General features: G+C 42.0%; 50 protein-coding genes and 6 tRNA genes (2 of these 56 only partly in view). 45 read left to right on the top strand and 11 right to left on the bottom strand.

Features of this window, described 5'->3' with window-relative positions:
* The 3 genes from S4054249_RS16970 to S4054249_RS16960 all read left to right on the top strand — a co-directional run.
* Positions 1 to 230 carry the 3' portion of a RidA family protein gene (locus tag S4054249_RS16970; protein ID WP_046356568.1) on the top strand. 229 nt of this gene lie to the left of the window's left edge, so 230 of the gene's 459 nt are visible here — the last part of the coding sequence; its start codon lies beyond the left edge, outside the window; it ends in the stop codon at positions 228 to 230.
* 119 nt (positions 231 to 349) lie between these two features.
* Entirely contained in the window at positions 350 to 631 is a 282-nt protein-coding gene (locus tag S4054249_RS16965; RefSeq protein ID WP_046356567.1) for a hypothetical protein, read from the top strand.
* 118 nt (positions 632 to 749) lie between these two features.
* Positions 750 to 1,157 carry a hypothetical protein gene (locus S4054249_RS16960; protein WP_046356566.1) on the top strand — a complete coding sequence of 136 codons (408 nt, stop codon included), beginning with the start codon at positions 750 to 752 and terminating at the stop codon, positions 1,155 to 1,157.
* A 19-nt stretch (positions 1,158 to 1,176) separates the two neighbouring features.
* Here S4054249_RS16960 and folD read toward each other — a convergent pair whose 3' ends face one another.
* On the bottom strand, positions 1,177 to 2,031 hold the full coding sequence (gene folD / locus S4054249_RS16955; protein WP_046356565.1) for a bifunctional methylenetetrahydrofolate dehydrogenase/methenyltetrahydrofolate cyclohydrolase FolD: 855 nt from the start codon (positions 2,029 to 2,031) through the stop codon (positions 1,177 to 1,179).
* Positions 2,032 to 2,422: 391 nt separating this feature from the next.
* On the opposite strand from folD, the gene S4054249_RS16950 reads away from it, so the two are divergent.
* From S4054249_RS16950 to ppiD, 11 genes are all read left to right on the top strand, one after another.
* A tRNA-Pro gene (locus S4054249_RS16950) sits at positions 2,423 to 2,499 on the top strand.
* Positions 2,500 to 2,549: 50 nt separating this feature from the next.
* A tRNA-Arg gene (locus S4054249_RS16945) sits at positions 2,550 to 2,626 on the top strand.
* A gap of 28 nt (positions 2,627 to 2,654) precedes the next feature.
* A tRNA-His gene (locus tag S4054249_RS16940) sits at positions 2,655 to 2,730 on the top strand.
* Between the two features lie 22 nt (positions 2,731 to 2,752).
* A tRNA-Pro gene (locus tag S4054249_RS16935) sits at positions 2,753 to 2,829 on the top strand.
* Positions 2,830 to 2,856: 27 nt separating this feature from the next.
* Positions 2,857 to 2,933, top strand: a tRNA-Pro gene (locus tag S4054249_RS16930).
* 273 nt (positions 2,934 to 3,206) lie between these two features.
* A complete protein-coding gene (tig, locus tag S4054249_RS16925; protein WP_046356564.1) occupies positions 3,207 to 4,514 on the top strand; it encodes a trigger factor in 1,308 nt (435 codons plus the stop codon).
* 190 nt (positions 4,515 to 4,704) lie between these two features.
* Positions 4,705 to 5,313, top strand: coding sequence for an ATP-dependent Clp endopeptidase proteolytic subunit ClpP (gene clpP, locus S4054249_RS16920; RefSeq protein WP_046356563.1), 609 nt, complete (start codon positions 4,705 to 4,707; stop codon positions 5,311 to 5,313).
* Positions 5,314 to 5,544: 231 nt separating this feature from the next.
* Positions 5,545 to 6,828, top strand: a complete 1,284-nt coding sequence (gene clpX / locus S4054249_RS16915) for an ATP-dependent protease ATP-binding subunit ClpX (protein ID WP_046356562.1) — start codon at positions 5,545 to 5,547, stop codon at positions 6,826 to 6,828.
* Between the two features lie 123 nt (positions 6,829 to 6,951).
* The gene (lon, locus tag S4054249_RS16910; RefSeq protein WP_046356561.1) at positions 6,952 to 9,321 is read left to right on the top strand and encodes an endopeptidase La; all 2,370 of its coding nucleotides are present in this window, start codon (positions 6,952 to 6,954) and stop codon (positions 9,319 to 9,321) included.
* Positions 9,322 to 9,530: 209 nt separating this feature from the next.
* Positions 9,531 to 9,803 (top strand): nucleoid-associated protein HU-beta, encoded by a 273-nt coding sequence (gene hupB, locus S4054249_RS16905; protein WP_039608493.1) that lies wholly within the window; start codon positions 9,531 to 9,533, stop codon positions 9,801 to 9,803.
* A gap of 159 nt (positions 9,804 to 9,962) precedes the next feature.
* Positions 9,963 to 11,876 carry a peptidylprolyl isomerase gene (gene ppiD / locus S4054249_RS16900; protein WP_046356560.1) on the top strand — a complete coding sequence of 638 codons (1,914 nt, stop codon included), beginning with the start codon at positions 9,963 to 9,965 and terminating at the stop codon, positions 11,874 to 11,876.
* A gap of 62 nt (positions 11,877 to 11,938) precedes the next feature.
* Here the strand turns inward: ppiD and S4054249_RS16895 are convergent, their stop codons facing one another.
* From S4054249_RS16895 to pspF, 6 genes are all read right to left on the bottom strand, one after another.
* Positions 11,939 to 12,700, bottom strand: coding sequence for an ATP-binding cassette domain-containing protein (locus S4054249_RS16895; protein ID WP_046356559.1), 762 nt, complete (start codon positions 12,698 to 12,700; stop codon positions 11,939 to 11,941).
* Positions 12,685 to 13,692 (bottom strand): oligopeptide/dipeptide ABC transporter ATP-binding protein, encoded by a 1,008-nt coding sequence (locus S4054249_RS16890; RefSeq protein WP_046356558.1) that lies wholly within the window; start codon positions 13,690 to 13,692, stop codon positions 12,685 to 12,687. The genes S4054249_RS16895 and S4054249_RS16890 overlap by 16 nt, the downstream gene beginning before the upstream one ends.
* A complete protein-coding gene (locus tag S4054249_RS16885) occupies positions 13,692 to 14,585 on the bottom strand; it encodes an ABC transporter permease subunit (protein WP_046356557.1) in 894 nt (297 codons plus the stop codon). The genes S4054249_RS16890 and S4054249_RS16885 overlap by 1 nt, the downstream gene beginning before the upstream one ends.
* The gene (locus S4054249_RS16880) at positions 14,572 to 15,603 is read right to left on the bottom strand and encodes an ABC transporter permease (RefSeq protein WP_046356556.1); all 1,032 of its coding nucleotides are present in this window, start codon (positions 15,601 to 15,603) and stop codon (positions 14,572 to 14,574) included. The genes S4054249_RS16885 and S4054249_RS16880 overlap by 14 nt, the downstream gene beginning before the upstream one ends.
* Positions 15,603 to 17,195 carry an ABC transporter substrate-binding protein gene (locus S4054249_RS16875; protein ID WP_046356555.1) on the bottom strand — a complete coding sequence of 531 codons (1,593 nt, stop codon included), beginning with the start codon at positions 17,193 to 17,195 and terminating at the stop codon, positions 15,603 to 15,605. Before S4054249_RS16875 ends, S4054249_RS16880 begins: the two co-directional genes overlap by 1 nt.
* A gap of 65 nt (positions 17,196 to 17,260) precedes the next feature.
* Positions 17,261 to 18,346 (bottom strand): phage shock protein operon transcriptional activator, encoded by a 1,086-nt coding sequence (pspF, locus tag S4054249_RS16870; protein WP_046356554.1) that lies wholly within the window; start codon positions 18,344 to 18,346, stop codon positions 17,261 to 17,263.
* A 183-nt stretch (positions 18,347 to 18,529) separates the two neighbouring features.
* Between pspF and pspA the strand changes: the two genes are divergently transcribed.
* The 8 genes from pspA to S4054249_RS16830 all read left to right on the top strand — a co-directional run bounded on the left by pspA (position 18,530) and on the right by S4054249_RS16830 (position 25,091).
* Positions 18,530 to 19,189, top strand: a complete 660-nt coding sequence (gene pspA, locus S4054249_RS16865; RefSeq protein WP_046356553.1) for a phage shock protein PspA — start codon at positions 18,530 to 18,532, stop codon at positions 19,187 to 19,189.
* Between the two features lie 78 nt (positions 19,190 to 19,267).
* Positions 19,268 to 19,501 carry an envelope stress response membrane protein PspB gene (pspB, locus tag S4054249_RS16860; protein ID WP_023397152.1) on the top strand — a complete coding sequence of 78 codons (234 nt, stop codon included), beginning with the start codon at positions 19,268 to 19,270 and terminating at the stop codon, positions 19,499 to 19,501.
* Positions 19,498 to 19,899 carry an envelope stress response membrane protein PspC gene (gene pspC, locus S4054249_RS16855; RefSeq protein WP_046356552.1) on the top strand — a complete coding sequence of 134 codons (402 nt, stop codon included), beginning with the start codon at positions 19,498 to 19,500 and terminating at the stop codon, positions 19,897 to 19,899. The genes pspB and pspC overlap by 4 nt, the downstream gene beginning before the upstream one ends.
* Before the next feature lie 54 nt (positions 19,900 to 19,953).
* A complete protein-coding gene (locus tag S4054249_RS16850) occupies positions 19,954 to 21,360 on the top strand; it encodes a YcjX family protein (protein WP_046356551.1) in 1,407 nt (468 codons plus the stop codon).
* The gene (locus S4054249_RS16845) at positions 21,357 to 22,370 is read left to right on the top strand and encodes a TIGR01620 family protein (protein ID WP_046356550.1); all 1,014 of its coding nucleotides are present in this window, start codon (positions 21,357 to 21,359) and stop codon (positions 22,368 to 22,370) included. The genes S4054249_RS16850 and S4054249_RS16845 overlap by 4 nt, the downstream gene beginning before the upstream one ends.
* Before the next feature lie 176 nt (positions 22,371 to 22,546).
* Positions 22,547 to 23,764: a trans-sulfuration enzyme family protein gene (locus tag S4054249_RS16840; protein ID WP_046356549.1), complete on the top strand. Its 1,218-nt coding sequence runs from the start codon at positions 22,547 to 22,549 to the stop codon at positions 23,762 to 23,764.
* A 174-nt stretch (positions 23,765 to 23,938) separates the two neighbouring features.
* Positions 23,939 to 24,736 carry a phenylalanine 4-monooxygenase gene (gene phhA / locus S4054249_RS16835; RefSeq protein WP_046356548.1) on the top strand — a complete coding sequence of 266 codons (798 nt, stop codon included), beginning with the start codon at positions 23,939 to 23,941 and terminating at the stop codon, positions 24,734 to 24,736.
* Positions 24,737 to 24,746: 10 nt separating this feature from the next.
* Positions 24,747 to 25,091 carry a 4a-hydroxytetrahydrobiopterin dehydratase gene (locus S4054249_RS16830; protein WP_046356547.1) on the top strand — a complete coding sequence of 115 codons (345 nt, stop codon included), beginning with the start codon at positions 24,747 to 24,749 and terminating at the stop codon, positions 25,089 to 25,091.
* A gap of 90 nt (positions 25,092 to 25,181) precedes the next feature.
* On the opposite strand, the gene barA is transcribed toward S4054249_RS16830, so the two are convergent.
* Positions 25,182 to 27,950, bottom strand: coding sequence for a two-component sensor histidine kinase BarA (gene barA / locus S4054249_RS16825; RefSeq protein ID WP_046356546.1), 2,769 nt, complete (start codon positions 27,948 to 27,950; stop codon positions 25,182 to 25,184).
* Positions 27,951 to 28,032: 82 nt separating this feature from the next.
* Here barA and rlmD point away from each other — a divergent pair, with 82 nt between their 5' ends.
* The 6 genes from rlmD to S4054249_RS16795 all read left to right on the top strand — a co-directional run bounded on the left by rlmD (position 28,033) and on the right by S4054249_RS16795 (position 36,115).
* Positions 28,033 to 29,346, top strand: coding sequence for a 23S rRNA (uracil(1939)-C(5))-methyltransferase RlmD (gene rlmD, locus S4054249_RS16820; protein WP_046356545.1), 1,314 nt, complete (start codon positions 28,033 to 28,035; stop codon positions 29,344 to 29,346).
* Positions 29,347 to 29,352: 6 nt separating this feature from the next.
* A complete protein-coding gene (relA, locus tag S4054249_RS16815; RefSeq protein ID WP_046356544.1) occupies positions 29,353 to 31,509 on the top strand; it encodes a GTP diphosphokinase in 2,157 nt (718 codons plus the stop codon).
* 9 nt (positions 31,510 to 31,518) lie between these two features.
* Positions 31,519 to 32,298: a nucleoside triphosphate pyrophosphohydrolase gene (gene mazG / locus S4054249_RS16810; RefSeq protein ID WP_046356543.1), complete on the top strand. Its 780-nt coding sequence runs from the start codon at positions 31,519 to 31,521 to the stop codon at positions 32,296 to 32,298.
* Between the two features lie 114 nt (positions 32,299 to 32,412).
* On the top strand, positions 32,413 to 34,047 hold the full coding sequence (locus S4054249_RS16805) for a CTP synthase (protein ID WP_046356542.1): 1,635 nt from the start codon (positions 32,413 to 32,415) through the stop codon (positions 34,045 to 34,047).
* Positions 34,048 to 34,192: 145 nt separating this feature from the next.
* Positions 34,193 to 35,485: a phosphopyruvate hydratase gene (gene eno, locus S4054249_RS16800; protein WP_039608512.1), complete on the top strand. Its 1,293-nt coding sequence runs from the start codon at positions 34,193 to 34,195 to the stop codon at positions 35,483 to 35,485.
* 255 nt (positions 35,486 to 35,740) lie between these two features.
* A complete protein-coding gene (locus S4054249_RS16795; RefSeq protein ID WP_046356541.1) occupies positions 35,741 to 36,115 on the top strand; it encodes a hypothetical protein in 375 nt (124 codons plus the stop codon).
* A gap of 55 nt (positions 36,116 to 36,170) precedes the next feature.
* On the opposite strand, the gene mutH is transcribed toward S4054249_RS16795, so the two are convergent.
* Complete coding sequence (gene mutH / locus S4054249_RS16790; protein WP_046356540.1) at positions 36,171 to 36,845, bottom strand: DNA mismatch repair endonuclease MutH; 675 nt, start codon at positions 36,843 to 36,845, stop codon at positions 36,171 to 36,173.
* Between the two features lie 427 nt (positions 36,846 to 37,272).
* On the opposite strand from mutH, the gene rppH reads away from it, so the two are divergent.
* The 7 genes from rppH to S4054249_RS16760 all read left to right on the top strand — a co-directional run bounded on the left by rppH (position 37,273) and on the right by S4054249_RS16760 (position 47,433).
* A complete protein-coding gene (rppH, locus tag S4054249_RS16785) occupies positions 37,273 to 37,791 on the top strand; it encodes an RNA pyrophosphohydrolase (RefSeq protein ID WP_046356539.1) in 519 nt (172 codons plus the stop codon).
* A 13-nt stretch (positions 37,792 to 37,804) separates the two neighbouring features.
* Positions 37,805 to 40,090: a phosphoenolpyruvate--protein phosphotransferase gene (ptsP, locus tag S4054249_RS16780; RefSeq protein ID WP_046356538.1), complete on the top strand. Its 2,286-nt coding sequence runs from the start codon at positions 37,805 to 37,807 to the stop codon at positions 40,088 to 40,090.
* A 411-nt stretch (positions 40,091 to 40,501) separates the two neighbouring features.
* On the top strand, positions 40,502 to 41,302 hold the full coding sequence (gene lgt, locus S4054249_RS16775) for a prolipoprotein diacylglyceryl transferase (RefSeq protein WP_046356537.1): 801 nt from the start codon (positions 40,502 to 40,504) through the stop codon (positions 41,300 to 41,302).
* 102 nt (positions 41,303 to 41,404) lie between these two features.
* On the top strand, positions 41,405 to 41,833 hold the full coding sequence (locus S4054249_RS26345; protein WP_063881439.1) for a hypothetical protein: 429 nt from the start codon (positions 41,405 to 41,407) through the stop codon (positions 41,831 to 41,833).
* A gap of 139 nt (positions 41,834 to 41,972) precedes the next feature.
* The gene (locus S4054249_RS16770; RefSeq protein WP_080928369.1) at positions 41,973 to 42,461 is read left to right on the top strand and encodes a DUF411 domain-containing protein; all 489 of its coding nucleotides are present in this window, start codon (positions 41,973 to 41,975) and stop codon (positions 42,459 to 42,461) included.
* 94 nt (positions 42,462 to 42,555) lie between these two features.
* Positions 42,556 to 44,280, top strand: coding sequence for an efflux RND transporter periplasmic adaptor subunit (locus tag S4054249_RS16765; protein ID WP_046356535.1), 1,725 nt, complete (start codon positions 42,556 to 42,558; stop codon positions 44,278 to 44,280).
* A gap of 12 nt (positions 44,281 to 44,292) precedes the next feature.
* Positions 44,293 to 47,433, top strand: coding sequence for an efflux RND transporter permease subunit (locus tag S4054249_RS16760; protein WP_046356534.1), 3,141 nt, complete (start codon positions 44,293 to 44,295; stop codon positions 47,431 to 47,433).
* Between the two features lie 673 nt (positions 47,434 to 48,106).
* Here the strand turns inward: S4054249_RS16760 and S4054249_RS26645 are convergent.
* Entirely contained in the window at positions 48,107 to 48,250 is a 144-nt protein-coding gene (locus S4054249_RS26645; RefSeq protein WP_155401386.1) for a hypothetical protein, read from the bottom strand.
* A gap of 237 nt (positions 48,251 to 48,487) precedes the next feature.
* On the opposite strand from S4054249_RS26645, the gene S4054249_RS16755 reads away from it, so the two are divergent.
* From S4054249_RS16755 to S4054249_RS16710, 10 genes are all read left to right on the top strand, one after another.
* Complete coding sequence (locus S4054249_RS16755; RefSeq protein ID WP_046356533.1) at positions 48,488 to 49,339, top strand: thymidylate synthase; 852 nt, start codon at positions 48,488 to 48,490, stop codon at positions 49,337 to 49,339.
* A gap of 203 nt (positions 49,340 to 49,542) precedes the next feature.
* Positions 49,543 to 50,181 (top strand): hypothetical protein, encoded by a 639-nt coding sequence (locus tag S4054249_RS16750; RefSeq protein WP_046356532.1) that lies wholly within the window; start codon positions 49,543 to 49,545, stop codon positions 50,179 to 50,181.
* A 144-nt stretch (positions 50,182 to 50,325) separates the two neighbouring features.
* Positions 50,326 to 50,922 (top strand): DUF4402 domain-containing protein, encoded by a 597-nt coding sequence (locus S4054249_RS16745; protein WP_046356531.1) that lies wholly within the window; start codon positions 50,326 to 50,328, stop codon positions 50,920 to 50,922.
* 91 nt (positions 50,923 to 51,013) lie between these two features.
* The gene (locus tag S4054249_RS16740; RefSeq protein ID WP_167354851.1) at positions 51,014 to 51,424 is read left to right on the top strand and encodes a DUF4402 domain-containing protein; all 411 of its coding nucleotides are present in this window, start codon (positions 51,014 to 51,016) and stop codon (positions 51,422 to 51,424) included.
* Positions 51,425 to 51,433: 9 nt separating this feature from the next.
* Positions 51,434 to 52,243: a fimbrial biogenesis chaperone gene (locus S4054249_RS16735; RefSeq protein WP_052960992.1), complete on the top strand. Its 810-nt coding sequence runs from the start codon at positions 51,434 to 51,436 to the stop codon at positions 52,241 to 52,243.
* A gap of 4 nt (positions 52,244 to 52,247) precedes the next feature.
* Positions 52,248 to 55,157: a SpaA isopeptide-forming pilin-related protein gene (locus S4054249_RS16730; RefSeq protein ID WP_145925044.1), complete on the top strand. Its 2,910-nt coding sequence runs from the start codon at positions 52,248 to 52,250 to the stop codon at positions 55,155 to 55,157.
* 132 nt (positions 55,158 to 55,289) lie between these two features.
* Positions 55,290 to 55,883, top strand: a complete 594-nt coding sequence (locus S4054249_RS16725) for a FlgO family outer membrane protein (protein WP_046356528.1) — start codon at positions 55,290 to 55,292, stop codon at positions 55,881 to 55,883.
* 11 nt (positions 55,884 to 55,894) lie between these two features.
* On the top strand, positions 55,895 to 56,551 hold the full coding sequence (locus tag S4054249_RS16720) for a FlgO family outer membrane protein (protein ID WP_046356527.1): 657 nt from the start codon (positions 55,895 to 55,897) through the stop codon (positions 56,549 to 56,551).
* A gap of 5 nt (positions 56,552 to 56,556) precedes the next feature.
* The gene (locus S4054249_RS16715; RefSeq protein WP_046356526.1) at positions 56,557 to 57,198 is read left to right on the top strand and encodes a FlgO family outer membrane protein; all 642 of its coding nucleotides are present in this window, start codon (positions 56,557 to 56,559) and stop codon (positions 57,196 to 57,198) included.
* 173 nt (positions 57,199 to 57,371) lie between these two features.
* A tRNA-Arg gene (locus S4054249_RS16710) sits at positions 57,372 to 57,446 on the top strand.
* A 23-nt stretch (positions 57,447 to 57,469) separates the two neighbouring features.
* Here the strand turns inward: S4054249_RS16710 and S4054249_RS16705 are convergent.
* Positions 57,470 to 57,671, bottom strand: partial view of a flagellar assembly protein T N-terminal domain-containing protein gene (locus S4054249_RS16705; protein ID WP_046356525.1) — the end only. 992 nt of this gene lie beyond the right edge of the window; the window shows 202 of its 1,194 coding nt (coding positions 993-1,194); its start codon lies beyond the right edge, outside the window; the stop codon is at positions 57,470 to 57,472.

The following is a 57,671-nucleotide window of genomic DNA, read 5'->3' as shown; positions in this document are numbered from 1 at the left end:
AGCAAACCATGGAAAATATTCAAGCAAGCTTGGAAGCACATGGATTATCGATGCAGAATATTGTGAAGTGTACGATTATGCTTGCTGATATAAATGAGTGGCCTAAATTCAATGCGGTATATACTAAGTACTTTTCAAAGCCCTATCCTGCGAGAAGTGCTTTTGCAACCAACGGTTTAGCATTAGGAGCTCGGGTTGAAGTAGAGTGTATGGCGGCAATATCGAGGTAATTACGGCAAGTATTAAATGTTCAGCTTGTTTCTCATTTAGTTTATCTGTTTAACGCTTTGTTAATCTCAGAGTGCATGCTATTTTTGCGTCTTGAGCAATAAATAAGGAGTTGAAGATAATGAAATTTGCTGTTGGTATTAGTGTGTTAGTACTGCTTTTAAATGGGTGCAAGGTTAATGAAGGGGAATCATTTGATAGGGATGCAACCCCTGAAGAACGTACAGAATACCAAGGTGTTGAAGGTGTTGTGCAGTCACAAAAAGATAAAGTATACCTCATGGATAAAGCGCTAACAGACAAGTGTAAAAATGCCAAAGTCGATCATGCTGTTGCTATTACAAATAACGATATAAAAGCACAAGAAGAGCAATTAAAAATTATTAAGTCTACGTGTAGATAAGTCAGGCCTTAGGCGCTAAATGTGATAGGCCAAGGTGTTTACTACCCCCAACTTGGCGCGTTGCTTGCTTTACTCTTGTGGCAGAGGAGCGTATTTGCCATAGTTTAAGGAGAAGATAATGTTATTACACAAAAGCGCCTTAATGCCCATTACCGAATTTGCGCCAACAAAAGGTTCCAAATCAAAAGAGAGCGAGTCACAGGCGTTTGCTAAAGAAATGCGCCACAGTGCAGACTCGGAGTTATCTCAGTCATTCAAGCAAAAAGATCTTTCAGTTTCTCGTTTAAATAACAGCTTCTTAGCAAAGGCCCGCCAATCAATGATGTTTAATCGACTTGGTGTGAATGAAGCAAAGGTCAAAGAAATAGAATCAAAAATGCAAGAATTACTGGCTAGACTAGAGTCTGGTGAAATTGATCAAAAAGAATTTGAAAAGCAAATGTCCGCTTTGCAAGAGATGTTAGCGAAAGAGTATAGACGAGGAGGGGATGAAGAAGATGAAGGAGTGAAAGTGGAGCACCCTTAAAATTGAGTGCTCCAATACATTAGCTGTGATAGTTTTCGCACGCTTCCAACGTATTTTCAATCAGGCTCGCCACAGTCATTGGACCGACACCGCCTGGTACTGGTGTAATAAAGCTGGCTTTTTGCTCTGCAACATCGTATTGCACGTCACCAACAAGTTTTCCTGATTCTAAGCGGTTAATACCTACATCAATAACAATTGCACCTTCTTTTACCCACTCACCAGGAATGAATTCAGGTTTGCCTACCGCAACAACAAGTAAATCGGCGCGGCGAACATGTGACTCAAGATCTTGTGTAAACTTATGACAAACCGTTGTGGTACAGCCTGCAAGCAGTAGCTCTAAGGACATAGGTCTGCCAACAATATTTGAGGCACCAACAACAACGGCATGCATGCCTTTGTAACGAACACCGGTTGAGTCTAATAAAGTAATAATGCCTTTTGGCGTACAAGGTCTCAGTGCAGGCATTCTTTGTGCAAGTCTTCCCACATTATAAGGATGAAAGCCATCGACGTCTTTATGAGGGTGAATACGTTCAAGGATTTTCTCTGCATCAAGCCCTTCAGGTAAAGGAAGTTGCACTAAAATACCATCAACTTCTGGGTCTGCATTAAGATTATCTACTAAATCAAGTAACTGTATTTCGCTTGCATCGCTTGGCAAGTCGTATGATTTAGAAACAAAGCCGACTTCTTCACATGCCTTGCGCTTTGAGCCAACATATACTTGGCTAGCAGGGTCTTGTCCGACAAGTACTACTGCTAATCCTGGTGCTCTGAGTCCTTGTGATACGCGCTGTTCAACACGTGTTGCGACTGTGCTGCGAACCTGTTTCGCAATTGCTTTGCCATCAATGATGTTTGCCGTCATGGGTGACCTTTATATATAGGGGTTATTAACTTGAACGATTATAGAGCCTAAATGGAGTTACTCTAGTAATAATATGCACAGTGGCTGCTGTAATTAGCAACGATAGCGTTGCTTTTATTTGGCTGGCCTACTGTATTGTCTATATTTTCGCAAACTTGAGCTAATTAGCCAAGCAAGATTGCGTGAATATATGCGTGCATTAATATAAGTCATGGTCAGTGTTGAGTGTTTTTTGTCTTTTTTAGCTGCTTTTTAGTCCTTTTGTGTCAAAAATAGGCAGTTGAACGAATTTATAAAAAAAATGTTTGACCTCAACAACTCAAAACCCTATTATGCACCCCGTTGCCAACGAGGGGTGTTAAACAAAAACATTCTAAGTAAGTAACAAAATCGGCGATTAGCGCAGCTTGGTAGCGCACTTGGTTTGGGTCCAAGGGGTCGCAGGTTCAAATCCTGCATCGCCGACCACTTTCTTAATTTAGAAAGTGAGTGGATAGCACACAAGTGTTGTTTGTGTTGCGCCCGTAGCTCAGCTGGATAGAGCAACGGCCTTCTAAGCCGTGGGTCGAAGGTTCGAATCCTTCCGGGTGCGCCATTTAAGCAAAGTCCACAAGTATGTAGTGGCGGCTGTAGCTCAGTTGGTAGAGCCCTGGATTGTGATTCCGGTTGTCGTGGGTTCGAGCCCCATCAGTCGCCCCATCTACACACTCATAAAATATTTCGGCGATTAGCGCAGCTTGGTAGCGCACTTGGTTTGGGTCCAAGGGGTCGCAGGTTCAAATCCTGCATCGCCGACCACTTTTCTGAATACATAACATATTTTATCGGCGATTAGCGCAGCTTGGTAGCGCACTTGGTTTGGGTCCAAGGGGTCGCAGGTTCAAATCCTGCATCGCCGACCATCTCCCTGCATTTTCTCTTATTTTTTTATTCATCTAATTCACTACTCTTTTTCATATTATTTATTTGTTCTGATTGCTCGACTCTCCCGTTTTATAGGTTATAATGCCGCGTCTAATGTTTAACATAGTGCCCTGTTGGGGCAGGCAGCAAGCTCGACATGTAATTGGTTGTGAATAAATGCAGTCTATGCACTGTTTTCCGATTACACCCTTATGTCGACTTGTTTGTGAAGGAAGGCGCGTTGCCGCCAAAAATGAAAATTGAGGTATATCATGCAAGTTTCTGTTGAGACGACTCAAGGCCTTGAGCGCCGTCTGACTATCACCGTTCCTGCAGAGAACGTTGAGACTGAAGTAAAAAAACGCTTACAACAACTGTCTAAAACACAGCGTATTGACGGTTTCCGTCCTGGTAAAGTACCAGTTTCTGTGATCAACAAGCGCTACGGTGCAGCAGTTCGTCAAGAAGTAGCTGGCGACCTTATGCAGCGTAACTACATTGAAGCAATTGTTTCTGAAAAAATTAACCCAGCAGGTGCACCGAGCTTTGCTCCAAAAGCACTTGAAGCTGGTAAAGATCTAGAGTTTGAAGCAACTTTTGAAGTTTACCCAGAAGTTGAAATTAAAGACCTAGATAAAGTAGCTGTTGAAAAGCCAGTTGTTGAAGTAACAGAAGATGATCTTGCGAACATGCTTGAGACACTTCGTAAGCAGCACGCAACTTGGACTGAAGTTGATGCCGCAGCAGGCGAAAATGATCGCGTAACTGTTGATTTCTTAGGTACTGTTGACGGTGAAGAGTTTGAAGGCGGTAAAGCTGAAGACTTCCCTCTAGAACTTGGTCAAGGTCGTATGATCCCAGGTTTTGAAGATGGCATCGTAGGCAAAAAAGCAGGCGAAGAAGTTGTTGCTGACGTAACTTTCCCTGAAGAATATCACGCTGAAAACCTAAAAGGTAAGCCAGCTCAATTCACTATCACTGTGAAGAAAGTAGAAGTTCAAGAACTTCCTGAGCTAAGCGATGAGTTTGCAACTAAGTTCGGTGTTGCTGAAGGTGGTGTTGACGCTCTTAAAGAAGAAGTTAAGAAGAATATGACGCGTGAACTTGACCAAGCAGTTAAAGCTCAGGTTAAAGATCAAGCGATCAAAGGTCTTCTAGACACAAATGAAGTTGAAGTGCCTAAAGCACTTATCGATCAAGAAATTGATGCACTTCGTCAGCAAGCTGCACAGCGTTTTGGCGGCGATGCTAAAAACATGCCTGAGCTTCCAGCTGAGCTTTTCCACGAGCAAGCTGTAACACGCGTTAAGACTGGCCTTCTTCTTGGTGAAGTGATCAAAGCAAACGACATCAAAGTGGATGATGCAAAAGTTGAGTCTCTAATTGAAACTGTTGCTTCTGCTTACGAAGATCCTTCAGAAGTAGTTAACTACTACAAAGAAAATGATCAATTAATGCAGCAAATGCGTAATGTTGCTATGGAAGAGCAAGCTGTTGAAGCTGTACTTTCAAGCGCAACGGTAACTGATGTTGAGAAATCTTTCGATGACATCATGAATCCACAGCAAGCTGCAGAGTAAGTTTCTTACCTCGTCTTTGAGGAAAGCATTGACTTACAGCTAAGCTAACGCTTAAATGGCTCGTAATGCTCTGTTAAATGCAGCGCTGCGAGCCTTTTTTGTTAATAGTGATTAATAATTTAAGGCATATTCAAGTTGTGAGGCTTGAATGACGCGGCAAGCCTGCCTCGCATATAAAGGAACCAATAATATGAATGACGGTATGATAGACCCTCTTAACGCCTTAGTGCCTATGGTTGTTGAACAAACAGCTAAAGGTGAGCGCTCGTACGATATTTACTCACGTCTTTTAAAAGAAAGAATTATTTTCTTAACAGGCCAAGTGGAAGATCATATGGCCAACTTAATTGTTGCTCAAATGCTATTCTTAGAATCAGAAAGTCCTGATAAAGACATTTTCTTATACATTAATTCTCCTGGTGGCTCAGTAACAGCTGGTATGTCTATTTACGACACAATGAACTTCATCAAGCCAGATGTCAGTACTGTTTGTGTCGGGCAAGCGGCAAGTATGGGGGCATTCCTATTGTCAGGCGGTGCTAAAGGTAAGCGCTATTGTCTGCCAAACTCTCGCGTAATGATCCATCAACCGTTAGGTGGTTTCCAAGGTCAGGCATCTGACTTTGAAATTCACGCCAAAGAAATCCTAACAATTAAAGAAAAATTAAATAGGTTAATGGCGGAACATACAGGACAGCCTTACGAGGTTGTTGCTAATGATACTGACCGTGATAATTTTATGAATGCGCAAGAAGCAGTCGATTACGGGTTAGTTGATGCGGTTCACACGAGCCGTTAAAAGTAAAAAGCTAAACAAAGGTGAAATTTTACACCTTGAAATAATTAAACTTGGATCTATATCTTAAAGATATCCAAGTTGACTTACTTTCGGTGTAAGACGCTACTTATGACCGAGTAGTGACACTTTGCTTTAGCTTAGTTATGCCAACTGAAAGTTTATTTGGTATAGTTAAAGCATATATTGTGTTATCCGTTTAGAGATAACTCACCAAATTTAAGAGGTAGTTGAATGTCAGACACTCCTACAGACGGCGACAAGAATAGCAAACTCTTGTACTGCTCATTTTGTGGTAAGAGTCAGCACGAAGTACGCAAATTAATAGCTGGTCCATCAGTGTATATTTGTGATGAATGCGTCGAACTGTGTAACGACATCATTAGAGAAGAGATCAAGGATATCGCGCCGCAGCATGATGCGTCTGATAAACTGCCGGTGCCTAAAGAGATCCGTAATCACTTAGATGACTATGTTATCGGTCAAGAACATGCAAAGAAAGTATTGTCTGTTGCAGTATACAACCATTATAAGCGTTTAAAGAATCAGGGTATCAAATCTGACGTAGAGCTTGGAAAAAGTAATATCCTGTTAATCGGACCAACAGGTAGTGGTAAAACATTACTTGCTGAAACATTGGCTCGATTATTAGATGTGCCGTTCACGATGGCGGACGCAACAACATTAACCGAAGCTGGATATGTTGGTGAAGACGTCGAAAACATTATTCAGAAGCTTTTACAAAAGTGTGATTATGATGTTGAAAAAGCGCAACGCGGTATCGTCTATATAGATGAAATTGATAAAATTTCACGTAAGTCTGACAACCCATCTATCACCAGAGATGTTTCAGGTGAAGGTGTGCAACAAGCGTTACTTAAGTTGATTGAAGGTACTGTTGCGTCGGTGCCTCCTCAAGGTGGTCGTAAGCATCCGCAGCAAGAGTTTTTACAAGTCGATACTTCTAAAATTCTATTTATATGTGGCGGTGCTTTTGCAGGCCTTGACAAGGTGATTGAGCAGCGCAGCCATACCAATACGGGAATTGGCTTTGGTGCAGAGGTTAAGAGCACAGACAGTGAACGCTCATTGAGCGAAACATTTAAAGATGTTGAGCCTGAGGATTTAGTTAAATACGGCTTAATTCCTGAGTTTATTGGTCGTCTACCTGTTGTGGCTACGTTGACTGAGCTTGATGAGGATGCACTGATACAGATCTTAAATGAACCAAAGAACGCGCTGACTAAACAGTATGGTGCATTATTTAAGATGGAAGGTGTTGAATTAGAGTTCCGCGAAGATGCTTTAAAAGCCATAGCGCATAAAGCGATGGAGCGTAAAACAGGTGCTCGAGGTCTTCGATCAATTGTTGAGGCGGTACTGTTAGAAACTATGTACGAGCTTCCGTCTGCTGAAGATGTAAGTAAAGTTGTTATTGACGAAACGGTAATTAAAGGGGAATCTGATCCCATTTTAATTTACGAAAATAGTAGTCAAGATAAAGCTGCATCTGAGTGATTAATCAGTTAAGTTAGAAAAGGAGCCTAGTGCTCCTTTTTTTGTCCAAGAGTTGAACTTTATAGAGGGCATCCCCATATACCTCTGTAATCTTAAAAATAAATGAAGTGCAAAGAGAACATAATGACGCTTGAGAGAACGGATCGAGTTGAAATTCCAGTGTTAGCACTGCGTGATGTTGTGGTATACCCTCATATGGTGATCCCACTATTCGTTGGCAGAGAGAAATCTATCAGATGTCTTGAAGCTGCAATGGAAAATGACAAGCAAATTTTTTTAGTGGCTCAAAAAGAAGCCTCCATCGATGATCCCAGTACTGATGACATTTATGATGTTGGTACAGTCGCTACAGTATTACAGCTACTGAAACTACCTGATGGCACGGTAAAAGTTTTAGTTGAAGGTACGCAAAGAGCTAAAATTGATGAGTTTTTGGTAACTGATGAATATTTCTTAGCAAATGCACAGTTTATTGCTTCAGAAAATATTGCTGAGCAAGAGCAAGATATATTTATTCGCAGTGCAGTAAGCCAGTTTGAAGGGTATGTAAAACTCAATAAAAAAATCCCACCTGAAGTTCTGACCTCTGTATCTGGTATCGATGAAACAGCACGATTAGCAGACACTATGGCTGCGCATATGCCTATTAAGGTACCGGAAAAACAAAAAGTACTTGAGCTATATAACGTGACCGAACGCCTTGAGTACTTAATGGCGCTGATGGAAGGTGAAATAGATTTACTCCAAGTTGAGAAAAAGATTCGCTCTCGTGTGAAAAAGCAAATGGAAAAATCACAGCGAGAGTATTACCTCAACGAGCAGATGAAAGCCATTCAAAAAGAGCTCGGCGAGTTAGACGATGTACCTGATGAATTTGAAACGCTGAAAAAGCGTATCAGTGAAGCTCAGATGCCAACAGAAGCGGAAGAAAAAGCTACTTCAGAATTGAATAAGCTAAAAATGATGTCTCCGATGTCTGCAGAAGCGACTGTGGTGCGTTCGTATATTGATACTTTGATCAATGTGCCTTGGAAAAAGCGCTCCAAAGTAAAGAAAGATTTAGCTAATGCGCAGAAGATCTTGGATTCTGACCATTACGGTCTTGATAAGGTTAAAGAGCGCATCATTGAGTATTTAGCGGTACAACAACGTACAAATAAGCTTAAAGGCCCTATTCTGTGCCTTGTTGGTCCTCCTGGAGTTGGTAAAACCAGTCTTGGTCAATCGATAGCACGTTCTACTGGCCGAAAATATGTTCGTATGGCGTTAGGTGGTGTTCGTGATGAAGCTGAAATTCGAGGTCATCGTCGTACGTATATTGGATCTATGCCAGGAAAACTCATTCAAAGTATGAGTAAAGTTGGGGTTAGAAATCCACTCTTCTTGCTTGATGAAATAGATAAGATGTCATCGGATATGCGTGGCGATCCTGCATCAGCTTTACTTGAAGTGTTAGATCCTGAACAAAATAGCAGTTTTGCTGATCATTACCTTGAAGTTGAATACGACTTATCTGATGTTATGTTTGTGGCAACATCAAATAGCTTTAACATCCCTGGTCCACTATTGGATCGAATGGAAGTAATTCGCTTGTCGGGTTATACCGAAGATGAAAAGCTTAATATTTCAAAGCAGCACCTAATTCCAAAGCAGATCAAGCGCAATGGCTTAAAAGAGGGTGAAATTGAAATTGAAGATAGTGCAATCATCAATACAATTCGATACTACACACGTGAAGCGGGTGTTCGTAATTTAGAGCGTGAAATGTCTAAATTATGTCGTAAAGCAGTAAAAGCGATTCTGTTAGATAAAGACCAGAAGAAGGTCGTTATCAATGCTGATAACTTAGAAAGCTTCCTAGGCGTTCAGCGTTTTGACTATGGCAAAGCGGAAGACGGAGACCGAGTTGGTCAGGTTACAGGCTTAGCATGGACTGAAGTTGGTGGTGATTTGTTAACGATTGAAAGCGCAGCTGTACCGGGTAAGGGCAAACTGTCTTATACAGGCTCACTGGGTGATGTGATGCAAGAGTCTATTCAAGCTGCAATGACCGTCGTGAGAAATCGTGCAGAAAAGCTACGTATTAACGAAGACTTTTACGAAAAGCGTGATATTCATGTGCACGTACCAGAGGGGGCTACTCCAAAAGATGGCCCAAGTGCTGGTATTGCCATGGTTACTGGGTTAGTTTCTAGCTTGACAGGAAACCCTGTACGAAGTGATGTAGCCATGACAGGTGAAATTACGCTGCGTGGAGAAGTACTCCCAATTGGTGGGTTAAAAGAAAAGTTGTTAGCTGCACACCGTGGTGGAATTAAGACTGTGGTCATTCCGAAGAAGAATGAACGCGACTTAAAAGAAATCCCAGATAATGTGCTAGCAGGGCTGGAAATTCACCCAGTTACCTGGATTGAAGACGTTTTATCTATCGCGCTTGCTCAACCTGTGGACAGTTTTTCTGTTGAAACGCAAAAAACTGCTGTGAAAGCTTAAAAAAGTCGATAAAAAGGGTTTTCAAATCCCGTTGGTGTGCTAAGTTAAGCACTGGATTTAGGCCTAGGACACGGGAAGCCCCGTAGTTTCTAGGCTGTAATACATTTAAGCAATAGAGAGTCGAAAGATTTCTCGTAGTTAACAACAAAAGTGATGTTAGTTTTAAAACACCATCGCTCTTGATAATAACAATGTAAGAGGATGATATTGTGAATAAATCTCAATTAATCGATCAAATCGCAGCTGACGCTGATATTTCTAAGGCCGCTGCTGGTCGTGCACTGGATTCATTCATTGAGTCAGTAACCGCTGCGCTTAAAGAGGGCGATTCAGTTGCTCTTGTAGGCTTTGGTACTTTTTCTGTTCGTGAACGCGCTGCACGTACAGGCCGTAACCCTCAAACGGGTGCTGCAATTGATATTGCTGCTGCTAACATCCCAGCTTTTAAAGCCGGTAAAGCTTTAAAAGACGCGGTTAACTAAGAACGAGCTTATTTTTTACAATCACACTATTGTTATGTAGATGTAATTGGACGCATAAGCTTCAAGATAAAAAGCGTATCTGGTAAGATACGCTTTTTTTACATGAGCTAACTGATGCAAAGTACCATGGTGCTTTGGCTTAGATAAGAGATAGAACAAATGCTTGAAAAGATTAGAGAGGGCTCACAAGGCCTTGCTGCCAAGATCGTTCTTGGTGCAGTTATCTTGTCTTTTGCGCTGGCAGGGATCGGTGGTTACCTAGGTCAAACCACAGAGCAACCAGTTGCAGAAGTCAATGGTGTTAAAATTTCGCAATTAGATTTTGCGAGAGCGTTCGAGAATGAGCGTGGTAGATTAGAGCAACAGTTTGGAGAGTATTTCGAACAAATCGCTTCTGATCCAACTTATATGGCGCAAATCCGAGAAGGGGTTGTAGAGCGTTTAGTGCAGCAAGAACTGCAAAATCAGCTTGCGCAAGAGTTAGGTCTTCGTGTTAGTGATGAGCAGATCAAGCAAGCAATTTTTGAAATGCCATACTTTCAAATTGGCGGTCAATTCAGTAATGACCGTTATTTACAACTAATTAGGCAAATGAATTTCCAGCCTGATGATTTTCGTGAATATTTACGTGAAGAAATGACTCGTAATCAGTTGGTCTCTGCGATTGCAGGTTCTGATTTTGCGCTTGATAGTGAAGTAAAGCAAACTCTCACCTTACAACAACAGACACGTAATGTTGATTACTTAGTACTAGATAAAGAAAAGCTAAAATCACAAGTGTCAGTAACTGAATCAGAAATTAAAGATTATTACGATTTAAACCAAGATCAGTTTATGTCACCTGAGCTTGTTGCATTGAATTATATTGAACTAAAAGCTTCTGATATTGAGCTTGTTGACCCTATAACAGATGAGCAAGTTAGAGCGTATTATGATGAAAACCAGGCCCAGTACCTAGAAGAAGAAAGACGTCGAGTCTCACATATTCTAATTGAAAGTATTGAAAATCCTGAGTCTGCTCAAGCAAAAGCACAAGAACTATACTCACAGTTGCAAGGTGGTGCTGATTTTGCGGAACTTGCTAAGACACATTCAGACGATGTGGCCAGTGGTGAATTAGGTGGCGATCTTGATTGGATCGAGCGCGACATGATGGATCCTGAATTTGAGGCGGCGGCATTTGCATTAACAAATGTTGGTGACTATTCAAGTGTGGTTGAATCGGAGTTTGGTTTCCATATTATTCAATTAACGGATCTACAGGCGCAGGAAGTTAAAGCGTTTGAAGAGTTAGCGTCTGAGCTTAGAGCCGAGCTTGAACAGAATGCAAAAATTGATGCATTTTATGGTAAACAAGAAGAAGTTCGTGAGCTAGCATTCGAAGTTGCAGATTCACTAGATGATGCAGCAACAGCTGCGAATGTTGATGTTAAAAACACTGAATTGGTGGCACGCAATTTACTTCCTGCACCGCTAAACTTACCAGCTGTTTCTCGTGTAATTTTTACGCCTGAATTGCTAGAAGATGGTGTGAACTCAGAGGTCATTGAAGTTGCGCCAGAGCATGTGGTTATAGTGAGAGTTGCTGAACATAAGCCTGCTGCAGTGAAGTCGTTAGAAGAAGTGACTGCTCAGATTACGACACGTTTAGAAAATGATAAGGCTTCTGAACTTGCTAAAGACAAAGCACAAGAGCTATTTGCTCAGCTTGAAGGTGGCAAAGCGCTAGGTGAGATAGCAACAGCTGAGGCATTGGAAGTTAAATCAGAGCCAGCTTTAGCACGCCAAAGCTATGCGGTGTCTCCAGCTCTGGTAAGTAAAGCATTTAAGATGCCACACCCAGGTGAAGGTCATGCTTCTAAGGCAATGGTAGAACTGAATAATGGCGATTCTGCGCTGTTGGTTGTGAAATCTGTCAACTTAGCAGAAGTGGCTGATGAACTTGAACCACAGCAAAAGCAAAGCATTACGAGAACACAGGTTAATAAAAATTACCTAGCGTTGCTAAATGCACTTGAAGATACAGCAGAGATCGTCAAACCAAGTACATTTGAAGTGGCAGAAGAGAATTAAGCTGCCCTATAAATCAAATAAAAAAGCCACCTTAAGGTGGCTTTTTTATTTCTTGATTCAACTTACACTGCGAGCAGCTTTTTCATTACCTTGGACTGTGGATGATTAAAAATGGTTTCGCAGCAACCGTATTCCACTGCTTCACCATTGTTTAGAACGAGTAGCCGGTCGCTCATATGCTTCACCAGACTCAGGTGATGTGTGATAAGCACATATGTCAAATCTGTTTCTTTTTGCAATTTCAAAAGTAAGTTGACTATTTGTGCGCGCACAGATGGATCAAGTGAAGAAAGTGCTTCATCTAATACAACGACTTTAGGGTCTAAAATGAGGGCCCTCGCTAGGGCTACCCGCTGTAGCTGGCCACCACTAAACATATGTGGGTAATAGTCGTAGTGCTCGGATAGCAATCCAACACGAGACAAAGTTAACTCAATTTTTTTATCCCGCTGTACTTCAGTGAGTTTAGTATTAAATCTAAGGCAGTCATCCAGCATTTCACCAATGGTGAGACCTGGATTGAGAGAGCGTGTTGGATCTTGGAATATAAGTCTAATGTGGTGACACTTTCGCCGAGATTGCTTATCGTCAACTATCATATCGCCATTTAATAAGATCTGACCAGAGTCGGCATCTTCAGCGCCAGCAAGCACTTTAGCTAAGGTACTTTTTCCTGAGCCCGTTTCCCCAATGACAGCCAACGTTTGGCCCGGTAAAACAGCAAATGAGATTTCTTTTAATACCTGCACGGTATCTCGTTTGAACAATCCAGAGCGGGTTTTAAACGTTTTACTGAGGGTTTGTACTTTTAACACGGGTTGCATTTTTTCTTCTCCCTATTTAATGGGAAGTGACATGCATAGGAATGGCCATGTGATTTAACTTGCACAGGGGTTGCAACACATTCTCTTTGCGCTTGGGGGCAGCGTGGGCCCAGTCTACAACCAATCGGCAAATGCTGTAATGGGGGGATGGTCCCCTTGAGTGCGTAAAATGGTGCTTTGTGGCCTAATCCATGAGCATAATCAGGCAATGATTTGACCAAGGCTTGAGTGTAGGGGTGAAAAGGGTCATTAAATACTTTTTTAGTTGGCCCAGCCTCTACCATCTGTCCACAGTACAGTACATGAATAGCATGCGACCATTGTGTTATCTCTTCCAATTCATGAGAAATCATTAAGATGGACATGTTTTTAAGTTGATTTAGACTTTTTAGCAACCTAAACACTTGAGCGCGTGTTGTGCTCTCAAGCGCAGTGGTAGGTTCGTCAGCAATCAATAACTGAGGGTTTCTCGCGATAGCCATTGCAATCATAACTTTTTGACAAACACCTTCGGAGAGCTCATGTGGATAGCTGCTAGAGATCTTCTCATCATTGCGTATGCCTACTTTGTGTAGAAGTGCTTTTACCTTAACCTTACGCTCTTTTTTACGACCAAAAAAACCGGCTTTAAAACACTCTTCTGGCAGAGACTCAGCGACTTGTTCGAATATTTTTGCGGTAGGATCTAGGCTCCTTCTTGGCTCTTGATAAATCATAGCCATATCTCGACCAACGATTTTACGTCGCTTCTCAGGGCTTAAACGCATTAAATCCACACCGCGCCAATGCATACGATCTGCGGTTACTCTCCAGCGTGTATTGAGGACTCCAACAATGGCTTTTGCTATTAAACTTTTTCCCGAGCCCGACTCTCCAACAAGCGCATGTACCTCACCCTCTTTAAGGCTCAAATTTACTTTATCGACAGCTCGGATTACACCGTCTTCAGTAGGGAGCTCAATCGTTAGGTTTTTAATATCGAGTAATTGCATCAGGTTGCCTTTCTAGCTTGCAGCGCTTTTCTCAGCCCATCACCAACAAGGTTAGTGGCTAAAACAGACAAAAACAATAATGCGCCAGGTAAGCCTACTGTCCAAGGAGCTAAATAAATTAGGCTAAGGTTTTCAGCCAGCATAGCACCCCACTCGGTCGTTGGTGGTTGAGCGCCTAATTTTAAAAAACCTAGAGCAGCAATATCCAAAATTGCGGTTGATAATGCCAAAGTAAATATCACCACTATATGCTCATAAATATTTGGAAAAACACCTCTGAATAGAATTTGAGCACGGCTTGCACCATCTAGCCTATAAGCACCTATATAATCTTTATTGAGCTCATCAACAACGAGGTTTCTTATTGAGTGAATATGCTGGGGCAAAAGGGCTAAGATGATCGCCCAAACAGTATTTAAAAGTCCCGGCCCAAGAATAGCGATAATTATGATGGCAAGAAGCAGAGAGGGGATTGCCAACGTAATATCAAGTAAGTGGTTTAATATACTTGATTTAAATCCTCGATTAATCCCAGCTAAAGTGCCTAATATAACGCCAAGTATAGTGGTGACCAATGCCGCGACAATAGACAGGCCAAAAGTATAAGTAGCGCCATTCATCAATCTGGAAAGAACATCTCTGCCAAGATCGTCTGTGCCTAAAATAAAATGAACGTCTCCATCGTCATGCCACGAGGGGGGAAGCAAAAGCGCATCACTATGTTGTTGATCTATACCATAAGGCGCTAGCAAAGGCGCTGTCATCGCCAATACCGTTAATCCAATGAACATCCATAAGCCAACCAAGGCAAGGTGATTTGCTTTAAATGTACGCCACAGTCGTGATAAAGGTGAGCGGTTTGACTCTTCACTGTATAAACTAAACTTTGCCATGGGACTGGTTCCTAGATACAGGGTCGAGTAAAGAGTGGGTTAAATCGGCCAACATATTGGCAAAAATAACAAACATAGATACGGCGAGCAAACCGCCTTGAATCGCCGGATAGTCACGTTGATAAATGCTGTCGATTAACCATCGTCCAATACCTGGCCAAGAAAAAATGACTTCAGTAACCATCGCAAGTGTGATTAGGGTACTAAATTGCAATCCAATTTGTTTTATAACTGGTAAAAGTGCGTTTCGCAGAGCATGGTCAAGAATAATTTGCCTGCGGTTAAGCCCCTTTGCTCTGGCTGTTTTTATATAGTTTTGTTCCAGCACATTAAGCATCGAATCTCTGGTAAAGCGTGTAAGCACTGTTGTTGGATACATGGCTAACACAATGGTGGGTAGAGCTAAGTGGTGTAGTGCATCAAGAAATGCTTGTCCACCATATGGAAAATCAAGTAACCAGATATCGAGCAAGATGAAGTTGGTAACAGCAGGTATTTCGTATAACAGGCCAATGCGTCCTGACATCGGAAACCAACCAAAACCAAGGCAAAAAACCATAATGAGCAGCAGTGCAAGCCAAAATACCGGAATTGAAAAGCCAAGTAAGGTAAGCGTACTAATAATTTTATCCGGCCACTTTTTATAGTAGGCGCTGGTAATGATCCCCGCGGGTATCCCCAATAAAACGGCAACGACTAATGCATAAAAGCATAGCTCAAGTGTTGCGGGCAGTAGCACAGCAATATGTGATGAGACGGTTTGACCAGAGGAAAGCGATAGCCCCCAATCCCCTTTGAATAAACGGCTCACAAACGCACCATATTGGATGACGACATTGTCATCGATTCGATACTTTTCTTCAAGAATTTGGGATTGGCTGAAGCTGGTGTTTAATTGGCCACTAAAATTAGTTAATAGATCTCCTGGAAATAGGTAGTTCAAACTAAATGTAAATGCGGTGAGCGCAAATAACATAAATAGCAGCAAGCTTAATCGTCTTAGTAGATAATCCAGCATTACTGTTCACCTTTTCTTACATTGGCCAGCGATACCCCGCCAAATGGTCTGAGTTCAGCTCCAGCTATATTTGCACTGCGAGCTTGAAAGCGAACACCATGTGCAATTGGTACAACAGGCAGCTCTTCCACAAGCATTTTTTGTGCTTGTTGGTAATAAAACTTACGCATTTTTAGTTCGTTAGTATCTAGCGCTTGCGTGAGTAGAAGGTCAAACTCTGGATTACACCAATTAGCTGGATTTTTACCTGTAAAGGTTGCTGTGCAACTGAGTAAAGGGCTAAAAAAGTTATCTGGATCAGGGGTATCAGCAGCCCAGCCAAGCAGTACACTATCATGTTCATGGCGGCCAATACGTTCAATAAAAGTGTTCCACTCGTATTCAACAATTCGCGTTCTTATGCCAATTTGTCTGAGGTCACTTTGAATGAGCTCAGCCATTTTTCGCGCATTGGGATTATAAATTCGCGAAACAGGCATAGCCCATAGTGTCATTTCGAAACCATCGGGGTAACCGGCCTCAGTTAAATATTGCTTGGCTTTTATGGGGTCATAATACGGCATAGCTTGTTTTGTAAATGCCCACGATGAAGGGGGCAGGATTGATTGCGCAGCAATACCGTTCCCATAAAATACTGCTTGCATGATTTTGTCAAAATCGATGCTGTGCGCAAGCGATTTCCTAACTAAGACATTGTCAAAAGGAGGCTTCTCTGTATTAAACGCCCAATAGCCAACATTTAAGTTAACAGCTTTGTCGACAATAATATCCTGCCTTTGTGATAAAGCTTCTAACTGGGTTGCACTCGGATGTGAAGTAATATCACATTCTTTGGTGAGCATTTTAGCAATTCGAGTCGTATTATTGGTCGTGATATCATATACCAATTGATCAACTGCGTAATTATGTTTCCAGTAGCCATGATGTTTGTGGAAACGGACTAAATTATCTCTCAAAAAGTGCTTATATTTATAAGGACCAGTGCCAATAGGTAAGGTGTCAAACAAGTGCTTTTTATCTTGAGACGCTCGAAACATAGCGTACTCTTCAGATAGGATCACCGCAAAATCAGTTGCAATATTAGATAACAAGCTACTTTCAGCGCTAAAAAGTTCAAACCTTACGGTGTAATCATCAATCTTAACTATTTTCCTGATCAATTGATCCATACCTACACTTTGAAAATATGGGTAGTTAGCATCTTGAACGAAGTGATAGGGGTTATAGACATCAAACAAGCGGCTGAAAGAAAAAATAACATCATCAGCATTCATTGTTCTACTCGGTGTAAAATAATCTGTGCTATGAAATTGAACGCCTTCTCTTAACTTGAATGTTATTTTTTTACCATCATCGCTAATTACCCACTGGGTAGCCAATTCGGGCTTAAATTCAGCAGTGACAGGATCAATACTGATCAAAGAGTTATATAACTGATTGGCGATTATATCGATGGTAGAGCCTGTTGTGGTGACCTGAGGATTAAAAGAGACTGGGTTTGCTTCTGCGCAATATACAATCCCTTTGGTTTTATTCGCTAATTTTGCTTGTGGTACTTCACCACATGCCGAAACAATTACGGCAGTAGTCATGGTGAATACCATATTTATATATCTTTGGCAGGTGTTATACAGGTCTGTCATTGTGGCGACCACAGCTAAGCCTCTTGTTGTGAGTCTAACAAATTGTATTTTTTCAAATATCCTCTGAGTTGATGATACGTCAATCCAAGATTTTGTGCAGTTTTCTTTTGATTAAATTGACTGAATTCGAGTGCTTTTTTAAGTAACTCAATCTCGTAGTTACTTGAGAGGGTTTTTAAATCACACGGGAAGCTTTGTGATGCAATAGGCGAAGATGTGCTTTCAGCAATGTCGAGTATCTCTTGTTCACTTATTTGCGGCTGTGATATTTGTGACTTTACCTCAGTTTTTTGTGCTTTTATTCTCTGCTGCGGTCGATAAGGGCTTTCAAAAGGGTCAAAGGTAATGTGATGCACTGCAAGGTGTTCGTTACCGTGGCGATATAAACTTCGCTCTATGACATTTTTCAGTTCACGAATATTGCCCGGCCAATCATACTCAAGGAGAGCCTCGGTGGCCTTGCGAGTAAAGCCGCTAAAGAGTGACCAGCCAAGATCCCTTGCCATATTAATTGCAAAGTGTTCGGCAAGTAGTAAGATGTCCTCTCGGCGTGCGCGTAGCGGTGGTAAGGTAATCACGTCGAATGCAAGCCTGTCTAGTAAGTCATGTCTGAATTCCCCATGCTCAGCAAGATTTGGTAAATCTTCATTGGTTGCACAGACTAGTCGAGTATCAACTTTGACGGTTTGTTTACCACCAACACGCTCAAATTCCCCATATTCAATTACACGCAGTAACTTTTCTTGCACCATTGCTGATGTGTTTGCTAGTTCATCTAAAAATAAAGTGCCCCCGTTGGCTCGTTCAAATCGACCTTCGTGACGTTTGCTAGCACCAGTAAAGGCGCCTGATTCATGACCGAACAATTCACTTTCAAGCAAGTTTTCATTTAATGCTGCACAATTGAGCTTTACGTAGTTCTGATCCCACCGCTCAGACAAAAAGTGTAATCGTGCGGCAATGAGCTCTTTACCTGTGCCACGTTCACCAATGATGAGCACGGGCTTTTCTAGCGGAGCAAGCTGAGAGACCTGATCTAATACAGCTAAAAAGCTATCTGATTGGCCGAGTAAATTATCCTGTTGACGGAATTGACTCATATTTGACTAACTCTTAGTTTTTTTGACTAACATATAGTTTATTTGAAAAAATGTAGGATAGAAAGCTTTTTGTTTATTTTGTAAGTTGTTGAAATTTATTGTTTATTTTTGCTTTTAAAGTTGGCAAGCTTATTGATACATATTTATCAGCAATATAATTCACAACCAATGAGGTAAAAGATTATGGGAATTTTTTCACGTTTTGCTGACATCGTAAATTCTAATATTAATGCAATCTTGGATAAAGCAGAAGATCCAGAAAAAATGGTCAAGCTGATCATTCAAGAAATGGAAGACACGTTGGTAGAAGTGCGTTCGACTTCTGCTAAGACACTGGCTGAGAAGAAAGAGTTGGAAAGACGTGTTGAGCAATTAAATGGTCAAGCTAATGACTGGCAGGAAAAAGCTGAATTGGCACTGACAAAAGAGCGAGAAGATCTTGCAAGAGCGGCGTTACTTGAAAAACAAAAAGCGTCGGATGCAGCGCAGAGCGTTGCTGAAGAATTAAGCCACGTAGAGTCGCATATTGAGAAGTTACAGCAAGAAGTGACGACACTGCAAGAGAAACTAGCAGATGCAAAAGCACGTCAACAAGCGATTGTTCTTCGTCAACGCTCAGCTGAATCTCGTTTAGATGTGAAAAAAGCATTAGACGGCACTAAAGTAGAAGATGCATTGAACCGCTTCGAGCGCTATGAAAATAAGATTGATGGTTTAGAAGCACAGGTCGAGTCATACGATTTAGGTAAGAAGTCTCTAGCAGATGAAATTGCTGACCTGCAAAAGAATGAAAAAGTTGATGATGAGCTTGAAGCTTTAAAGAAAAAGCTCGCAAATAAATGAACGTAATGGCACCTGCTGTTACAGTAGGTGCCACACAAGAAAAATACGCTGCCAAGACTAAATAAACAGGAGAAGGTTATGTTTGACGCAGAGATACTGGTTGCCCCAATTATTATTTTTATGATCGTGGTAGCGCCGCTGTGGCTCATTCTTCATTACAAAAGTAAAAAACAGGTGAGTCAAGGATTAAGCGAACACGAACATCGCCAGCTTATTGAGTTGGCAAATAAAGCAGAAAAGATGGCTGAGCGCGTTGAAACATTGGAGGCGCTGTTAGATCAAGAATCACCAGACTGGAGGCGTAAAGTATGAGCCACAAACGTAGAGAGCTGTATCGCGATCCAAAGCGAGGCAAGTTAGCGGGTGTATGTGCAGGTTTGAGTGATTATTTTAACATGGAACTCTGGCTGGTACGCATTCTGTTCGTCACGGCGGTTTTATTATCAGGCGGTCCTCTATTTGTCGTTATTTATATTGCCTGTTGGTTTATTTTAGACCGTAAGGCACCTGAGCTAGAAAATACGACCAATAGTCATGATACTGATCCTGTTTCAGTAAAATTTAAAGTATGGCAAAAAGGTGAGCCACCTCGCCAAGCCCTGTTTGATTTAAAGGATAGGTTGGGTAAATTGGACAGTCGTATTCAGTCGATGGAGCAGTATGTTACGTCTCCTGAATTTACGGTTAAAAGGGAAATAAATAAATTGTAATGGTTCGTGGCGAATATTCGCCACGCCACTTAAAAATAGGGATTTGCAATCAATATGAGCGTGAAACGTGTTACTCATAAAGCACTTGAAAAGTTACAAAGTAAAGCGCAGAAAACATTACAGCGCTCGTTAGATCAACATGTTAAATTAGCGGTTACAGGGTTTAGTGGTAGTGGTAAAACCGCGTTTATAACCGCTTTAGTCAAACACCTAACAACCCAGGCAAGCAGTCAAAATCTTCCATTTTTTGATGTCATCAGAGAGCAGCGCCTTATTGCTTGTAAACAAATACCACAAAAAGCGCTTGATATTCCTACTTTTGATTATGCGACAGCATCCGCCCATTTAATGCAGACACCACCTAGTTGGCCACCCTCAACCGAGCGAATTAACACACTGACGTTAGCATTAAAGTTTCAAAGTCGCAGTGGTCTGCGCCGACATATTTCAAACGATCATACCCTACATTTAGAGCTAATTGACTATCCCGGTGAGTGGTTGATGGATCTACCGCTATTGAATATGACCTATGAGCAATGGAGCAAGGCACAACTGGATATATTATCCAATGGTGCCTATGACACACATTGTGCGGCGTTTTTATCCGCGCTGAATCAGTTTGATGCTGGCGCTGCGATTAATATGGCTGAATTGGACGAATTAGCAGCGCTTTATCAAAGTACCCTTATAAATCTTAAGAAACATACAAAGGTGTCTCAGCTGCAACCCGGCAGAATGTTGATCCCTGGTGACTTAGCTGGCGCGCCGATTATTCAGTTTTTTCCTTTATTGACGCATAGTCAGTATTGTGAAGAGAGCCAATACAGACAATTAGAAAGCCGCTTTGAAGCTTATAAAAAGCAGGTGATCATGCCATTTTATAAAGAACATTTTTGTGCATTTGATCGACAGTTAGTACTTGTTGATATTTTGGGAGCACTCAATGATGGCCCTGCGACGCTCGCGCAGACCAAGCAAGCATTAAAAGATACTGTAGGCATGTTCCAGCATGGTAAAAGTGGCCTATTACAACGATTGTTTAAACCTAAGATAGATAAAGTATTATTTGCGGTCAATAAGTGTGACGCTGTTGCATTACCAGAACAAGATAACCTGACACGCCTGTTACATGAACTTTTATGTGAGCAAGAAAATGAGCTCAAATTTTCGGGCGTGACAGTGGATACGATGACCATTTCATCGGTTAAAAGTTGTCAATCTAAACAAGTTAATGAATCGGGAAAGACGTTACATTGTGTGTATGGTCGACCTTTGAGTGAGCCTGAATATATAACCTATTTACCACCAGAGCCACCAGAACATGTGCTTTCAGCTTCTCAATGGCCGCAAGAAGGCTTTAATTTTCTGTCTTTTTATCCACTGCCAGCTTATCAAGGGCAGCTTGAACATATTCGCCTAGATCACACTTTACAGTTTTTGATTGGAGATAAGCTTACATGATGGACTCTCAAAAAAGATTTGCAGGCAGGCGCATAGAAACGGAGCAGCCAGAGGAGCACCTGTCGACAAACCCAAGAATAGGTGAGCGTATTGAATGTGATGCTATGCCTGTGAGCACAGAGCAAGTGTTTGAGCCTTTCTCAGATGATGAGTCTATTGAACATAGTTTAGAGCCAAAAAAATCAAAATTAGGTTGGCGCCATGGATTAGTGTTTAGCTTGGCGATTTTAATACCAGTAGAGCTGACATTGACTGTTTATAATGCATTACAGCAAAGCGTTATTCTTGCTAGTTTGTACTTACTATTATTGGTGTCATTCATTGGTTGGAGTAGCAAGTTTTTGCTGAGAGAAGCTAAGGCTTTGCGTACACTGAAACAATTAGAGCAACGCCGAGAGCAAGCTTTGAGATTGTTAAATAGTAATCAAATTGGTGAAGCTCAGTCTTGGCTGAAGCCAGTGCTAGCGAAATTGCCTAAAAGCGAGGTTACGACGTTTCAACAAAGCTTGAAGAGCCATTACACAGATCAGGAAGTACTGCAATTGTATGAAGTGACAGTCTTGCAAGCGCAAGATGAACAAGCGAGAAAAATGATCGCTGACTATGCAACGACATCTGCGCTGATGGTGGCACTCAGTCCAATGGCTATTACAGATATGCTCGCAGTACTTTGGCGTGGCGTGAGTTTGATTGAAAAGTTGAGTCTGCATTATGGGATCACATTAGGTTATCGTAGTCGTGTAAAATTATATAAATTGCTTGCTAAGCAAATTGTTTTTGTGGGGGCATCTGAGCTGCTCAGTGATCTTGCCGCGACAAGTTTAGGTGCGGAACTGCTTGGCAAATTGTCAGCCAGATCGGCTCAAGGACTGAGTGCGGGTGTTTTTACTGCCAGATTAGGCTACAAAGCAATGACTTTATGCAGGCCAATTCCACGATTGAAAAATAAAACAAACTTCTTATCTGATTTTGCGAAAAAGCTGACAAATCAACTGATAAAGCAAAACTAATTTAGCTGGTAGACGGAGGCGGTTGCGGTTTAAGTGACAACATATGTGTACAGCCTACGCAGATTAATTTTTCTCACTTAGACTTCTGAACTTCCAGCATGCTTGTACATTTATCCATCATGGAATATCTAATTACATAAGATATAAACATTTTGAATAATAACAACAGGCAAGCAATGAAGAAGTTACATGACCATACCAACTGTATACACGGTCCACACCACGCAAATGACCCACATGGTGCATTAACAGCACCTTTGTACCAAACCTCGACATTTAAATTTGAAAGCGCAGCGCAGGGAGCTGCACGATTTGCAGGAGAAGAAGCGGGTTATATTTATACGCGTTTGGGTAACCCTACCACACGAGAATTAGAAGAAAAGCTCGCACAATTAGAAGAAATGGAAGATGCAGCGGCAACTGCCACCGGCATGGGGGCTGTATCTGCATCGGTACTCAGTTTTTTAGAGCACGGTGATCATTTAATTGCATCGAGTGCGTTGTATGGGTGTAGCTTTGCTTTATTTGCACACATGCTACCTAAATTTGGTATTGAGGTCAGTTTTGTTGATATGACAGATGAAGCAGCGCTCGCAAATGCCATTCAGCCAAATAGTAAAATGTTATTTGCAGAAACGCCGATAAATCCAAATATGACAGTATTGGATTTAGCCATGCTGGGTCAATTTGCAAAAAAGCACAACTTAATCAGTGTGGTTGATAACACATTTATGACCCCTTTGCTGCAAAAGCCAAAACGTTATGGCATTGATATTGTGATCCACAGTGCGACTAAATACTTAAATGGCCATGGTGATGTAGTGGCAGGGATCGTTTGCGGTAGCAAAGAGCACATTGAAACGATTAAGCTCACAGTATTGAAAGACATTGGAGCGACGATAAGCCCGCATGATGCTTGGTTGATCAATCGTGGTTTAAAGACGTTACATGTTCGAGTAGAGCGCCACTGTAAAAGTGCCCAAAAAGTTGCAGAGTTCTTAGAAAGCCACTCGAAAGTAGAGAAAGTCTATTACCCAGGATTGGCATCTCATCCTGGACACAAATATTTAGGTGAGCAAATGAAAGGTGCAGGAGGTGTCATTGCCTTTGAAATTAAAGGAACACTGGCTGATGGTGAAGCATTTATTAATGCCACTTCACTGTGTACTTTGGCTGTTAGCCTTGGTGATCCTGAAACGTTAATACAGCACCCTGCATCGATGACGCATTCACCTTATACACAAGAAGAGCGCTTAGCTGCCGGGATCTCTGACGGGCTCATTCGTATCTCTGTTGGTCTTGAAGCGGTGGACGACATCATCTTGGACCTAAAAAGTGCATTTGACTGTATATTATTGTTTACACGAAAACCCTCGGTTAGGCCTTTTAAATAAGGGGTGTATTATTTTGTGTTCAAAAGTGTAAGTAATTATTTACGATTTTATAGTTCTTTAGGTGGGCCATTTTAGGCCTGCCTATTAATATTTTGCTCACTTTTTCATAGTATCGAAATAACAGGTTTGAACGCTCCACCGCAAGAAGTGGAGATCGAAATACAGAAGGTTACTATGGCTAAATCTAGTAAATACACTTCCAAGCAGCCAAATGAGCAAGGCGTCATTGAGTGGAGTGAAGAAGAAAATAAAATTTGGTCTGAGCTAGTTGCAAGACAGCTTAAATGCATTGAAGGCAAAGCATGTGATGAATATATGGAAGGTCTGAAGAAGATCAACCTACCACATGACCGTATTCCTCAACTACACGAAATTAATGCTGTACTTGAAAGAGAAACTGGTTGGCAAGTAGCACCAGTACCTGCACTGATTGATTTTGATGAATTCTTTAGATTGCTGGCCAATAAACAATTTCCAGTAGCCACGTTTATTCGATCTCGTGAAGAATTTGACTACCTTCAAGAGCCTGATATTTTCCATGAAATATTTGGTCACTGTGCCATGTTAACAAACCCTGCGTTTGCTGAGTTTACGCACAAATATGGCCAGCTGGGCTACGCAGCAGAGAAAAAAGATCGCGTTTATCTTGCTCGTTTGTATTGGTTTACAGTTGAGTTTGGTTTGATGCAAACTGACAATGGTCTTCGTATCTACGGCGGCGGTATTTTATCAAGCCCAGGCGAAACTCAATATGTGTATTCAGATACACCTGAGATCAATAAACTTGAAGTTTTAGATGTACTACGTACACCATATCGTATTGATATCATGCAGCCTTTGTACTACACCATTAATTCGATAGATGATCTGTTTGATATTTCACAAATGGACATCATGGCATTAGTAGAAAAAGCAAAAGAGTTAGGGCTGTTTGAGCCAAAATTTCCACCTAAAAACAAATTAGCAAGTTAAGGAACCACCCATGTCTGATTTAAGTGCACAAAAATGTGAAGCGTGTCGTGCGGATGCGCCAAAAGTGTCAGATGAAGAGTTAGCAGTATTAATTAAGCAGATCCCTGATTGGGTACCAGAAGTACGTGACGGTATCATGCAATTAGAAAGAGTTTATAAGTTCAAGAACTTCAAACAAGCACTTGAGTTTACAAATAAGGTGGGTGATATGGCTGAAGAAGAAGGTCACCATCCAGGTTTGTTAACTGAGTGGGGTAAAGTGACAGTGACTTGGTGGAGCCATTCAATTAAGGGCCTGCACAAGAATGACTTTATCTGTGCATCAAAAACTGACGAAGTTTTCGCTGCACTATAAGATTTTATTTCGGAATGTTAAGGGCGCCATGTGCGCCTTTTTTATTGTCAGTAAGAAATTAACGGTGCTAATTTCTTACTGTGTGATGGATCATAAGCTAGATGTGGCCGTGATTTCTGCATCGCTATTAAGGTTAGTGAGTTCATCAATGAGATCTAAAACCTCGGGTTCAACATAGTCGAAACCCTTATCTTGTTTCAAGGCAGTCTCAATGGTCTCTGCTAAGGCTTTTAACTTGGGCACACCCGTATAGCAACATGCGCCGTGAAATTTGTGAATTACTTTTAATAATAGTTCAGGATCTTCTTGTTCACTGGCTTCATTGAGGTGCTCTATGGTTTCAGGCACACTCTGTAATAACATATTGAGCATTTCGAGTGCTAAATGAGGTTTATTACCAGAGCGCTGTAAAGCCAGGCTCCAATCTAACAAGTGACTTTCAAAAGGCGCTACACTACTGACCATCTGTTCTTCTTTTTGTGCTCGCTCGACCGGCGAGGTTGCACTGTGATCACAGATGATTTGTTTGAGCATATCTTCATCAATGGGTTTGGTCATATATCCGCTAAACCCATCTTTGACCAACTGTTCCTTTTCTCCTGTGAGTGCATGAGCAGTGACAGCAATAATGGGGGTATCATCATTCATAGATGACTCTTTGATACTTTTACAGGCTGTTATCCCGTCCATGATTGGCATCTGGATATCCATAAATATCAAATCATATTTATGTGTTTTACAAAGCCCAACGGCCTGCGCACCGTTGTGGGCAGTTTCAATGGTCTCAACTTGCTCTTCTAGCAGGGTATAGAGCAACTTTAAGTTAGCGTCATTGTCGTCTGCAATGAGTACTTTAAGCGGCAAGTGGGTGGCGCTGTCTGTTTCGATGGAAAGATCTGGGTGGTCCAAACGATAAGGGGCGGCAAGCATTTCACACAGTTTTCTATGATGAAGTGGTTTACTAATACAAGCATCAGCCCCGCTGCCAATCAAAGATTCTCGCATGTTGTGGGAGATGGTGTTCACCATCAGGTATAAATAATCCGCTTTTTCTCTCGCTTGGCTAATATAGCCTTTGACTGTTTGCATATCATCAACGGTTGCCATATTACCTACAAGGCAAATGTCGTAACTAAACTCTTGTGCTAATGCGTTATAAAAGGCTTCGTCACTGTCACATACAGTTACCTGCATATGCCAGGTTTCAATTTGTGCAATGACTGCATTACGTGTGTGTTCTTGAGGCTCAAAATATAACACACGCTTGTTTTCGAGTGGCTTGCACGGTAAATCATCATTAAAGAGTCGATTTGGCAAGTTAAAGATGGCATTAAATGTAAAACAAGAGCCGCTGCCAAGTGCAGAGTTTAAAGTGATCCTGCCTTGCATGACTTCAACAATATGTTTAGTGATGATAAGACCCAGGCCTGTTCCTCCAAACTTGCGTGTGATACTGGTATCGGCTTGTGCAAAAGGGGTAAACAGCGTGTCTTGCTTTTCTTGCGCTATCCCCAAACCGGTGTCGCTGACAGAGACTAATAATGAGGTCTGAGAGTCACCTTTTAAGCGGTGGCTGATATCTACTTTAACCGAGCCTTTTTCAGTAAATTTAATTGCATTACTAATTAAGTTAATCAGTACTTGTTTGAAGCGTGTTGGATCTCCGACTAGGTTGTCAGGTACCTGCCGGTTGATAGCAATGGATAATTCTAGTTGTTTTTCATATGCGCTAGGTGCAAGCAAAGTCATCACTTCATTGACGGCATCTCGTAGTTGAAACTGTATGTTTTCCAGCTCCATTGCGCCCGCTTCTAACTTTGAGAAATCAAGAATGTCACTGATGATCGTAAGTAAGCTGTTTGCTGAAAGCTCTATGGTATCTAAGTAATCTTTTTGGTGCTTATTCAAAGGAGTCTTGTACAGTTGCCGAGTAAACCCAATAACCCCGTTGAGTGGCGTTCTAAGTTCGTGACTCATTTTAGCTAAGAAATCAGATTTAACACGGTTGGCGACTTGTGCCTCTTTTTTTGCAATATTTAACTGAATATTCTGCGTTTCATACTGCTCTAAGGTTTCTCGGTAGTCGCTGGTGGCTTGGTCGATGTGTTTTTGCATTTCATCTCTTTGCCCGACCATTTTTTCACTGATGGTGATTAAGCCTTGACGCATCATGTCAAACTCGCCTTGCATTTGCTCATTGACGCCAATGTCGGTTTTACCTTCGATGAGCTTGTCTGTAGCCAGCTGCAATTGAGAGAGGGGAGTAGAAAAGGTTCGGCTTAGGCGGGTTGAGAGAAAGATACTTAAAAACAATGCGGCAAGAATGATAGTGCCACTTAACAGCAGAGCCTTTTGCTGGCCAATGATGGCTTGGTCTTGACTGATCTCTACCATTAACACGGCAATTGTTTGTGCATGGGCATCCGTCCATGTTTCACCAATTCCATAATGTTTAACAGGTGCGAATATAATATAGTTATTGCGCAGCTTCTGCGCTTCAGTAGCATGCAACGCAGCTACGTTTCCGCGGTAATGTAAATCGTTAAATTCACTATGGTAATTACTCGTCATGATGAGCTGATTATGCAAATCAAAAACTGCAATACTGTTGACCAAAGCGGCATGTTGATTATGGGCTTTGGTAATAATGCTATGTAGTTTGGCTTTATCTTTAGAATCGAGAGGTTGCTCAACAGTCATGGCCAGTGAGTTAGCAATACTGGTGCCTTGCTGTTTGAGGATTTGTTCAAGCTCTACGTAGCGATTTATAGTAAAATAGCCCCCAAGTATTAAACCGATTAACACCGTCGGGATCAGGGTAAGCAATAAAACGCTATCGCGTAAGCTTAATTTAGACATATTGAGCGATATAAAACTTTGATAATTATGAACTCTAGAGTAGCGAGTTCATAGGTGTTTAGCAATGTATAAGGGGCGGTACATGGCACAAATTTTCCGTGCTAAAAAAACATCTGGTAAAGGTGAGGTGATGGAAGTGGGTATTGACTCACTCGATCATCAAGGGCGAGGTGTAGCAAAATACAAAGGTAAAGTTGGCTTTATTGAAGGCGCTTTACCTGGTGAGCGAGTCAAAGTCAGGGTATCTCAACAAAAAGCGAAACTTTTTGAGGGGACGGTTGATAAAGTGATCACGGCAAGTGAGCAGCGCGTTGATGCATTTTGCCCTCATTATCAGCAATGTGGCGGCTGTTCATTGCAACATTTAGACAAACCAGCGCAGCTTGGGCATAAGCAATTAGCGGTGGAAAAGTTGTTTTCTAAGTTCTCAGGTACTGATGCACTGCCATGGGCCAGCCCAATTGAAAGTGACGGGAGGCATTATCGTCGAGCTGCTCGCATTGCGACCTATTTTGATAAAAAAGAGAAAGTACTCAAGCTTGGCTTTCGAGCTGCAAAATCAAAGAAATTGGTCGATGTAGTTGATTGTGGCGTATTGACTCAAGTGTATCAATCGGTTTTTGTTGATCTCAGAGAGATATTAAATAGTGATTCACAGCTAAGAAGTGTTAGCCATATTCAATTATGTGAAGCTGATAACGCCCCGTACATTCTTTTGCGTCATACCAAAGCGATTGACGATACAATTAAACAAGGTGTACATACTCAGTTTGAGCAACGAGGGTGGCGAACTGTTTGGGATGATGGTAATGCGGATCCATATTATTCCGTGTTACCTGAATATCAAGTTAATGGTACTGAGTTTCAGTTTAGGCTGAATAACTTTATTCAAGTGAATGCTGCAGTTAACTCAGCCATGTTAGATCAAGCTTTGAGTTGGCTTGAGTTAACAGGGCAGGAAAAGGTCCTTGATCTGTTTTGTGGCATTGGTAATTTTTCATTATTGTTCGCAAAACAAGCTAAGCAAGTAATTGGTGTCGAGGGAGTGGCTTCTTCGGTTGCAATGGCGACGCAAAATGCGCACACTAACGAAATCGACAATGCACAGTTTTTCCAGTTTGATTTGACGCAAGAAATGGCTTCTGCACAGTGGTTTAGTCAAGAGCTAGACACTTTGGTATTAGACCCTTCTCGCACAGGCGCATACGACGTTTTAAAGCAATTGCCATTGGGGCAATTTAATCAAGTGCTCTATGTGTCATGCGATCCCGTTACTTTGGCTCGAGATAGCGCGTTAATTTTGCAGGCTGGATTTACTGTAAGCAAGGTTGCACTGATGGATATGTTCCCACACACCGGACATATTGAAACAATGGCGTTGTTCCAAAGGAGGTAGTCAATAATGGTAGCGACTCGCCAATCTCACCATACCACTTTGCCAGCAGATTTTGACGCGAGATTAGCGTTATTAAAGTTGTCAGAGGATAAAACCGATCGACTCAGTGAGGCATACGCTTTGTGCCCCGCAGAAACCAATGAAGATCTGTTAGAAAAAGCCATCGAGATGGTTGAGATCTTGGCTGAGCTGAATTTTGACTCAGAATCCCTCGCGGGGGCATTTTTAACCCCTTATTTTATTGCGCAGCAACTTGATATTGAAGCGGTTGAAAAAGCGCTTGGTGAAAACATCGCCCTGTTGCTCAAGGGCGTTGAGCAAATGGCGTCAATCAGTACCTTAGCTCATCAGAGCAAGGGCAATGTCCAAATTGATAAAATTCGTCGTATGCTATTGGCGATGGTAGAAGATGTACGCGCCGTGGTTATTAAGCTTGCGGAGCAAATTTGCTACCTCAGAAGTGTGAAAGATGCCTCTGAAGAAGAGCGTGTGGTTGCTGCAAAGACAACGGCTAATATTTTTGCCCCGCTTGCTAATCGTTTGGGGATTGGGCAATTAAAATGGGAGCTTGAAGATCTCTCGTTTCGTTATCTGCACCCAGATAGCTATAAAACCATTGCCAAAAAGCTTGCTGATAAACGCCTTGCAAGAGAAGCGTACATGAGCGACATGGTCTCAGCTGTGCAGCAAAAGTTGGCTGATGCTAATGTAAAAGCTGAGGTGTATGGTCGCCCAAAACACATCTTTAGTATTTATAAAAAGATGTCGCAAAAAAATTATGAGTTTGAGCAGTTATTTGATATCCGAGCTATGCGTATTGTGGTTGACCAATTGCAAGATTGTTACGCGGCACTCGGTATTGTGCATACCAACTGGCGCCATTTGAATAAAGAGTTCGATGATTATGTCGCAACGCCTAAACCCAATGGCTATCAGTCTATCCATACTGTTGTATTTGGGCCCGAAGGCAAGACAGTCGAAATCCAGATCCGTACTCATGATATGCATAAAGATGCTGAGATGGGAGTCGCAGCACACTGGATGTATAAAGAAGGTGCGTTGCCTGGACGCGGCTCGGGTTATGAGCAAAAAATTAGTTGGCTGAGAAAACTACTGCAATGGCAAGAAGAAGTGGTTGATGGTAGTGAGTTTGCCGAGGAACTCAAAAACCAAGTCGTGGAAGACCGCGTGTATGTGTTTACGCCACGTGGAGATATTTTTGATTTGCCACTGGGCTCAACACCGCTGGACTTTGCATATTATATTCACTCAAATGTCGGACATCGTTGCATTGGTGCTAAGGTCTTTGGCAAAATTGTCCCATTTACGTACAAGCTGTCGACAGGCGATCAAATAGAAATTTTAACGCAGAAGAACCCATCACCGAGTCGTGATTGGCTCAACCCGTCTTTGGGTTACATATACTCTTCGCGGGCGCGCAGCAAAATTCACCACTGGTTTAAGCAGCAAGACAGAGATAAAAATCTGCAAGCGGGTAAAGAAATTCTTGATAGTCACTTACAAAAGCTGGATATCAGTTACAAAGAATTAGAACCAGCCATTGAGCGCTTTAATTTTAAAGAATTAGATGACTTGATGGTGGCAATTGGTGCGGGCGATGTGCGTATCAATCAATTCTTAAACTTTATACAAGATAAGCCTGAGGCTGAGCCTAAGTTAAAGCTCAGTACACGCAAAAAACACAAAGGCGATAAAAACGGGATTGTGGTTGAAGGCGTGGGCAGCTTGCTGAGTCATGTTGCTAAATGTTGTCAGCCTGTACCGGGTGATGAGATCGTAGGCTACATTACGCAAGGCCGAGGGATCGCGGTACATCGTGCTGATTGTGATTCTTTTGCACATATTACACAGCAGCACCCTGAGCGTGAGATAGCCGTTAGTTGGTCTGAAGATGTGCAATCATTTTATGAGATAACCATCCGCATAGAAGCTAATGACAGACAGGGTCTTATTCGTGATATCAGTGCCATTTTAGCGAATGAAAAAGTCAATGTGCTTAATATGAATGTTCAAACACAGCATGAAAAAGGGGTTGCGATTTTTACTATGAAAATTGAAGTGGGCGATTTATCTGCGACGAACCGATTGCTAACTAAATTGCTGCAAACCGAAGGCGTGTTTGAAGCGAAGCGACAACATTGAGAGTAAACAATGAGTGAAAATATACATCGATTGCTAGAGATCATGGCCACGCTTCGCGACCCACAGAAAGGGTGTGATTGGGATAAGCAGCAAGACTTTAGCTCTATTGTACCTCATACGCTTGAAGAAGCGCACGAAGTGGCTGATGCCATTGAGCAGCAAGATTATGTAGCGCTTAAAGATGAAGTGGGAGATCTGCTATTTCAAGTGATCTTCTATGCTCAGCTCGGTAAAGAGGCAGGGCTATTTGATTTTGAGTCCATTGTCGCTGGGCTCAATGACAAGCTGGTTAGGCGCCATCCCCATGTCTTCAATAAAAAAGCGGCATTGACTGAGCAGGAGCTAGATGCACAGTGGGAAGCGATTAAACAGTCGGAGCGCAAAGAAAAGCCCGCGTTTGGTGCTGATGTGATCCAAAGCCTACCAGCACTCACACGTGCTAAAAAAATTCAAAAGCGTGCGGCATCATTAGGGTTTGATTGGCCAGACTATCATGGTGCGTTGGACAAGGTTGAAGAAGAGGTTGATGAAGTGAAAGAAGCCTTGGCGCATGATCCTTATTCTGAACACAGTGCTGAAGAGCTCGGTGATTTATTGTTTGCCACGGTGAATGTTATTCGTCATACGAAACGCGATCCTGAACAACTGTTACGCCAAGCGACACGAAAATTTAGCAATCGCTTTGTGCAAATTGGAGGGGTTTTGGCTAAACAAAACTTAACCTTGGAAGACGCAAGTTTGATGCAAATGGATGAGGCTTGGGAGTTGATAAAAAAGCGTGCAAAGTAAATCCGCTGCTTGAGTAGACAATTTTTGCTGGATTGCTAATCACGTTTTTGCTATACTATCGCCCCGTCTTGATTCTTATTTAAATTCCATTTTCCTTGATATTCTAGGGTTCGCATGAGTACAAAATTTATCTTCGTAACGGGCGGAGTTGTTTCCTCCTTGGGTAAAGGTATTGCAGCTGCATCATTAGCTGCGATCTTAGAGGCACGTGGCCTTAACGTGACTATTCTTAAGCTGGATCCTTATATCAATGTTGACCCGGGCACAATGAGCCCAATTCAGCATGGTGAAGTTTTCGTAACCGAAGACGGGGCGGAAACTGACCTAGACCTTGGTCATTATGAGCGTTTCATTCGCACCAAAATGACAAGCCGTAATAACTTTACGCAAGGTCGTGTATTCGAAGACGTGTTACGTCGTGAGCGTAAAGGTGAATACCTAGGCGCAACAATCCAAGTTATTCCTCATATCACCAATGATATTAAGCGTCGTGTTGTTGAAGGCGCTGAAGGCTACGACATTGCAATCGTAGAGATCGGTGGTACGGTTGGTGATATTGAATCACAGCCATTCCTTGAAGCAATTCGCCAGTTAGGCACAGAGCTTGGTCGTGAACACGCTTTGTTTATGCACCTAACATTAGTACCTTTCCTTGGCGCTGCAGGTGAAGTGAAAACTAAACCGACTCAGCACTCAGTGAAAGAACTACGTTCAATCGGTATCCAGCCTGATATTCTTGTTTGTCGTTCAAACTGTAAGCTGCCTGCAAATGAAAGAGCAAAAATTGCGCTTTTCACTAACGTAGAAGAAAAAGCGGTTATCTCTCTACAAGACGTAGATAGCATCTATAAGATCCCTGCGTTACTTAAGTCACAAGAGCTAGATAACCTAGTTTGTCGCCGTTTCTACTTAGAGTGTCCTGAAGCAGACCTATCTGAGTGGGAGCAGGTATTGTATCAAGAGTCTAACCCTACGGGTGAAGTGACGATTGGTATGGTGGGTAAGTACATTGAACTACCTGATGCATACAAATCAGTGAACGAAGCGTTAAAACATGCAGGTTTGAAAAACCGCGTGACGGTTAATATCGAGTACGTTGACTCTCAAGACATTGAAAGCAAAGGCACAGAGCTTCTTGATCACCTAGATGCGATCCTGGTCCCAGGTGGATTTGGTCACCGTGGTGTTGAAGGTAAGATCCTCGCTGCTAAATATGCACGTGAAAACAAAGTACCATATTTAGGCATTTGCTTGGGTATGCAAGTTGCGCTTATCGAATATGCACGCAATGTTGCAGGTCTTGAAAACGCAAACTCAACAGAGTTTGATGTAAACACGCCTAATCCAGTTGTTGGTTTGATCACTGAGTGGCTTGATGCAGACGGTAATGTTGAAACACGTACCGAACAGTCTGACTTAGGTGGCACAATGCGTCTTGGCGCTCAGCTTTGTCACTTAGCAGAAGGCTCAAAGGTTCGCGAAGTGTACGGTAACGCAGAAATTACTGAACGTCACCGTCACCGCTACGAAGTGAACAATAACTTTGTTGAGAAACTAGAGCAAGCTGGTTTGGCATTCACTGGTTTATCTGAAGATAAAAAGCTGGTGGAAATCATTGAGAACAAAGACCACCCTTGGTTTATTGCGGCTCAGTTCCACCCTGAGTTTACCTCTACCCCGCGTGATGGACACCCATTATTTGAAGGGTTTGTTGGTGCAGCATTCAGCTACCAAAAAGAAAACTCATAAAAGAAAAGCCGTGCACGAGTGCACGGCTTTTTTGTTTTAATACCTATGGTATTGCTATGCGACTGAAACACACAAACACGGTTGCATAGCAATGCGAATTAAGCAGAAATACAACACTCACCACTTTGGGAAAAGAGGAATCAAGATGTCAAAAATCGTAAAAGTGATTGGCCGTGAAGTTATGGACTCACGTGGTAACCCAACCGTTGAAGCCGATGTTCATTTAGACTCGGGTGCTTGGGGCCGCGCATGTGCACCATCAGGTGCGTCAACAGGAACTCGCGAAGCACTTGAATTACGTGATGGTGATAAGTCTCGTTACTTGGGTAAAGGTGTACTAACCGCAGTAAACTTCGTAAATAAAGAAATTGCACAAGCGTTAGAAGGCCAAAATGCACTAGAGCAACGTGCAGTTGACCAAATTATGCTTGACCTAGATGGTACAGAAAACAAAGAAAAGCTAGGTGCAAACGCAATTTTAGCAGTATCGCTTGCAACAGCTAAAGCAGCTGCGCAAGAGAAAGGCGTTGCTTTATATGAGCACATTGCGGACATCAACGGTACTGCAGGTCAATTCTCTATGCCAGTACCTATGATGAACATCATCAATGGTGGTGAGCATGCTGATAACAATGTTGATATTCAAGAGTTCATGGTTCAGCCGGTTGGCGCATCAAGTTTCCGTGAAGCACTACGTATGGGTGCCGAGATCTTCCACAGCTTGAAAAAAGTACTGAGCGCACGTGGCTTAAACACTGCGGTAGGTGATGAAGGTGGTTTTGCACCTGACCTTAAGTCAAACGAAGAAGCACTAGAAGTTATCGTAGAAGCGGTTGCAGCAGCAGGCTACGAAATGAACAAAGATGTAACGCTTGCTTTAGACTGCGCGTCTTCAGAATTCTACAAAGACGGCAAGTATGACTTAAGTGGTGAAGGTAAAGCATTCGATTCAGAAGGCTTTGCAGACTTCTTAGCAGACCTTGCTGCTCGTTACCCTATCGTATCTATCGAAGATGGTTTAGATGAGAGCGATTGGGATGGTTGGAAAATCCTAACGGATAAGATCGGCGACAAAGTACAGCTAGTAGGTGACGATTTATTCGTAACTAACACGAAGATCTTAAAGCGTGGTATCGATGAGCAAATCGGTAACTCTATTTTGATCAAGTTCAACCAAATCGGCTCACTCTCAGAGACACTTGATGCGATTAAGATGGCACAAGATGCTGGTTTTACAGCTGTTATCTCTCACCGTTCAGGTGAAACTGAAGATGCAACAATCGCAGATCTTGCTGTAGGTACTGCTGCGGGTCAAATCAAAACAGGTTCACTATGCCGTTCAGATCGTGTAGCCAAGTACAACCAGCTACTACGTATTGAAGAAGCACTAGGTGACAAAGCTGTTTACAAAGGTCGTTCAGAGATTAAAGGTCAGTAAACCAACACATTGTTTTAAATATATAAGCCACGCCTAAAAAAGGTTGTGGCTTTTTTTATTAGTCGAAAACTCTATAAATCACAGTTTTTAAGGCCCCCAGCTCCTTTACTACCAACTATCAGCTAAAAACAACCCCGGTCAATACAGTCCTATGCGAAATGGGGTTGAGTTTTATTCAATTAAGTGTGTAAAAAGTACTTTTATTAGGTACACTGCACTAGGAGAAACTATAATTAATATAAGGAATTAGTATTTATGAATAAAAAAATGCTCTCTATTTTAGCTGGTGTTTTGGGGGTTGCGGTAAGCTTTGGTGCGTCGGCAAGTAAATCTTGGTGTAGTGGTAAAGTGGTTAACCTGCAATTAGATAAGAATACTCGCTTATACGCGACCTTTTCAGGTACTGGTGATAAGCCATTGAGAGTGTCAGACGGTTCTCTGTGTTCGTTAAAAACTTCTCAGGGCGAGAATACTTTTTGCAAAGCACTGCATAGCCAACTGCTAGTTGCTTTGGCCACTCAACAGACAGTTACTTTGTGGTTTAACAATAATAACGGCCAATGCCCTACTGGTAGCTGGACCAACTTAGAAAGTAAAGGTTTCTACCACTTTAGATTAATGAAAGGGTAAAGCCCTTAACACAATTGCAGGCATGATCAGTAAGGTACATTGCTCATGGCTGCAATTAATACGAGAAATGATTTTTCAGTATGTTCTGTGTAAATTGCGTTTTTAAATAAAATCCTCGGGGTAATGTCTTAATAAGCCCGCCTTGTGGGCCAATTGCATCGGTCAGAGCTTTACTGTTTGCAGCCTTTGGCCTGATCTGCATTACCTCCCCGAGATGGCCAGATATTTCATCTACTCGACCTAGCGCTATTAATTCAATCTGTTCTTCCCAGTCACGCTGTAATTGCGCTTCTTGTGTCGCATTGGGCTGCCATAAAAACCCGCTTCCAATAGTTCTATCCACAGGTGCAATGTCTCGTTCAGCTAATATTGGCAGCCATAAAACGTGGTTAAGCTTTTTTTTAACGCTGGAGTTGTGCCAAGTTAATCCTGTTAGGTTAGTCAGAGGTACTACTGAAACATAGGTGGTCTCTAGTGGTTTACCGGTATAACTCAATGGTATAGTTTTTAGCTCAACACCGATATGTTCAAAATCAGGCACTGGTTTTGAACCTGCACTTGCACCTAATACATATTCAATGAGTTGACCAGGCCAGCCTTTTTCTCTGAGTAGGTCATCTGGGCTTTTAAAATGATATTGCTCAGCAAGTTCGCCAAGCGTTAATCCTGCGATAGCCTCGACTCGTTGAAGCAATTCTGGAATGGTTGTTGGTGGGGCAGGTTTTTTCATGGCATTGTATTTGTTGACTTTGATCTTCGTTTATTTTAACAGAATCCCCCTGTGATTGTGGATTAAGTTGGTTTGTGTGTTTTTTGTACTGTTTGTTGGTGTTGTTATTTTGCGCAATTAGATGGCGGGTGTGAATATTTTAAGTTTATGATTTAAAATGGTTTTTAGCCTGTTTTATATGTTTTTCTTATCACCTAATAAGCAATGATTTGGATAAATACAGATATATGAACAATATTATCCACAGTTTCTGTGGAGAAGTTAGTGTTTTAGAGCTGGTTCTGTGGATTTGTTTGTAAAATGGACTTATTTACTGAGAGTTATGCACAAGCTGTGAGTAACTTGAGTAAAAGCAGGAATAATATTTGCTGATGCCAGCCAGATATGGAACAATCAAATAAAATAGACATAAGAATGAGGCGCTAAGGTGATTGATGCCGAAGGATTTCGTGCCAATGTGGGAATTGTCATATGTAACAACCAAGGGCAAGTTTTTTGGGCAAGACGTTACGGCCAGCACTCTTGGCAGTTTCCCCAAGGGGGCGTGGATGAAGGTGAAACCCCTGAACAAACTATGTATCGAGAACTTCATGAAGAAGTTGGCTTGAGGCCAGAAGACGTAGAAATTGTTGCGAGTTCAAAACATTGGCTAAGATATAAGTTGCCTAAAAGGTTGATACGTAAAGACTCAAGTCCAGTATGTATAGGACAAAAACAAAAGTGGTTTTTACTTAAGCTTAGATGTAAAGATGAAGAGGTAAACTTGTTGAGAACGCATCATCCCGAGTTTGATGATTGGCGTTGGGTCAGTTATTGGTACCCTGTGAGACAAGTAGTTTCATTTAAAAGAGATGTATATAGAAGGGTAATGAAAGAGTTTGCTCCATTTGCTATGCCTTTCAATCGTAAAGAGCATAATCACAAAGAACACTGGCGAAGACGATAAATAGGATTTAAAAGTGCTAGCAACGTTAAGGTCAATTGCGCAATCTGTATCTCAACAAGATAATTTAAGTGACGCTTTAAACCTTTTCGTTGTGATGGTCAAAAATGCGATGCAAACGGACTGTTGTTCGATTTACTTTGCTGATTATAGCCAAGATAATTTTGTGTTAATGGCCAGTGATGGTCTCAACCCTGATGCTGTAGGACAATTTAGAATTGGTTTTACAGAAGGGCTGGTGGGACTGGTTGCACAGCGTGAAGAAACCATTAATATCGCTCAAGCTCAAATGCATCCGCGCTTTAAACACTCCCCAGAAGTAAAGGAAGAAGGGTATAATGCCTTTTTATCTGTGCCAGTTGTCCACCAGCGTAAAGTGCTGGGAGTAATCGTAGTCCAACAGAAAAACACCCGCGAATTCAGTAGCGATGAAGAGTCTTTCCTAATAACTTTATCTGCGCAACTGGCCTCTCAACTTGCTCATGTTGAATTGCAAACCTTGCTAAAACAGGACGCCAGCAATCATAAAACTTCAGTACTTAAAGGAGTGGCCAGTACCCCTGGTATCGCTATAGGTCAGGCATATGTTGTTCTGCCTAAGTTGAACTTTTCTAGTATCAAATCAAGCAGACACAATAATCTAAGTGAGCAAAAAAGGCTTTTCAAACAGGCTGTCGAGGCGACTAGAAATGAGTTTCATGTATTGGCCAATCGCCTATCGCTTACATTACCTAAAGAAGCTTTAGCTGTATTTGAAGTGTATCAACAGTTATTAGATGCGCGCAGCTTAGGGCTGCAAGTTACACAGGAATTAGAGCAAGGCTGGGATGCCAAATCTGCACTAAAACATGTGATAGAAGATTTAGTAAAGCAGTTTGAGGCGATGCAAGACCCTTATATCAAAGAGCGAGCTGTGGATGTAAACGACTTGGGTCTGCGTGTACTACATCATCTTGTAAGTACTGAGTCTGTTTCGAAGTCCTATCATGAACATACTATTTTGGTTGCAGAAACACTGACGCCAACCATGCTAGCTCAAGTCCCTAAGGAGAATTTAGTGGGTGTTGTGAGTGTGCATGGTTCGGCCAATTCACATGCTTCTATTTTGACTCGCGCGATGGGGATCCCCGCGATCTGGGGGATTGAAAATGTGCCTTTGCTACAATTTGAAGACAAGGAAATTATTCTTGATGCTTATGCAGGCAGAGTATACGTCTCACCGTCTAAAGTTTTGGCTGCAGAGTACGAGGCACTGCGGCAAAAAGAAAGCCAGTTACATGATAAGTTTGATGCCGAGCATGACTTACCACCAGTGACGCTTGATGGAGAAAGGATCAGCCTTTTACTTAATGCGGGACTTGATTTGTCGTCTGAGCATGTCAGCGCCAAATTTTGCGACGGTGTGGGGTTATATCGGACAGAATCATGGTTTATGCAACGAGGGCAGTTTCCATCCCAAGCTGAGCAGGAACAGTGTTATAGAGAGGTTTTATCTTTGTACCATCCAGAGCCTGTGGTGATGAGAACTTTAGATATTGGAGGCGATAAGGTACTAGATTACTTTGATATTGAGGAAGAAAACCCATTCTTGGGGTGGCGAGGTATACGGGTTACTTTGGATCATCCTGAATTATTCCTCGATCAATTAAAGGCCATGATTAAAGCCAACGCAGGTTTAGGTAATTTGCGTATTATGTTGCCTATGATCAGTCATACTGAAGAGGTCGACGAGGCGTTAGCACTCCTTGAACAAGCCTACTTTGAGTTGCAAGAAGAGTGGGCAGATCAATTCTATCAAATAGATAAACCTGAAGTTGGGGTCATGATTGAAGTCCCCTCCAGCATATTTTTATTACCAGAGTGGGCTGAGAAAGTCGATTTTTGCTCGGTTGGCAGTAATGACCTTACCCAATATCTGCTGGCAGTAGACAGAGCAAACTCTCGCGTTGCTAAGCTGTTTGAACCTTATCATCCAAGTGTACTAAGAGCATTAAACCGAATTGCTAGGGAATGCCAAGCGCTTGAATTACCCTTTAGTTTATGTGGTGAATTGGGCTCTGAACCTGAAGGGGCAATCTTATTGATTGCCATGGGGTATCGAAAATTGAGTATGAATATTTCGGCATTAAACAAGGTTAAGTGGGTACTGCGAAGACTAAAGGTGAAAGATATGGAAATGTTGCTTGGACAATGTTTGCAAGCTTCCAGTGCTATTCAAGTACATCGATATTTACGAGACTTTATTGTTGGACAAGGCTTGAGTGAAATCATTTACACTCAAAGCGGAGTTGACGATCTCTAATTGCACTAGCACCCAATAAGGAAAATAGGAACGTATCATCTGGGCGCAGAAGCTTAAAAAGTTCTATCCAGTATTTAGCAAGCAACGTCTACTTTTATGCTATACACAGATTTCCTTGGGAAAATTTAGCATTGGTAACCACTACACTGATAACCTGCGTAACTTAATATAAAAGCAATATGTGGTATTTGATGCTGCAAAAACATGACGTACTGAAAGTTAACTTTTGTTTTTAGGCTTTTAAGGTATGTTTACTTAACTGATTTATTTGGTATGGTACAGACTTCTTGGTTTTGAGCAGTGTTTAATGTCAAAGCCGCACAATATTTACCAGTAACAACAATTAAAAAGGTGTTTGTGTTCATATTGCATGTGATTACAGACAAAGTGTTATTTTATTGAGGGAAAGCGATGGCTTTGCAGTTTCCGGAAATCGATCCGATTATCTTTACAGTCGGGCCTCTAAGTGTCCGTTGGTACGGCCTTATGTACTTAATAGGCTTTGCATTTGCAATGTGGTGGGCAAATAAAGAAGCTGACAAACCTAATTCGGGGTGGACCAAAGATCAAGTTAGCGACTTACTTTTTTACGGTATGCTGGGCGTTATTCTGGGTGGCCGAATAGGTTACGTGCTGTTTTATAATTTCTCTTCCTTTTTATCCGATCCGCTCATGTTATTTAAAGTATGGGAAGGTGGCATGTCTTTCCATGGAGGGGCCCTCGGTGTGATAACAGCAATTTTCATTTTTGCATGGCGTACAAATAAATCTCCTTTGGCTGTCGGAGACTTTGTGGTGCCTATGGTACCTATTGGGTTGCTAGCTGGTCGAATTGGTAACTTCATTAATGGCGAGCTTTGGGGTCGTCAAACGGATGTGCCTTGGGCGGTTATATTTCCTGGTGTAAATGCAGGTGGAGTGCCTAGACACCCCTCACAGCTTTATGAAGCTTTCTTTGAAGGCCTTGTATTATTCTTAATTTTAGTTTGGTACCGAAAACAGCCTCGACCAGCAGGCAGCATCGCAGGCTTGTTTTTATTGGGGTACGGTGTCTTTAGGTTTGCCATCGAGTATTTCAGAGAGCCAGATGCGCATATTGGATTGCATGCAGGGATCATCTCTCAAGGCCAAATTCTATCTTTGCCAATGATCATCGGTGGCCTTGGGTTAATGATTTGGGCCCATCGCAGAGAAACGGTCAAAGCAGCTTAATTCATATAAACTATGTGTTTAGTGGAGTCCAATCTTCACTAAACATACACAATAATTTTATTAATGGTCATTTTAGCGTTATAGTAATCTCAATTACGCTAAATGAAGCTGAAACACTTGAACTACTCATCCACATCAAAGAAAACATACAGTGCCTTGCATTTATTGCTCGTTGCTATTGTATTTGTGATGTCAGTGTTTCAACCCGTTGCGCAAGCTCAGATGATCTGTGATCACGACATGCCGGCCGCAAAAGCAACGATGTCCATGCATTTACCTAGTCATGATGCCTCTCAAAACCATCATCAGCACAGTAATATGAATCATTCTATGCCGTCCCACCACGAAATGGATTGCTGTGAGACAGAGTGTGCGTGCCCTACAAGCTTATGTGCGCCTTTTTCTCTTTTTATGAGTGAACCCTCCGTATTTACCACGTTTAAACAGGTAACAGAAAAGCCTTTATCAGCCTATTCCGGCTCACCTAACCAGTTAATTTACACTGTCTATAAACCCCCCATTCTGGCTTAACTCTAGGGTTAATGTGCCCAAAAAATAGCTTTTTAATAGTCAGCTATTCCGCTGTATTGCGCTTTATGTTTCAAAAAGTATTTTCAATTACTTTTGAAATATCAGCGATGGCATTTTTCAAATAAAAATGAGTTCCAGAATGTTTAAATTTAAGTTTGTCACGTACGTGTTATTCATTGTTGCCATATGCAACTTTCATAATGCAGCTCAAGCACAACACAATGTTGAGCAACCACGACTCAAGGTATACAAAACGCCGACATGTGGGTGTTGTATTAAATGGTTAAGTCATTTGTCTCAGCAAGGTATCGCCCATCAAGTTTATGACTTGCCTGATTTAGGTGGAGTGAAGAGTCAATTAAACATTAAGCCTCGTTATCAGTCTTGCCATACTGGTGTGAGTGATGGTGGTTATGTGTTTGAGGGCCATGTACCGGCTAAATTCATCAAGCAATTTTTAGCAGCACCGGTGAAAGGCGCTATTGGTTTATCTGTGCCTGCTATGCCACTTGGATCACCGGGTATGGAAGTCGGTCAACGTTTTCACCCGTATCAAATATTGGTGTTGATGGCTGATGGCAGTAGTCAAGTATTTACTGAAATAAGTACATATAAGGAGCAGTTTTAATGTGCTTTTCAATTATTCAATTAACGACTGCTGGCGTCTCTAATAATTTTCAGCCAGATGAAGTAATGCCTGTGATGAATGGGAGAAAAATAGTATGAGTACACCAGTTGTAAAAATAATAATGGCGCTGACAGTAGGCATTGTGATTGGCGCAGGTGTTGTTGCATTGCGCGATAGTCATCATACGATGGTTGATATTCAGAAAAGCGACGCGGATGAAAAAAAGCCGCTTTACTGGGTTGCTCCAATGGATGCGAATTACCGTCGCGATCAACCCGGTAAATCGCCAATGGGCATGGACCTTGTTCCCGTTTATGAAGAGTCTCAAGGAGAAAACAAATTTGGACCTGGGGTGGTAAAAATCTCTCCTCATGTGGTTAATAATCTTGGAGTTAGAACGGGCAAAGTGACATTAGGCGCATTACAGCAAGATATTAATACTGTGGGTTATGTGCAATATGATGAACATAGGTTAGTTCACATTCACCCTCGTGTAGATGGCTGGGTAGATAATCTATATGTGAAGGCTGTTGGTGATGAGGTTGAGCAAGGGCAGGCTCTTTATGATTTGTACTCACCTGAGTTGGTTAATGCGCAAAAAGAAATGTTGGTTGCGCTGAATCAAGCTGACAAGCAATTGATAGATGCTGCACGCAAGCGCCTACGTGCCCTTAAAATATCGACTGACTTTATTGAGCAATTAATAAAAACTAAACAAGTACGTCAAACAGTCACCTTTTATACACCACAATCAGGGGTTGTTAAAAACCTTAAGATCCGTGAAGGCTACTATGTGCAGCCAGGAACAACCATGATGAGCATAGGGCAGCTAGATCATGTTTGGGTAGAGGCGGCAGTATTTGAACGTGAAGCAAGTCTTATTGAAGCCGGGTTGCCCGTTGTGATGACGTTAGACTATATGCCTAGCAGAACGTGGCATGGTCAGGTCGATTACGTGTACCCTAACTTGGATGGAGAAAGCCGTACTTTACGCGTGCGAATCAAATTTGAGAATACGGATAAAGCCCTCAAGCCTAATATGTTTGCCCGGATCCTGATTAAACCTAAAAACACCAAAAATACAATTCTGGTACCAAAAGAATCTGTGATCAGAACCGGCTTACAAAATCGAGTGGTATTAGCATTGGGAGAAGGACAGTTTAAGTCAGTTGGGGTCGAAATTGGCCACATCGATGAAACGCATATTGAGATTATATCCGGATTAAGCGAAGGTGAAACTGTAGTGACTTCCGCGCAGTTTTTGATTGATTCGGAGTCGAGTAAAAGCTCTGACTTTAAGCGTATAACACTCGATGAAAAGCCAACATCAGTATGGATGCAAGGGAATGTGCACAGCGTACATGAACAGAGTCGAAAGATCAATGTAACACATGGGCCTGTTGCAGCGTGGAGTTGGCCTGAGATGACGATGGACTTTGATGTTGCACAAGCGGTCGATATCGAGGAATTAAAAGCGGGACAAACACTACATTTTGAAGTGACTCAGCTTGAGTCGGGCCGCTATCAAGTGACGGAAATACATATTATGTCTGAGCCTACAATTCCGACAGCGACCGTCAAAGGTGTGATTAATCATATTTCTCGCCGTGACCGCACGCTAAACATCACTCGTGAAGCGATAGAGAAGTGGAACAGAGCTGCTGCAACCATGGATTTTTTGGTGGATGAATCACTGCCACTAGCAGATTTTAAAGTTGCTCAGGAAATCACGTTTACTTTTGAGGTCAGAGACGACTTAGTCATCGTTGACATAAAAGGCCTTAACAGTAGTGAGCATAATACTCATGCTGGTCATTGATAGGAGTTTGATGTGATTGAATCAATTATCAAGTGGTCGGTGAGTAATCGATTTTTGGTGCTGTTACTGACGATTATTTTGACTTTTGGTGGCGTTTATTCGTTAAAACAAACCCCTGTAGATGCCATTCCAGATTTATCTGATGTACAGGTAATTATAAAGACGAGTTACCCCGGACAAGCGCCACAAGTTGTGCAAGATCAAGTCACTTTTCCATTGAGCACCGCTATGCTATCAGTGCCTGGTGCAAAGACAGTGCGTGGTTTTTCTTTTTTTGGAGACTCTTACGTCTACATAGTTTTTGATGATGATACAGATATGTATTGGGCACGCAGTCGCGTACTCGAGTATTTGAATCAGGCTGCCAGTGACCTACCTAGTTCTGCAAAACCGCAGCTTGGGCCGGACGCAACTGGGGTTGGTTGGATCTATATCTATGCATTGACAGATAAAACGGGCCGCCATGACTTGAGCCAGCTACGAAGTATTCAAGATTGGTTTTTAAAATATGAGTTACAGACGGTATCAGGCGTGTCTGAAGTCGCCACTGTCGGTGGCATGGTAAAACAGTATCAGGTAGAAGTTGACCCTGACAAACTGAGAGCTTATGGGATCCCATTAAGCTTGATTGAAATTGCTTTGAAGCAAGGCAATCAAGAGATGGGAGCCTCAGTAATTGAAATGGCTGAAGCCGAATATATGGTAACGGCGACAGGTTACATAGATGCGCTTGCTGATATTGAGCAGATCCCTCTTGGAGTGAGTGAAAGTGGCACGCTTTTGACCATTGCCAATGTGGCTGATGTGCGTTTGGGGCCACAAATGCGCCGTGGCATTGCTGAACTCAACGGTGAAGGGGAAGTGGTCGGCGGTATTGTGGTGATGCGCTCCGGCGAAAATGCGCAGGCGACCATTGAAGGAGTGAAGGAGAAGCTCGCTTCTCTCGAGTCATCTTTACCTAGGGGGGTTGAAGTTGTGCCTGTGTATGATCGCTCTCAATTAATCGAAGCGGCGGTAGAAAACTTATGGCAAAAGTTGGCCGAGGAACTGTTGGTTGTTGCAGTGATTTGCGTGGCCTTTTTATTTCATTTGAGGTCTTCAGCAGTGGCAGTGGTTTCATTGCCACTTGGTATATTAGCGTCATTCATTATCATGCATTTGCAGGGCATTAATGCCAATATTATGTCCTTAGGAGGCATTGCAATAGCCATTGGTGCTATGACAGATGGCGCGATCGTGATGATTGAAAATATGCACAAGCATATGGAAAAAACGCCACTAACAGATGAGAACCGCTGGGAAATTGTCACTAAGGCGGCTTGTGAAGTGGGCCCCGCATTATTTTTCAGCTTACTGATCATTACCGTATCATTTTTACCTGTGTTTATCTTAGAAGCGCAAGAAGGCCGGATGTTTGAGCCACTGGCGTATACTAAGACCTATGCGATGGCCGCATCTGCGGGCTTGGCCATTACGCTTGTGCCTGTATTGATGGGGTACTTCATTCGCGGAAAAGTACTTTCGGAGAGCAAAAACCCGTTAAACCGAGTTTTAATAGCAGTATACATGCCAGTGCTTAAGCAAGTGATGCGCTTTCCTAAAAGTACGATTGCATTGGCTGTGCTTGTCACGGTTGCTGGCTTTTATCCTGTGAATAAGATTGGTAGTGAATTTATGCCGCCCTTGGATGAAGGCGATTTGATGTACATGCCGACCACGTACCCAGGCATTTCTATTGCTAAAGCCCGTGAACTTTTACAGCAAACTGATAAACTCATTCGCACAGTCCCAGAAGTTGACAATGTTTTTGGTAAAGTTGGACGCGCAGAAACCGCAACGGATCCTGCGCCATTGACAATGATCGAAACCTTCATTCAATTAAAGCCAAAGTCTCAATGGCGAGAGGGTGTAACAACAGAAAGCTTAAAATCGGAGTTGGACAGTTTGGTTAAGTTTCCCGGTTTAACTAATGCTTGGGTAATGCCGATAAAAACGCGCATAGACATGTTGGCAACGGGGATCAAAACGCCTGTGGGCATCAAGGTTGCAGGTCCTGACTTGGACGTTATTCAGCAGATTGGTCAGCAAATTGAGGCAATTTTACCTGCATTAGAGGGAACGGCGTCCGTTTATTCTGAGCGGGTCGCCGGAGGCCGTTATATTAAAGTCGACATTTCTCGTGTACAAGCCAGTCGCTTTGGGTTAAATATTGCGGATGTTCAGCAGGTGGTAGCCAGTGCCATTGGTGGGAAAACCATTACTCAATCTATAGAAGGACAAGAGCGATACCCTGTGAATATTCGCTATCCTCAGCATCACAGAAACTCCCCTGAATCGTTAGCTAAGTTGCCTTTGGTGACGCCATTAGGCGCACAAATCTCACTCGGTGATGTTGCACATATTTATATTGATACTGGGCCCGCAAGCATCAAAAGCGAAAATGCGCGGCTTAATGGTTGGACATACATTGATATAGAAGGTGTTGATGTTGGCTCTTATGTGAATAATGCAAAAGTATTCTTAGCAGAAGAGTTGGACTTGCCTTCTGGCTATTCTATCTCTTGGGCTGGTCAATACGAATATATGCAAAGGGCGCAAGAGAAATTATCTTATGTATTGCCTTTAACGTTGGCAATCATTGTTATTTTGCTATATCTGAATTTCAGAGCCATGACAGAAGTTTTGATGATTATGGTGACACTCCCTATGGCCATGATTGGTGGGATATGGCTGATGTACTTAGAAGGATTCAACTTTTCTGTTGCGGTTGGCGTAGGGTTCATAGCGTTGGCAGGTGTAGCAGTGGAAATTGGGGTAATAATGCTGGTGTATTTAAACCAAGCACTCCACTCTCTCAAAGAGCGGGCTTCGCATACAGGCGCTTCAATTTCTCTCGAAGAGTATCAAAGTGCTCTACTTCATGGTGCTGGTCTCAGAGTGAGGCCCGTTATGATGACAGTGACGACCATTATTGTCGGATTGCTACCGATTTTATACGGTACTGGTGCAGGCTCTGAAGTGATGAGTCGAATTGCAGCGCCTTTGGTTGGTGGCATGACGAGTGCTGTGGTGCTGACATTGATTGTGTTACCTGCAATTTATAGTCTATTGAAACGAAAAGAGTTAGATCAGTTTAATAGAGCATTTGAATAAATTGTTCATCTATTATGGGTCTGGAGGCATTGTGTAAAAAGTAGTGTTATAGCACATTGAAGTACGGCTTTTATGTGCTCTAAAGTGCCTTTGCATTTTTGGTATTAATTAAAGAGGGTTAGTTAAACCTTTCGAGAGATTTTACATTAGTAGGTTGCGCTAAAAGTAGCGCAACCTCACGCGTTTTTGGCACTAGGTGTTGTTAATTAATCTTCCACCGGTTTTGGCATTGGGACAACCATGCCGCCACCACGACCACCAGCGACTGTTTTTATTTCTGCTAAAGTTAATTGTTTTTTCATAAGTCCTTCTCTTTTTTTTGGGTGTTTTTTGTACGGTAACAGGCGTGTTTAAATCTTTCAAGGGGCAGCTATGAAGACAATGACATCATTATTGTCAGAATACTTGCGGTTTTATGCGGTCTTGGTACTGGTTCTGAAGTGATGAGTCGAATTGCAACCCCATTAGCGGATAGCATGTTGATTGCTATGGTTCTGAATTTAATCGCTTTTTAACCTTTGTTTCGTCTTTGAAAGAATTTGGCTGAACAACGTTATTGAAAAGGGTGGAACAACTAAAGTTTAATATAACTAAGAAGTGAAGTAATGTTTAGGTAAACACTACTTCTTTTTCATAACTAAACGTGACTGATTAATTGTATCAATGACAGTGTTTAGAATTGTTGGAAACACGCATTTTGACCATCTGTCGGGCATAAATCAGGTTCACCACCAGCGACTTGTTTTGTTAACTTAGCTTGTAAGACTTTGCTGTTAGATAACTTTTTGAGTGAGTTTTTTTTGATTTTTAGTTTCATGATTTTCCTTATTTTTTATTTTTTAACTAAATCATGATTAATCTAGCAATAATTGTTCGGTAAAGTAAATAACAAATTTCTTTCTATCATGCGTTTAGATGTATTGGACATTATCAATGTGATAGTCACTTTGATTTAAAGTGCAAACTTATGATTCCCCCTGCAATGATGGTTTAGCTTTGTCTTGCAGTGTATGATAGCGCATAGTTGAAATTTGTAGAGTGATAGGGTTAGGTAATGAGCCAATATTTAGACTTATGTCAGCGTATTGTTGATGAGGGAAAATGGGTTGAGAACAAAAGAACAGGAAAAAGGTGCCTTACGGTAATAAATGCTGATTTAACCTATCATGTCGATAAAAATGAATTTCCTCTCGATACAACTCGCAAAAGTTTTTGGAAAGCGGCGATTGCTGAATTACTTGGGTATTTGCGTGGCTATGACAGTGCAGCTCAGTTCAGAGAGATTGGCTGTAATACTTGGAATGCCAATGCTAACGAGAACCAAGATTGGCTTAAAAACCCAAACCGCAAAGGCGAGGACGATATGGGGTTTGTGTATGGCGCTGTAGCCAGAAATTTCCCAAAGCCTGATGGTGGAAGTGTCGATTTGGTTAAGCAAGTGATCGATGACTTATCGAAGGGCATCGACAATCGTGGTGAAATCATCACTTTTTATCACCCAGGATCTTTTCATTTAGGGTGCTTACGTCCATGTATGTTCCAGCATCAGTTTTCAATCTTAGACGGTGTACTGTATTTAAATAGTTATCAGCGTAGCCAAGATGTACCACTCGGAGGCAATTTTAACGCGATACAAGTCTTTACTTTATTGAAGTTAGTAGCCCAGATCACTGGACTTGAAGCAGGAAAAGCATTCCATAAAATTGTCAACGCGCATATTTATGAAGATCAACTGGAGTTAATGAGAGACGTACAATTAAAGCGGACTCCTTTTGCATCTCCACAGCTTCACATCAACCCTGAGATTAAGACTTTCGAAGACTTAGAAACTTGGGTGACTTTGGATGACTTTGAAGTGACAGGCTATCAACATCATGACGCGATCCAATATCCATTTTCTGTGTAAAAATTTTGAGAGATAAGTAGGTGGTGTAAGTACCACCTGCTTTACCCTATTCTATTCTATTCTATTCTATTTTGTTTGTTTTTTGTTCTTTTACTCATCTTTTTATCCGTTTTATTGGACAAATTAGTCTTTTTTAGTCAGTCTAATGCATTAGCCTTTTAGTATGTGATCTTTGTAGCTGTTGTTTAGGTGGGATGAGTTGTATGCCTTTAAAGTTCGTAGTACCAACTTTTGCTTCAATTTTTATCATGGTTAACTTGGTTGGGTGTGTGAGTTCGGAGTTGTCTCTGGATGAAAAGCTTGCTCAGCAAGAGGCATTACATGCGCACAAAGCGATGTTGGCTTCGTACAAAAATAATCAGGCCAGCATTGAAAGATTGGCGGATATGGAAGCGGATTTAACGCAGTTGCTTGAGTTATTGTCAATGCAAACAGAAGTGGAGGACATTCATAGCCACTTACAGCCGATTCAAGCAGTTGTCACACATTCCTCAGAGCCAAATATACAGGCCATTACCCCCAATACTACATCAGTTGCACCAGTTATTGAGTCAGGTGCCATGGAAGCGTTGAGTATATCTGTACCTGATTTTTTACTAGGTATTCATTTGAGAGAACAGCATGCAAAGTCTCAGGTGAAAGTAATACAGGAGCGGATAAATATCGTGAGGCAAGCCTATCCTCTTGTCTTTAGTCGTACAACAGCGAGTATCTCCGAGCCGGATCCAAGTAGAAACCTATTTTATGTAACTGCCAATGGCTTTACTTCTGTGCAAGAAGCCAAGGTGTTTTGTAAAGCGATGTCCAGTATCACAAGACATTGCTCTGAATTGAAAAATTAGATATAAATGTATATATATTAGGTACATTGACGTATGTCAGTTGATTGCGTATTGTGTCTTTTTTTAGAGTAATAACTCTTTTATGCATTGATGAAACTATATAGAGTCATTGCTCATTTTGGCAGGGCTTTAAAGGATGAGAGTATGAAAAAAAATTTAAATCAACTAGGCGTATTTGCCGTTATCGTTGGATTGCCGTTTTATTCTGTGGCGGCTCAAAAAGCCACTTTTGATGCAAAGGTTACGGTAAAAAATGCTTTTGAATTGGTAAAAAACCAAGATTTAGATTTTGGAACAATTAGAGCGGTTGCAGATAATGCTGGTACGGATACTGCGACTTTAACCATTCCAGCGGATGCTACTCAGTCGCCTACAGTTGCATCTACCAATATCAGTAATGCTGAAATTGCAATCTTGTCTGCAGGTAGCCCGGCACAATTTAAAATTTCGGGTGTCGTGCCATTTGCAAGTTTATCTATTACAGATCCCGTAGAGACAGATGTGTCTTTATCAGTGGGCAGTGGGACTGGTGCGGCAGGGTTTACTCTGGGGTCATTCACATATTACATTGAAACGGGTGCTTCTAGTTCAACACCTGTCGTTGGTAAGCAGATCCAAGTTGATGCAAATGGCGAGGCGGTATTCAATGTTGGCGCAACGTTATCAACAACAACCGGTAACGCAGCCAACTATTTAGATGGTGCTTATGTTGGTACATTTACTCTGGAATTGAGTTACTAGCCTTTTGATGCTTAGGACCTATTTGATTAGGGCGTGCCAAATCAGAAAACTAGGCGCTTTGTTGTGCTGCTTATTCGTGATGAGCAGTGATATGGCCAGTGCGCGCATTGAAGTTGTCACGCCTTTGGATTTTGGGACCATTCTTATTTCTGATCATACTAATATGAGTCGTATTCAAATTGGTGTGAACGGGCGAAATGTAACAAGTGGCGCTGTGCATTTGGTGTCAGGTGGGCAAGCCGCTGAACTAATTATTTCTTCTTTGCCTGCGTTATATGATATTTCGGTATCGACCAGCATTGTGACGCCATTGCTCTCTCATAGTAACCTGCCTGTGCAAGGCATAAACCTTGTAGAATTGGAGCATGTTGATCGTGTTTTTAGTGATGCACAAGGTAATGCATCATTGAAGATAGGGGGCACGTTAGAGGTGAATGCTCAGCCCTCGCAATACCCGGACGGTACCTACCGCGTATGGGTTAATATTGAAGTAAATTATTAAGTTAGCTGTATGAAAAAGTATTTTTTAATGATGGGCTCTTTGGCCATATGCCTTTTTTGCCAAGTCGTAGAGGCGTCATTGATGATATCACCTACACGGGTGGTATTCGATGAACGTCAGCGTACGGCCAAAGTGTTCTTAATCAACAATAGCAATGAAGCTAAAACGTATCGTTTGGGGTGGAAAGAAAAACTAGCGCTGCCAGCTGGTGGCTATCGAGATCTCCACCCTGAACAAGTTGGGCCATGGAAACTTAGCCACTTAATGAGGGTAACGCCAAGACAGGTTCATCTTGGTGCTGGTGAACGACAAGTGGTTAAGTTAGCATTGCGTCGTAAACAAGGCATGACAAACGGAGAGTACCGCTCTCATTTATTGTTTCAAGCTTTACCCACAGAAAAGCAAAGTCAGTCTGAAGCCATAGGGGTCAGTTTAAATATGATCTTGAGCTACAGCATTCCTATCATTTATCGAAAAGAGACAGTACCACCCGAAGTAAAAATTACAGCAGCTAAGCTCTCGACGGATGTGAACGACAAGCCGACGATTGTGGTTGATATTTTTAGAACGGGCGCAGCGAGTGCGTTAGGTAAGTTGCGAGTAGATTGGAAGCCTGACGGTACTAAGCAGTGGAATAATGTGGCAACCGCGAACAATTATGCAATTTATCCTGAAGTAACGCAGGCACAGGTTGAGCTTAATATTTTGGCTGGAAAGGTTATTACGGGTAAGGGTCAATTTAGAGTAACCTATACTGGACAGGCGGAATATCGAGATCATGCTTTTTCGCAGCGCGTATTTAATATCACCACTCAGTGAATAAGTGAGCATTAGACTCTATACAACCGCACTATTAGCGCTTTGTTTTATGGCGCCTGCTGTGTGTTTTGCTAACGCCGGTTACGATAAATCACAGACGCAGCCTATTCGCAGTTATGGTGATGGTCGCATTCAAAGTGGAGAAGAGCTCTTCTTCTCGTTGTATGTTAAAGATCATTATCTTTCTGAAGTCTTTGCAGTTAAAAGTGATGAGGGGGTCTTACTTGAATTGCAAAGTCTGTTCTCAGCTTTAGATTTTGCCATCGTTGCTGAGGAGAGTAGGCTGCGATATGTGGGGTGGTATATTGACGAAACACAGCGCTTTGAATTGGATCTGAAACAGCGCCGAGTCAATGTATCAGGACAAGTCACGACGCTTAATACTCACCAAGTATTAGAGCGCAATGGCGAAGTATATGTTGAAGCTGCTCTATTAGCTCACTGGTTTCGATTGCAGTTCAACCTAGATTATCAAGATCTGAAAATATTACTCCGCAGTGAGCAACCTCTGCCTGTAGAAATGCGTATAGCTAGACAAAGTCGCCATTTTGCGCCCAGTATATCAACACAGATACCTGTTTTGCCCTGGAAGGAGACACCATATCAGGCATGGAGCCCACCTCTAATAGATCTTCAAGCTTCGTTGGTTACGACAAACAACAACGAGGCCGATGCATCAATTTCTCTTTTAGGAAGTCAGGATGTGGCCTTTTGGAATGCGAATTACTTTATCAGTGGCCGCTCAGGTGAGCTGATCAGCGAAAGTCGTTTAAGCTTAACTCGAGAAGATGTTGAGGGTGTTAGGATTGGCCCTGTAGAAGTTACCCAAGTTGAAGTTGGTGATGTTTTAGAAACTCGTATAGGCGGAAATCATCGTGCTTCATATTCACGGGGTTTTAGGCTCAGTGATCGGCCGCTTTATAAGCAGGTAGATACACAAACAGTTAGGATCAGTGGAGTCATACAAGTTGGTTGGGATGTGGAGCTATATCACAATGGCATCATGATTGATCAAAGGCTTAATGTGCAGTCCGGTGTGTATAATTTCGACCTTGTTGAGCTTTATTTTGGCAGTAATGAGTTTGAGCTGATTTTGTATGGTCCTCAAGGGCAGGTATTACAAGATAATCGCTCTTACTATGTGGCTGGGGGGAGTCTTTCCAAAGGTGAAGGGTATTTCGATACATCTATTGTGGAAACAGGTAAAACACTACTTGGTAATAGCCTTAATGTATCAGAGGAAGCTGGGTGGAACTTACTGAGTCGATATGATTATGGGATCAGCGATGATTTATCGATATATTCCGCAGTACGTATTGGACTCGAAGGGCAAGAAACCCCTTATCAACTGAGTGCTGGTTTGGGGTTTGATATATGGAATAAAGGCATAATTAATCTAGACTTCAGTCGGGATCAAAAAGGCACGCAGCAGATATTGCTACAGGGGCGTACACAGTTTAATCAGCACGCGTTAAGCGCTGTATTAACAGACAATATCACATATAGAGATTCCAATGAGTTGCGTCAGCAGCGTACGCAAGAACTTACACTTCGTGCTGCAGGTAATATACTCCAACATAATCAAATAAGGTTAAATTATCAGAGTACCTTAAACTGGCGTAATGACACCATGAATACGGACTTCTTTGCTTCTAACCTATTATCGATGGCGACACCACTTGGTACTTTTAGTCATCAGTTAGATTATAGGCGTTTCGATGGCTTGCAAGGCCATGATGTAAAAGGCGTTGCGCGATGGCAGGGGCGTGTAAATGGTACTTATGGCCGCATTGGGTTGGGGTACCAGATCCGGCCAGAACGTCAACTGACAGATTATCAAATTCAGTTGAGCAGGGTGATTAATCATCAATTTGACGTGGAGCTAGACTATATTAAGTCGCTTGTCGATGAGGGGTATAAATTGGGCGCAGGTTTAAATTGGCACAATGATAAGTTTAGGTTAACAGGGCAGTTTAATTATTTTCAAAATGATGATTGGCAAATTGGTTTAACTGGTCAGATTAGCTTGGGGTACGAAAGTTATAGTAACGAGTTTTTTATTACCGATAGACGCCTTGCTAGTTCAGGGTCCGTATTGGTTAAGGTATTTTTAGATCAAAATAACAACGCAATACTGGATGAAAATGATGTTGTGTTAAAAGGTGTGCGGATTAAATCTGTGCAAGGGTTTGCTCAGGCCTTTACAGACGAAAATGGTATGGCTCTACTTGGCAACATGCCTTTAAATCGTCAAACAGACATTCTCCTTGATGAAGACTCGCTGCCAGACCCATTTTATATTTCAGCTCATGACGGTCATTCAATTACGCCGAGAAAAGGCTTTATTGCTTACTTAGAATATCCAGTCGTACATGCGGGTGAACTTGAGGGGATTGCATTTAAAAAAGAGAAAAATGGCCAGGAAACGCCGTTAGCTTATGCTGAAATTGAACTTATTGATAGGAATAACAATGTTATTTCTACCGTAAAATCAGCATATGATGGTTACTATGTGTTTAGTGACATAAGACCGGGATATTATGAAGCAAGAGTAAAAAAGCAATCTACAGGTCACATTGTGCAAAAGGAAAAAGTTGAGGTTGTTTTATCTAGCCAAGGGGATGTGTTACTTGAAGTGGATTTGGTTGTTGAGGCAACGGCCCAATTAAATGGATTTATTACTGTTGGTGGCGAGTTTAATTCGTTAAAAGTATTGAAAACATACGTATCAATTTTGACAAAGAAATCGCCTCAGTTGTTTCCACATAAGCCATTTTTTGTGCATGATAAAGCGCGTAATAAATATTTACTTGGTTACCATTACTTTGAGGATGCTCAAGCAGCGGCAAATGCTTGCCTTAAATTTGAACAAAAAGGAATAAAGTGCTACAAGGCACCTATGCCAAAGACCTAATTAAACACTCCTTCTATTTCTAAAAGTGCTAAAAATGCACTTTCCGGTATTAAACACTCTCATTGGATATTACCTTATAGTTTGGTTCGATTATTGCATGTACAAGGGTCAGTAACTTAGAGGTATATCAAAATGCGATTTCTGATCTTGGTGTTTGTGAGCTTGCTAACAACAGGCTGTAGTACTAGTAATTGGCTTGAACCTAGTACAACAGTAATAAAGCAATCAGCGCCACCAGCACGCAGTGTTCACAGTTATGTTGGTGAGTTGGCGACACAGTTAAGCCAGTACAGCCGACCTTTAAAGCCGGGGGCATCTGTCGCTGTAACAAGCTTTTTTAAAGATAATAGCCTCGGTGCCGATACATTAAGTAATCAAGGGGCTGGTTTAAGTAATCAAGTACAAGAAAGCTTTATTACTTACTTGACTCAAATGGGATTACAGATTGTTGAGTTTAGAATTCAAAAAGCCATTAGCTTGTCTTCTGACTCAGATAGTGTTTTGAGCCGAGACATCGAAAAGTTGAAAGAACGCCACAAATTTGACCTGATTTTGACAGGCAGTGTGAGTGAAAATATTGACTCATATACCATCCATGCAAGGCTAATTGACATGGTAAACAGTAAGACTGTTTCAGCGGCGTCTGTAAGTTTACCCAAGCAAACCTTGTGGGGAGAAGAGCAAGTGCAGATGCGAGATGGGCTACTTCATCGCGGTCAACATTAACGGAGAGAAATATGAAAAAGTATGCGTTATCACTTTTATTGCCTGTGTTGTTTGGCTGCATGAATACCGATGGTATGCAGTCGCAGGGTGATGCGATCGTGGTCGAGAAAAATGCGTTTGCAAGCTCCGAAAGCCAATTTCAAGTTCATCCTGGAGGGATGCATGGCATGACGGTTTCTCAGCAAATGGCAAGTCGAAATGTGACCCATTATGTACAGAACTTAATGCAAGATATGGTTGGCAATTTGCGCTATGTCAATGATCGAACGCCAATCGCTGTGGCGACGTTTGTTTTTCTGGATGAAGATTACAACTATGGTTCTTTGCTAGGAAATCAGATTTCTGAGAGCTTTGTCCATGAATTACATAACTTTGGTGTCCCCGTTGTCGATTTTAAAACCACCGACTTTATGCGTGTGACTAAGCAAGGAGACTTTATATTTAGTAGAGACTTTTTAGAGTTGTCTGATGAGCATACTTTTAACTATGTTTTGGCTGGTACGTTGGCAAATCACCAAGGTGGGGTGTTGGTCAATGCACGGATCGTCGGCGTGAAAAGTAAAGCCGTTGTCGGGACTGCACAAGGCTTCCTCCCGCAATCAGTCGTCAACGCATTACGAGATGGAATCGGCCATGACGGCATTCGCTTAGAGAGAGCAAGTAGGTAATATCAATGAAATTAAGCATCATGATGTTGAGTTGTCTTGCTTTTCTCGCTGGGTGTGAGAGTTCAAGGCATGCACAAATTGTGCCTCAAGGGCAACAATCACCTAAAGCACAGCAAGCTCAGCAATTAGCGGCGCTTGCCAATGAGTTAAATATGCAGCCTGAGTTGGCGTATACTGATCCTGGCTTTGTGACTTACGCTCACAATAAACAATTGACCAACTATGCTGGACAAATTGCCTTGGAACTTACTGACTCTATGTCAGGAGTGTCTCCTAGCGCCGTTGCAATCACCAGTTTTGTTAGCTTTGATAGAAGCTTGCGAAACAGCAACCAGCTTGGAAATCAACTTGCAGAGTCAATGATCCATCAATTTCAAAAGATGGGCTATCCAGCACTCGACTTTAAGTCTCACAGAGGTATTGCGGTTACAATTAATGGGGATTTTATTCTGTCACGAGATGCGAAAAAGTTACCTAAGAAGCCAGCACCTAGCCATGTGTTAACAGGCACTATGATCTATCGCGATAGAGGCGTCGAAGTGAATACCCGCTTATTGAACTTTGACAGCCGATTAGTCGTTGCAAGCAGTAACGTCGTTATTCCTTATTTTATACTCCACCCAAGCGCGACAGTTACGTATAAATAGTATATCTATTGGGCTATGCTCAGTGTGGCCCATTCTTTTTTTCCATGTTGAACCAACGATTGCAGGCTCGTTAATGTGGTTTTACAGATTAAATTGCTTGTCATAGATAGTGTTCCACTGTTATAAATATAATAGCGTAAACAATTGCTTATCATATTTTGGCACAGAAATGTGTCCCCGTAGTTTAATGGATAAAACGGGGCCCTCCTAAGGCTTTGATGTAGGTTCGATTCCTACCGGGGACGCCAAGTTGCCACACAACCCTTAACAGTTATAAAGCAAAATCTTCACTTGGTGTAATAATAAGCTCAACGATGTCGTTGATTTGAATGTTATTCATTGGCCTACTTTGAATGTTTTTCGCAATGGCATTTTGCGCATTCACTTGTGTGACCTTAACACGATTAATGGTTTGGATACTGCGTGTGAAAAATTTATTTCTTTCACCAGCGACATCACTGCGATGGGCAATA

Source organism: Pseudoalteromonas luteoviolacea, from assembly GCF_001750165.1.
In the GTDB taxonomy this organism is placed as follows: Bacteria; Pseudomonadota; Gammaproteobacteria; order Enterobacterales; family Alteromonadaceae; genus Pseudoalteromonas; species Pseudoalteromonas luteoviolacea_G.
The sequence above is the reverse complement of the archived record's forward strand: the minus strand, read 5'-3'. Positions and strand labels throughout refer to the sequence as shown.

What these genes read in the sequence shown, in the direction of transcription:
- S4054249_RS16965 (WP_046356567.1), top strand. Translation starts at nt 350, where the DNA reads ATGAAATTTGCTGTTGGTATTAGTGTGTTAGTACTGCTTTTAAATGGG.
- S4054249_RS16960 (WP_046356566.1), top strand. Translation starts at nt 750, where the DNA reads ATGTTATTACACAAAAGCGCCTTAATGCCCATTACCGAATTTGCGCCA.
- folD (WP_046356565.1), bottom strand. Translation starts at nt 2,031, where the DNA reads ATGACGGCAAACATCATTGATGGCAAAGCAATTGCGAAACAGGTTCGC.
- tig (WP_046356564.1), top strand. Translation starts at nt 3,207, where the DNA reads ATGCAAGTTTCTGTTGAGACGACTCAAGGCCTTGAGCGCCGTCTGACT.
- clpP (WP_046356563.1), top strand. Translation starts at nt 4,705, where the DNA reads ATGAATGACGGTATGATAGACCCTCTTAACGCCTTAGTGCCTATGGTT.
- clpX (WP_046356562.1), top strand. Translation starts at nt 5,545, where the DNA reads ATGTCAGACACTCCTACAGACGGCGACAAGAATAGCAAACTCTTGTAC.
- lon (WP_046356561.1), top strand. Translation starts at nt 6,952, where the DNA reads ATGACGCTTGAGAGAACGGATCGAGTTGAAATTCCAGTGTTAGCACTG.
- ppiD (WP_046356560.1), top strand. Translation starts at nt 9,963, where the DNA reads ATGCTTGAAAAGATTAGAGAGGGCTCACAAGGCCTTGCTGCCAAGATC.
- S4054249_RS16895 (WP_046356559.1), bottom strand. Translation starts at nt 12,700, where the DNA reads ATGCAACCCGTGTTAAAAGTACAAACCCTCAGTAAAACGTTTAAAACC.
- S4054249_RS16890 (WP_046356558.1), bottom strand. Translation starts at nt 13,692, where the DNA reads ATGCAATTACTCGATATTAAAAACCTAACGATTGAGCTCCCTACTGAA.
- S4054249_RS16885 (WP_046356557.1), bottom strand. Translation starts at nt 14,585, where the DNA reads ATGGCAAAGTTTAGTTTATACAGTGAAGAGTCAAACCGCTCACCTTTA.
- S4054249_RS16880 (WP_046356556.1), bottom strand. Translation starts at nt 15,603, where the DNA reads ATGCTGGATTATCTACTAAGACGATTAAGCTTGCTGCTATTTATGTTA.
- S4054249_RS16875 (WP_046356555.1), bottom strand. Translation starts at nt 17,195, where the DNA reads ATGACTACTGCCGTAATTGTTTCGGCATGTGGTGAAGTACCACAAGCA.
- pspF (WP_046356554.1), bottom strand. Translation starts at nt 18,346, where the DNA reads ATGAGTCAATTCCGTCAACAGGATAATTTACTCGGCCAATCAGATAGC.
- pspA (WP_046356553.1), top strand. Translation starts at nt 18,530, where the DNA reads ATGGGAATTTTTTCACGTTTTGCTGACATCGTAAATTCTAATATTAAT.
- pspB (WP_023397152.1), top strand. Translation starts at nt 19,268, where the DNA reads ATGTTTGACGCAGAGATACTGGTTGCCCCAATTATTATTTTTATGATC.
- pspC (WP_046356552.1), top strand. Translation starts at nt 19,498, where the DNA reads ATGAGCCACAAACGTAGAGAGCTGTATCGCGATCCAAAGCGAGGCAAG.
- S4054249_RS16850 (WP_046356551.1), top strand. Translation starts at nt 19,954, where the DNA reads ATGAGCGTGAAACGTGTTACTCATAAAGCACTTGAAAAGTTACAAAGT.
- S4054249_RS16845 (WP_046356550.1), top strand. Translation starts at nt 21,357, where the DNA reads ATGATGGACTCTCAAAAAAGATTTGCAGGCAGGCGCATAGAAACGGAG.
- S4054249_RS16840 (WP_046356549.1), top strand. Translation starts at nt 22,547, where the DNA reads ATGAAGAAGTTACATGACCATACCAACTGTATACACGGTCCACACCAC.
- phhA (WP_046356548.1), top strand. Translation starts at nt 23,939, where the DNA reads ATGGCTAAATCTAGTAAATACACTTCCAAGCAGCCAAATGAGCAAGGC.
- S4054249_RS16830 (WP_046356547.1), top strand. Translation starts at nt 24,747, where the DNA reads ATGTCTGATTTAAGTGCACAAAAATGTGAAGCGTGTCGTGCGGATGCG.
- barA (WP_046356546.1), bottom strand. Translation starts at nt 27,950, where the DNA reads ATGTCTAAATTAAGCTTACGCGATAGCGTTTTATTGCTTACCCTGATC.
- rlmD (WP_046356545.1), top strand. Translation starts at nt 28,033, where the DNA reads ATGGCACAAATTTTCCGTGCTAAAAAAACATCTGGTAAAGGTGAGGTG.
- relA (WP_046356544.1), top strand. Translation starts at nt 29,353, where the DNA reads ATGGTAGCGACTCGCCAATCTCACCATACCACTTTGCCAGCAGATTTT.
- mazG (WP_046356543.1), top strand. Translation starts at nt 31,519, where the DNA reads ATGAGTGAAAATATACATCGATTGCTAGAGATCATGGCCACGCTTCGC.
- S4054249_RS16805 (WP_046356542.1), top strand. Translation starts at nt 32,413, where the DNA reads ATGAGTACAAAATTTATCTTCGTAACGGGCGGAGTTGTTTCCTCCTTG.
- eno (WP_039608512.1), top strand. Translation starts at nt 34,193, where the DNA reads ATGTCAAAAATCGTAAAAGTGATTGGCCGTGAAGTTATGGACTCACGT.
- S4054249_RS16795 (WP_046356541.1), top strand. Translation starts at nt 35,741, where the DNA reads ATGAATAAAAAAATGCTCTCTATTTTAGCTGGTGTTTTGGGGGTTGCG.
- mutH (WP_046356540.1), bottom strand. Translation starts at nt 36,845, where the DNA reads ATGAAAAAACCTGCCCCACCAACAACCATTCCAGAATTGCTTCAACGA.
- lgt (WP_046356537.1), top strand. Translation starts at nt 40,502, where the DNA reads ATGGCTTTGCAGTTTCCGGAAATCGATCCGATTATCTTTACAGTCGGG.
- S4054249_RS26345 (WP_063881439.1), top strand. Translation starts at nt 41,405, where the DNA reads ATGAAGCTGAAACACTTGAACTACTCATCCACATCAAAGAAAACATAC.
- S4054249_RS16770 (WP_080928369.1), top strand. Translation starts at nt 41,973, where the DNA reads ATGTTTAAATTTAAGTTTGTCACGTACGTGTTATTCATTGTTGCCATA.
- S4054249_RS16765 (WP_046356535.1), top strand. Translation starts at nt 42,556, where the DNA reads ATGAGTACACCAGTTGTAAAAATAATAATGGCGCTGACAGTAGGCATT.
- S4054249_RS26645 (WP_155401386.1), bottom strand. Translation starts at nt 48,250, where the DNA reads ATGAAACTAAAAATCAAAAAAAACTCACTCAAAAAGTTATCTAACAGC.
- S4054249_RS16755 (WP_046356533.1), top strand. Translation starts at nt 48,488, where the DNA reads ATGAGCCAATATTTAGACTTATGTCAGCGTATTGTTGATGAGGGAAAA.
- S4054249_RS16750 (WP_046356532.1), top strand. Translation starts at nt 49,543, where the DNA reads ATGCCTTTAAAGTTCGTAGTACCAACTTTTGCTTCAATTTTTATCATG.
- S4054249_RS16745 (WP_046356531.1), top strand. Translation starts at nt 50,326, where the DNA reads ATGAAAAAAAATTTAAATCAACTAGGCGTATTTGCCGTTATCGTTGGA.
- S4054249_RS16740 (WP_167354851.1), top strand. Translation starts at nt 51,014, where the DNA reads ATGGCCAGTGCGCGCATTGAAGTTGTCACGCCTTTGGATTTTGGGACC.
- S4054249_RS16735 (WP_052960992.1), top strand. Translation starts at nt 51,434, where the DNA reads ATGAAAAAGTATTTTTTAATGATGGGCTCTTTGGCCATATGCCTTTTT.
- S4054249_RS16725 (WP_046356528.1), top strand. Translation starts at nt 55,290, where the DNA reads ATGCGATTTCTGATCTTGGTGTTTGTGAGCTTGCTAACAACAGGCTGT.
- S4054249_RS16720 (WP_046356527.1), top strand. Translation starts at nt 55,895, where the DNA reads ATGAAAAAGTATGCGTTATCACTTTTATTGCCTGTGTTGTTTGGCTGC.
- S4054249_RS16715 (WP_046356526.1), top strand. Translation starts at nt 56,557, where the DNA reads ATGAAATTAAGCATCATGATGTTGAGTTGTCTTGCTTTTCTCGCTGGG.